Origin of the sequence: Corynebacterium atrinae (assembly GCF_030408455.1) — a bacterium.
Taxonomy (GTDB): Bacteria; Actinomycetota; Actinomycetes; order Mycobacteriales; family Mycobacteriaceae; genus Corynebacterium; species Corynebacterium atrinae.
In genome coordinates this window covers 2,054,191-2,110,396 of record NZ_CP046977.1, presented here as the reverse complement: position 1 = coordinate 2,110,396, position 56,206 = coordinate 2,054,191, and the positions used below count along the sequence as shown (strand labels likewise).

The window sequence follows — 56,206 nt, the reverse complement described above, 5'->3', positions numbered from 1 at the left end:
GCTGGCGGACCTCGACCTCACGGTGCAGGCCTACCGCTCGCTGGTCCGCCGCTTCTGCGGGGTCTAGATCCCGATGAACACCGCCGCCAGCGTGATCGTGACGATCGCGCCGACGAGGTAGTTCAGCCAGAGGAAGACCCGCCAGGCGCGGTTGACGTCCTCGCAGGTGGCGTCGGTGATGTTCCAGAAGCGCAGCGTGTTGGCCACGTAGCCCAGGCCCGCGATACCCACGATCCACCCCGGGGCGGGCAGGGCGAAGACCAGCAGCGCCGCCAGCAGGTAGGCGCCGGCGGCCAGGCGGGTGGTCAGCCGGGCGCCGAAGGCGGTGGCGATGGAACTCAGCCCGCCCTCGCGGTCCGCCTTGACGTCCTGCACGGCGCCGAGCGCGTGGCTGGCCATCCCCCACAGGAAGAAGGCGCCGGCCGCGAACCAGAAGTGGGTGCCCGCCTCGCCGCCGGTGATGGTGGCGCCGACGATCGCCGGGGTGACGAAGTGCGCCGAGGAGGTCACCGAATCCAGGACGGGGCGTTCCTTGAACCGCATGGGAGGCGCGGAGTAGGCGATCACCGCCGCCATGGCGACGGTCAGCCACAGCGCCGAGGTCCAGGTCCCGGCCGCGTACAGCGCGATCAGGAAGGGGACGGTCGTCAGCGCCGAGGCCCACAGCAGGGGTGCGTGCATCGACTTCGGCAGGACGGCACCCTCGACGCCGCCCTTGCGGGGGTTGCGGATGTCAGATTCGTGGTCGAAGACGTCGTTGATCCCGTACATGGCAATGTTGTAGGGGATGAGGAAGAAGAGCACGCCAACCCAGAACAGCCAGTCCAGTCCCCCGCCGGCCAGCAGGTAGGCCAGGCCGAAGGGGAAGGCGGTGTTGACCCAGCTGATGGGCCGGGAAGCGGAGAGCACCCCGAGGATGGTTGTCATGGATGCTGCTTCTTTCTCCCCGGCCAGAAGGCGGGGACGATCAGTGCGACGAACAGCGGGTAGAAGAAGTCCTCGACGGGCACGAGGCCGACCTGCAGTCCGAGGCGCTGCGCGTCGCCGTAGCCGACGAGTTCCGCCCAGATCATGAGGTTGTCGAAGACGGCGGTGAGCACCAGGAGCACGGCGGCGACGATCGCGGTCACCGCCACCTGGCGGGGCGCGGAACCGCGCCGGATGACCCACAGCACCGCGGCGAGAATGAGGAACGGCAGGCTGATGAGCAGGTAGGTCATGCGGACCGCCTTCCGCGGGCGTCGAGAAGCAGACGCGCCCCGGTCGTGAGGTTGATGGTCAGGTAGGTGAGGAAGAACAGGAAGATCGGCTCCTCCACCGGCATCTCCGGGGCGAGGACCACCCCGGTCATGTAGGAGGAACCGCCGCGGAAGAAGGATCCGGTGGCGATGCCGAGGGCGTCCCAGACGAGGAACGCCGCGACGACGGCCGCGCTGAGCACGGCGGCGCGGCGGGCGTCGAGGAAGAAGGCCAGTTTCCAGCGCCAGTCGCACAACGCCATACAGACCAGGACGGCCAGGAGGATCGTCAGATAGGTGAAGGGCTCAAAGAACTCAGGCACGGGCGCCCCCCGACTCCGGGAGCGGGCCCGGGCTGGTGTCGCCGTGCAGACGCTTGACCACGTTCTCGGCGGAGATCAGGCACATGGGCACGCCCACACCGGGCACGGTGGTGGCGCCCGCGTAGTACAGGCCGTCGACCTTCCCGGAGACGTTGCGGCCGCGCAGGAACGCCGACTGGCGCAGCGAGTGGCCGGGGCCGATGGAACCGCCCCGCCAGGCGTGGAAACGCTCGGCGAAGTCGGCCGGACCCAGAGTCCGGCGCACGACGATGCGTTCGGCCAGGTCCGGGATGCCCGCCCACTCGGCGATCTGGTCGACGGCGGCGTCGGCGATGGCCTGCACCCGATCGGAGGCCTGCCCGCGGTAGGCGTCGCCGTGCCCGATCTCCTCGGCCGCGGGGACGGGCACGAGGATGAAGAGGTTCTCGTGGTCCTCGGGCGCCACGTCCGGGTCGGACGCCGAGGGCATGGAGACGTAGATGGAACGGGACGCGTCCAGCGGGCGGTTGGCCACCGGCCCGTCGAAAACGGCCTCGAAGTCCTCCGACCAGTCGCGGCTGAACAGCAGGTTGTGGTGGGTCAGCTGCGGGAGTCTGCCCTTCACACCCGCCATGACCAGCACGGTTCCCAGCCCCGGATCGCGGGAGGCGAAGTACTTCTCCGGGTAGGTGCGCAACTTCGGCGGCAGGAGACGGGTCTCGGTGTGGTGGAGATCCGCGCCGGAGACGACGATGTCGGCGCCGATCTCCTCGACCCGGCCGTCGGCGCGGCGGACGCGCACACCACTCGCCACATCCTTGCGGCCTTCTTTCCGCGTGGTGATTGCGGTGACCTCGGTGTCCAGCTCAACGACCGCGCCGTGCTTGACCGCCTGACGGTGGATCGCCTGGATGACGGAGGTGAAGCCGCCGACCGGGTATCGCACGCCCTGCACCAGGTCGGTGTGGCTCATCAGGTGGTACATGGAGGGCGTGGTCTCCGGCCGCGAGGACAGGAACACCGCCGGGTAGGTGAGCACCTGGCGCAGCCGGTGGTCGCGGAAACGGGCGTTGACGAAGGAATCCAGGGGCTGGGTCAGCAGCCTGGCCAGCTTGCCCAGGCGCTGGCGCACGTCGCGGTGCAGCAGCGGGCCCGTCGCGGAGAAGGTGGTGTAGAGGAAACGCTCGATGGCGATCCGGTAGGTGTCACCGGCGCTGTCGAGGTAATCGCGCAGCTTCTGCCCCGCGCCGGGTTCGATCGACTCGAACAATTCGACGGCCGCCTCCACGCCGCTGGGCACGTCCACCGGGGCCTCCCCCTCGGGGAACACCCGGTAGGCCGGAGCGAGGTCGACCAGGTCGATCTCCTCCTCCGTGGTGGTGCCCAGCAGCCGGAAGAAGTGGTCGAAGGCGTCGGGCATGAGGTACCAGGACGGGCCCGTGTCCCAGCGGAAACCGGGGTGCCCGTCCAGCGTCAAGTCGCCGGCGCGGCCGCCGACGTTGTCCGTGCGCTCCACGACCGTGACCTTCATACCCTGCTTGGCCAGGAGCGCGGCGGTGGCCAATCCGGCGACGCCGGCTCCGATCACGGCGGCGGAGCGGGGGGTGTTGTCTGCCATGTGTCTGATTCTCGTTTCTAGGGTTCGGGTTCTCAGGTTCAGGTCGCGGGGTTCATGCGCCGGGCGGTGGCGACCGCCCGCGCCAGTATCGCGAGTTTCGTCCGGCGCGGCACGCTGACGCGTCGGCGCGTGAGCTCCGCCGTGGGAAGCTCGTCCAACTGGTCGGTCAGCGTGCCGAAGAGCTCCGCCGCCGCCAGCACACCGGTGCGGGCGGACAACGGCAGCAGGGGGATGACGGTGCGGGCGTGCGCGAGATCGCCGCGGATGTCGGTGATCAACTGCGCCTTGTGCTCCTCGGTGAGCTCGTGGTCGTCCAGGCCGGGGAAGTAGGCGCGGCCCAGGGTCCCGGAATCCTCTGCCAGGTCGCGCAGGAAGTTAATCTTCTGGAAGGCGGCGCCCAGGGAACGCGCCCCCTCCTCCATCCGGCCGCGCTGCTCCTCCGTGACCGGATGGTCCACCAGGAAGGCCGACAGGCATAGCAGGCCGATGACCTCGGCGGAGCCGTAGACGTAGTCCTCGAAGCTCTGCTCGTCGTAGGTCGTCTGGTTCAGGTCCCGACGCATGGAGGAGAAGAAAGCCGTCACATGCTCGGGGTTGAAACCGCAACGGCGGGCGCTGAGCGCGTAGGCGTGCAGGACCGGGTCGACGTGGAAACGCCGGGCGGGGGCGGCCAGGACCGCGCTCTCGTAGTCGTCCAGTGCCGCGGCGGTCTCCTCGGGGCTCAGACCCGCCGCCCGTGCCGTCCCGTCGACGATTTCGTCGGCGATGCGCACCATGGCGTAGAGGTTGCGGATGTCCGTGCGCACCTGCTTGCCCAGCAGGCGGGTGGCCAGGGAGAAACTCGTGGAGTAGGACAGGATGACCTCGTGGGAGGCCTTGACCGCCGCGCGGTCGTAGCGGTCCAGGAACTCCCCCAGCTGCTTCCGGTCCGGTGGCGTCTGCTCAGGCATGGGTGCGCAGCATCCCTTCGATTCGGTTCGTGATGTGGTGCAGATTCTCCCGGATGCCGGGCGCCAGGTCGGTCTCGTCGATGAGCCGGCGGGCATCCGCCAGGTGGGAGTCACCCTCCGCGATGACGTCGCGGATGATCCCGGCCAGGGCCTGCGGGTCAGTCGGCTGTTCGGGGTCCATCCTCATGGTCACCAACGTCGCACGCCGGTTGACCACGTCACCGGCGGTCTGCTTGCCGGTGACCTCGCTGTCGCCCACCGCGCCGGCGATGTCGTCGGCCGCCTGGTAGGCGTTGCCCAGCGCGTGGGCGATCGGCTTCATCGACGCCGGGTCCCGCCCGGCCGCCAGGGCGCCGAGCTTGAGCGGGGTGCCGAAGCTGTATTCACTGGTCTTGAGGTGGTTGCTCAGCCGCACCTGCTCCAGGTCGGGGTCCGGCTCCACCAGGTGGGCGATGTCGAGGATCTCGCCGGTGATCGTCTCGTGCGCCGCGGAGGAGAGCAACCGCATGCCGCGGCGGACGACGTCGTCCGCCAGGTCCGAGGTGAGCAGCAGCTGGAGGGCGCCGTTGATTCCCAAGTCTCCGGCGACGATGGCCAGCGAGGTGCCCAGGTGAGCGTCCCCGTACTCGTCCCGCACCGCCGCGTGGATGGTCGGGCGGCCACGGCGCAGGTCGTCGCGGTCGATGATGTCGTCGTGGATGAGGAAGGCCCCGTGCAGCAGGTCCACGCACGCCCCGAACACCGTGGCGGCCTGGAGGCCTTCGCCGACGACGTCCCCGGCGGAGATATGGACGAGCCGGGACCGCAGGTGTTTGCCGCCCAGGGAGAATTCGGCCACACCGTCGTAGGCCATCGCCAGCAGCCGGGCGTCGTGCGGGAGCTGGGCACGGCCGCTCGCGAGGAAGTCCTCCAGCAGCGTCAGCGAAGCGCCGATCCGGGAATCGAGGTCCGGGGTCACGGTGCCAGCACCTCCCGCAGCCGTGTTCCCAGCAGGCCCCGCTGCGCCAGCCGGCGGTGGGGAGGGTGCTTCCGCCAGTTGCGCAGGACGGTGTAGAAACCCCGGTGGAAGCGCACCGCCACCTGCCGGATCCCGTGCAGGGCACGGTCGTCCATGCTCACTACGAGGTCCTTCTGGAACCAGACGGTCTCGTCGGCACGCACGGCAAAGGAGAGCTGCATGTCTTCGTGGACGTAGGTGTCGCTCAGGTCGACCGAGTCGCGGACCTCCGCCCACCAGTCGGCGCGGATCGAGTAGTTGGTGCCGAACAGGGGATAGTGCCCCAGCGTGGAACCGACGCTGCGGAAATAGGCGCCCAGGTAGAGGGAGCTGGCGATGTCGCCTGCGGGGCCCGGGATCTCGAAACGGGCGGAACCGGTCACCCCGACCACACGGCGACCGGGCGATGCCTCGGCCCTCCGCCAGATGTCGCGCACGCGCTCCAGGTAGTCGGGGTCAAGCTCGACGTCGGCGTCGATACGCATGAGGACGTCGCCTCCCGCGGCGTCGAATCCGGCCTTCGTCGCCCACGTGATGCCGCGGCGCGGCTCGTCGACGACCAGTGCCCCGTGACGGCGCGCGACGTCCGCGGAATCGTCGGTGGACCCGTTGTCGACCACGATGACCTCGGCGGGGGCGACCGACTGCGCCCCGAGGTTGCGCAGGCAGCGGTCGAGCAGGCGCGCGTCGTTCAGGCAGGGGATGATCACGCTGAGCGCCGGGCGGCCAGCTGATACGGGTGCGTCACTCATCGGTGACCGCGCAGGAAAGCGTCGACATGGAGGTAGGTCCTACTGGATAAAATGGGCGTGGCACTTTCTGTGATGTCACAATAATCAATGCCCGCCCCCCGAGGGACGTGAGGTGGGACGGCTGGTTCCATTGTGCCTTCAACTGGCATCGGGACAGCCGTCATACACCATATTGGCATTTAATTAGCCAGGCTAACTAATAAGGCCCCGGCCGCCCCCATCCACCGCGCCGACGGGGGCACCCAGGCCCTGCCCCAGTACCCTGCCCCGGGGGTAATTTTCCCGAAGACAGACACCCACCCCCGCCCTGCGCGCCAGAGTGCAAACTAGTTAGCCTGGCTACCTAGTTTTTCCACGGGGTCAGGCACCCTCTCCGCACCCGCACACTTCCGCGAAAGGCTCTGTTCATGCGCACCTCCAAGAAATTCGGCGCCGCCCTCCTGCTCGCCGCACTGATCTCCCCGCTCTCCGTCGCCGCAGCCAAAGCACAGGACCTGACCAACGGCGGACGCAACTCCAGCATCTCCGCGGACATCCTGCCCGCCAGTTCCAGCACCGGACCGGAACTGAGGGAAGTGGGATTCGTCGTCGACCCGGAGAGGTACGACGGCAGGTGGTACCAGGTGGCCGCAGTCCCCCAGCCGTACACCCTGCAGTGCACCAACGACACCACCGCCGACTACGAGCTCAACGAGGACGGCACCGCCCTGTCGGTGCGCAACTCCTGCGGCTCCCAGATCAGCTCCGACTCCGTCATCGACGGCACCGCCACCATCCGCAACACCGAGACCAACGCCTCGCTGCGGGTGAATTTCCCCGGCATCCCCTTCCAGGACGAGAACGGACCCGTCAACTACCGCATCACCTACCTGGCCGAGGACAACCCCACCGGGGACTACACCTTGGCGATCGTCGGCGACCCCCAGCGCCGCTCCGGTTTCGTGCTCAGCCGCACCCCGAACCTGACCGCCGAACAGTGGAATCTGGTCAAGACCACCGTCGCCGACCGCGGCTGGTGGGACTGCTCCTTCCTGACCGTCCCGATGGCGGAAGGCCGCAAGGACGTCACCCCGCTCTGCCTGCTCTAACCCGCAGTTAGACGGCGGTTGATCCCCGGGGCTCCGGCGGACATTCCGCCGGAGCCTCTCGACGGCAGGGCCCTCTACGCGCGCCCGTCCCCGTCCGCCCGGTTCTCCTCTTCCGCCGTCCTGAGGATGGTGCGCAGCATGACCGGGAAGATGAGGGCGTGGAAGGGCAGCAGGGACCACCAGTAGAGCCGCCCCAGCAGTCCCGTCGGGGCGTAGAGGGCGCGCTGGACATAGGTGGACCCTTCGCCGCGGTCCCTGACCTCCATGACCAGCCAGGCCCGGCCGTCGATCTTCATCTCGGCCGCCAGCACCAACCGGTGGGGCCGGTCGAGTTCGACCACCCGCCACCAGTCCACCTTGTCGCCCACGGCCAGATGGCGCGGATCGCGCCGTCCGCCGAGCCCCGGCCCGCCGATGAGGCGGTCGATGATGCCGCGCACCCGCCACAACGAAGGAGCGGAATACCAGCCGTTCGGCCCGCCGATTCCCTCCACGACCTCCCAGACCTTCTCGGCCGGGAGATCAGACTCCCCGGAGCGGACGTCCTCGTAGACGGACTCCCCGGTCCACTCCGGATCCGTGGGCAGGCTGTCCGCGGCGTCACCGACGCTGGTCCAGCTCCGGTCCCAGGAGGTGGGCACCCCGCGGCTGCGTTCCGCCTTGACCGCCAGGGTCACCGCCGTCGGGTAGTCGATCAGTCCGCCGGGCGGGTCGGGGATGATCTCGGCGATATCGTGCTCCTCGGTGACGGCATCCTCCGCCATGGACTGCGCCAGGGGGACGGCCAGCCCGGCCGGCACGGGCGTGACCAGCCCGATCCAGCCGCCGGAGAGGGTGTCCATGGGCAGCGGCAGCGGGACGGCGAAAACGCGCCGGCGCAGCCCCTTATGCCGGCCGTAGATCCTGATCAGGTCCGCGAACTCGTAGTCCTGCCCGCAGCCGATGTCGAACTCCCGGTTGACGGGTTCCTCGAGGTCCGCCGCCCGGACGAGGTAGTAGAGCGCGTCCCGGATTGCCAGGGGTTCGATGCGGTTCTTGATCCACCGCGGCGCCACCATCACCGGCAGCCGTTCGGTGAGGTGCCGGATCATTTCGAAAGAGGCGGAACCGGAGCCGATGAGCGTGGCCGCCCGGTACACGAGCGTGGGGGTCTTGCCCTCGAGGAGGATCTTGGCCACCCGCTCCCGGGAGCGCATGTGCTTGGACAGGTCCTCCAGCTGCCGTCCCCGGGGATGCAGGCCGGAGAGATAGACGATCTGCGACACACCCGCCTCCCCTGCGGCGTCGGCCACCAGGGTGGCGGTCCGCTTCTCCACCTCCTCGAAGTCCTCGTCCTGGCCGCCCATGGAATGGACCAGGTAGAACACGACGTCGACACCCGTCATGATCCGGGCGATGTCGTCGGCGTCGGTGAGGTCCGCCTCCACCAGTTCCGCCCTGTCGCTCCAGTCGAACCGGCGCAGGCTCTCCACCCGGCGGGAGGAGGCGCGGACCTGGAACCCGGCGGCCAGCAGCTCAGTGACCAGGCGGCCGCCGACGTAACCGGAAGCCCCGGTGACCAGCACAGTCCGGCTCCCGTGTCGGGCGGTGTAGTCGAGGGTGGCGGGGAGTGGGGTAGACATGGATTCAGGATAAGTACGTGCGGGCGACCCTGTCGAGCCAACGGGGATTTCATGGCCGAACCGTGACGGCGGGCCGAGGAAATTACCGGCGGATCCCCTCGTAGGCGGCCAGTGCCATGGCCCGGGATTCCCGGAGGTCGACCACGGGGGCCGGGTAGTCCGGGCCGCCGAATTCCGGCACCCAGGCCGAGATGTAGGTGCGCTCCGGATCAAACCGCTTGGCCTGGGTCTCCGGGTTGAAGATCCGGAAATAGGGTGCTGCGTCGTCGCCGCATCCGGCCACCCACTGCCAGTTGAAGGCGTTGCTGGCCGGATCGGCGTCGACGAGCGTGTCCCAGAACCACTCCTCGCCGTGGCGCCAGTGGATGCCCAGGTTCTTGGTCAGCAGCGAACCGACGACCATCCGCACCCGGTTGTGCATGTACCCGGTGGCCCACAGCTCGCGCATGCCGGCGTCGACCAGCGGGATGCCGGTGGCGCCGCTGCGCCAGGCGCCGAGGTCGGCGTGGAAGTCCCCGGGGGCAGCGGCGCGGTTGCTGCGCCGTCCGTCGCGCCCGCCGGCGGTGCCCGCCGCCAGCTCACCGGGGTCCCAGGCCCAGGGGAAGGCGTCGAAATCCGCGCGGACGTTAGCCGTCGCCAGGTGGGGGCGGTGGTGGAGGCGGTGCCAGGCGAAGTCCCGCCACATCAATTCGTTCTGGAATACCGTGACGTCGCGCCCGTCCGCCTCCAGCGCGGCGGCCGCCGACCACACCGCGAGCGGACTGATCTCCCCGAAGCGCAGGTGCGGGGAGAGCCGGCTGGTCACGTCGAGGGCCGGATAATCCCGCCCCTCGGCGTAACCATGCTTTCCGACGCCCCCCTCCAGCGCGGCCAGGAACCCCCCGAGCCGGCGCCACGCGCCCTCCTCCCCCGGCGTCCACATCTGCTCCAGGCCGCCGGTCCAGTCCGGTTCCCGGCGGGAGGGGTGCGAGGGCAGCAGGGCGAGCTCGGCCAGGTCCTCCCTGCTCCCCTCCGGGTCCGCGCCGGGCCCGGCCAGTCCCTCCGGCGCCTGCTCCAGGTGCAGCCCGCCAGGGCCGGGACCCTCCTCGACGAGGGAACGCAGCGCCCGGGAGAACGGCGTGTACACCTTGTAGGGGGTACCCTGCCCCGTAGCCACTGTCCAGGGTTCCGCCAGCAGGTGGCCCGGGAAGCTGTGGGCGTCGACCCCACCGGAACGCAGACTCTCCTTCACCTCCGCGTCGATGTCGCGCTGCGGGCGGTGGTAGCGCCGGCTCCACGACACGTAGGACGCCCCGTTCCGTGCGGCCAGTTCCGGGATGAGGCGGCGGGGGTCGCCACTGCGGATCAGCAGGGGCACCCCACCTCCCGCCAGGTCCTCGATGAGTCGTTCCAGGCTGCGGTGCAACCACCACCGGGCCGCCCCGCCCAGGGGCCGGACCCCGGTCGCGACCGGGTCCTCGGCGATGTAGACCGCGGTGACCGGCCCGCGGTCGGCGGCCGCGGCGAGCGCCTCGTTGTGGCGGACCCTCAGGTCGTCGCGGAACCAGAAGAGGGCGGGCGCTTTCCCGTTCGCTTGAGTCACACCACCAACCTAGTGCTCCGATTTCCTTAACATGGCAGGAACGAGGTGCCCACTATGTCCCAGACCCGTTACCTTGAGGCTGTCCCATTATTGGGGACGGGTCTGGTGCAGGAACTGGTGACATCGAGCGTGGCTAGCCGAGAGGGCTGGCCTGGAAGGATGTCATCAGTTCCTGCACCAGACCCAAGACCTAGCCATTGTGGTGACGGAGAGCTAGATGTTTCGCCCGGCAGCAGAAGCGACGTCTGCGAAACGTCGCCTTCTGCTACCGCTCGCAGGTACGCCGACTCATTCCACCCGTGCTCAAGTGCTTCCCTGATTCGGTGCGAACGAGCCGCGGGCTCTTGTCCTTCCCCCACCGTGCGTACATTCCCCCGGTGCCGGCCCAGCTGCACCGCCCAGGCAACATTCGCGGCCTGTGTCGAAGCGAACACATGTCTGTCCCCGACGCGAACGCATAGCGGTTCGTTGCAGTGGTGCTCTGCGACCTGGCCATCAATCTCCTGGCCGGAAATCATTAGGGAAAAGCGGTGCGCTGCGAGTGTGCGTTGAACACCGCCTCGTTGCCAAGTGAAACGACCGTATCCGTCAGGAACGCTCACTGCGCCGATCCAGAACCAGCAAGACGGAGAGACCACGACGCGTCGCCAGAACCTCCTGATGTCGGCTGCAGTCGCCGTGAGTGTAGGCGACGAAGCCACTTGCCTTTTCACGGGTGCAACGACGGCAGGTTGAAGAAAGTCGAGTCCAGGGAGCGGAACGTCTTGCTCCCGGAACGAATCACTAGACATCGTCGGGGGAGCTCGAGGAATCATCCTCATGCCCTGACAGATGCTCCTCACTATCCGGGTCAACTCTGGCGTCATCAGTGGGGAGGGGAAGAGCTAGTACGCGGCCGACATCCGCGGAGTCTACGCCGAGAAGATCTGCAATCTTTGCCCGGTTGAAGCCCCTTTCTACGAGGGGCTCCAGGGCTTCGCGGAGGGATTGCTCCGCCCTCTCGACGGCCTCCCACTGGGTGAGGGCGCGCCCAAGGGCAATCTCGAGAGCTTGCAGTTCCGCGAATTGATCTGCAAGACGTTCCTTCGCCTTCATTCGTGCACTTGGTCGCTTTGTTGATCGTTTAGCCATGTCTTCACCCTAGGAATCCGTCAGCCTTAACGCCAGATCTTCGCCGCTACTCGGCTCTAAAACTGCCACACACAGTATGCACTTTTAGTGAGATTGGGGTGAACCCCGGATAGACTGAGGTCCATGATGAGCTTTCGGGCGGTACACGCAGGTGCTGGGTACCAGTACCTGCTGCGCTCGGTGGCGACAAATGATGCCTACGACCAGTCGACGGAAACAGGAAAGCTCGCTTCCTACTACGCCGCCAAAGGCACCCCTCCGGGGCGCTGGCTGGGACGGGGACTGGCGGCGCTGGAGTCATCGTCAGCGACGACAGGGCAGATAGTTGAAGCGGATCAGATGGCCGCGCTTTACGGCCTGGGCTTGCACCCCGACACCGATTCAAAGCTCCTCGAAGGGACAAGTTTGAAGGACTGCCAGCTCGGTGGAAAGTTCCCCTCGTACACCAACAACATCCCGGTACTGAACGCTCTGAGATCAGCCGAGAGTTCGTTTCTTCGCGAGCAAAACCGCCTTCCCTTGGATGCGGAGCGCTCTGAGCTGGCCGTCAGCGTTGGCCGGCCCTTCTACGTTGAGGCGACCGGATACACCAACGCTCCCGCACGCGACGTCGTCGCCTGGGTCAACCTCCAGCGAGCTGAGGTCAAGCAGGCTGTGGCAGGCTACGATCTGACCTTCTCACCGGCCAAGTCCGTGTCTGTTCTGTGGGCCTTAAGCGATGAGCGAACGGCGTCTCGGATCGCCGCCTGCCACCACGAGGCGGTCGCGGAGGTTCTCGCATGGGCCGAAGATAACGTCGTGCGAACGCGTCAGGGTACGGGTGGACTGGCGCAGGTGCGCTCACGAGGACTGCTCGCTGCAGAGTTCACTCATTTCGACACCCGCAGTGGAGATCCTGACCTTCACTCGCACGTTCTGATCTCAAACAAGGTTCAAGGCCCGGACGGAAGGTGGCGAGCACTTGACGGGAGGCCGCTATTCATGAACCATCAGACCCTCTCTGCGCGCTATGACTCCGTCATGCAAGAGATCCTCACTCGCAAGATGGGAATCTCTTTCGAGGCTTCGTCTCGTGGCCGGGACAAGGCTCCGGTGTGGGAAGTTGCTGGTGTCCCTCAGAAGTTGATCGACGTTTTCTCTAAGCGGCGCACCTTGGCACGTCCGGTGTACGAGACAATGCTGTCGGCTTACGTTGCCAAACATGGCCACCAGCCAGACCATCAGACGGTCAAGCAGCTGTGGCAGGCGGCAATCCTGGAGACCCGCGATGCCAAGAAGCCTGCGGAATCTCTTGCTGATCTTCGAGCCACTTGGGCACAGGAAGCGCGGACAGTGAGTGATGGGGAGGACCTCATCGAGAAGCTGAAGGAGATGGTCGGAACATCCCCACAGGATCGCCGTCCTTACTTCTTCGGGGCTGACGACGGTCAAGTCCGCCATGAGCTCCGGAAGCGGGGAGGGCAGATCTTGGAATCGGTGATTGCTCGGCGCTCTTACTTCTCCCGTCATCACATCACTGCGGCAGTGGGGACTGCCCTCAAGGGTTTTCGGTTTGAGAATTCGGACGAGGTGGCTCGCGCTCATCAGCTCCTTACCGAGACGATTGTTAACGATTTGGTGGTAGATCTCAGTCCCTCAGAATCGCCTGATCTCCCGCTGCAGCTCCGGACCGATGGTGACGCTTCGGCCAGCGGCGTGGACCGACACATCGGTTCCGAGAAGTACTCGACGGCAGCGATTCTGCACGCGGAGGCGCGGGTGCTGTCGGCAGTCACAGAGCCGACGGCGGTGTTCTCCTCGAGCAGAGTGATTAATGCTGCCCTAGAGGAGCACACCCGCGAGCATGGCTGGTCTCTGAACACCGGACAGGCCGAACTGTCTCGCCACCTTCTTCAGTGCGGCTCTCTGGTCGGCGTCGGGGTCGGACCGGCCGGCACCGGAAAGACGACCTCCATGCGGATCGTCAGGGACGTCTGGCAGGCCGAGGGACGACGCGTCGTCGGTCTCGCTCCCTCAGCGGCGGCCGCCCAGATCCTCGGTGAAGAGATCGGCGTGGACGCCTCGACTGTCGACCACTTAACACATACCTGGAGGGGAAAGAACCCCGAGAAGAATGCACGGGACTTGGGCGCGCTGCCCATTCAACTCCGGGCCGGCGACATGCTTCTGGTCGACGAGGCCGGCATGGCCACGACCGAGAATCTCGCTGCGCTCACTGAAATTGCGGAGGCCTCAGGTGCAGTCCTCCGGCTCATCGGTGATCCGCATCAGCTCGACGCTGTAGGTGCTGGTGGACTCTTTGCCGCTCTCTGCAAGGCAAGTGATCCCGCAGAACTCACTGACGTCATGAGGTTTGCTCACGGTAACGACGCTGAGCAGGCAGAGGCTTCGCTGAACCTTCGAGCCGGCAACCTGGCGGCACTCAAGTTTTATGAGGACAGGGACTGGATTACTGGTGGAACCCGCACTGAGATGCTTACCGACGCCGTAGAGGCGTACCTGGCTGATGTAGCTCTGGGTCGGCGGGTTCTCCTAGTAGCTCCGACAAATTCCGACGTAGACGCCCTTAATGAGATGATCCGCGATCAGCGGATTCGCCAAGGAGTTGTCAGCATTACCGATGAGCTCACCCTGTCCCGCGGTGATGTCGCAGGCGTCGGAGACACCATCATCTGCCGAAAGAACGAGCGGCTCCCAGACGGCGAACGCCTGATCAACGGACAGATGTTCACCATTGCGGAAATTCGACGCGACGGCGGTCTGCTGGCGCGTGATCCCGCCAGCGGGGCCTGCGTTTCGCTGCCTGCTGAATACGTCTCCCAGAACGTCCACCTCGGATATGCCTCAACAGTCCACCGCGCCCAGGGCGCCACTGTCGACGTCGCTCACGCGATCATCGACGACTCCACGGACAGGTCCACTCTGTACGTGGCACTGACCCGGGGAAAGAAGGAGAACCGGATCTGGGCGGTCACCGACGCTCGACTGGACGAAGAAGCTGAGGAGGCCCACTGGCTCGGCTCCGGCAATGCCGCAGGATTGGATGCCGCTGAGGTTCTCTCCAGGGCGATCACCCGAGACCACCGTCAGCGCACGGCCACGGAGGTCCACCTCGATGAAGTCGTCCAGGCCAGAAGCCTGGAGCGTCTCGGGCAGCTGTACACCTATGGGGTGGAGCTCGCGTCCGGCCAGTTCACCGCCACGTACCTGGACAGCTTCCTTGACCGGCTCTCCGTGGATGAGGCTGCACGTTTCTCGGAGCAGGGAGGTCTTTCCACCGTCGTTGCCACGTGGCACAGACTCCTTGCTGCCGGTGTGGATCCCCGAGACTTAATGACCGCAGCAGTCACCAATCTCGGGGACGCCGAGAACATCGGTGCCGTCATTTCTTACCGGCTGCGCGACCAGGCAGCTGAGCTGTCCACGTCTTCTGACGTCCCGGCCGTCCCCCCCGCGTCGCGGGGGTGTGACCCGGAGCTGCGCGACTGGTTGCTACGTACTCGCGACTTGCTCATCAGCCCAGAGGAAAATCAGGCTGTCGACCTCGCGGTGGCGGGTCGGCGTCTCGTGGACACTGTGATGGGAGCGCGCCCCGTTCCGTCCCGCGGTTCCCGCGTCACGACACCGCGCCCTGACCCCGGCCGGGATCTTCTCGATCTCGTCTCGCCCGCACGACCGCAGGACCAGAAGACCACCGGACCCTCTATCAGCGATCCGGTGGCTCCTTCTGCCGAGGAGGGCCGAGAGGACTCTCTCGAGCAGTAGCCCCCTGGCTACAGCGCAGCTTCGTCTGCCGCCTCATCTTCTGTAGGCATCTCCGCAGCGAGCAAGGGGGTAGGAGACTCTCCCTGGACAGCCAGGTCCTGGCTAAGGGACGTAGCGGAGGTGCCGACAGCTGCAGCGTAAGCGTCGATGGCTTCTTCCGGCATTCCGGTGGCCTCCATGTCCTCGATCACTTCCGCCGGCGATAGTGCCCCAGGGGTTCTACCATCATCACCGAACGCCACTCTATCCAGCGTTTCGCACAGATTATCGAGGCTGTGGTGGGTGAGTGTTCCGAGCTGGCTCAGTCTCGTCTCAAACTCGCCCAGCGGAGTGTCGCTGACGGTGGCGGCGTCGTTGTCCCAGGCAGCCCACGATTCAGTCATCCCACGCCGCTGCAGCTCTGCGACGAAGAATCTGTCGGCACCTTCCCTTTCTGCCCACTGGCCCACGACCAGGCCGGCTAAGGCCGCTGATGCCAACTGCCCCGGTGTGAGGTGTCGATACGTCGCCGGACCGGCAGCTCTGGTCGATTGGCGCAGAGTGTGCCGGCGCGATGATCCTGCTGCCTGCCGGATCAGTCGAAGAGCCCGGGCTAGGGAGCGGTCGATCTCTGATCTGGATGAGGGCGTGGGGGTCATGAGGGTGATCCGTTTCTCTTTATGTGCTCGCCGCGATCAAGGTCTCCCGCTTCCTGGGAAAGGGCGTGCAGTCTGCTGGTCAGTTCTTCAAGGGCCGGCTCGTGGAGTTCCCATTGCCGGTGGAGCGGGGTCGGCATGATCACTCCTCTCCACCTTCGGGGATTGGATCAACGGGGAGCGGCAGAGTGGGCATGTCCTGCCGACGGCAGTCCGCCATCACACCGTCGTCGCGCATGAGGTAGCGCATGTGGTAGTCCGCGTGGGACCGCAGGAAAGTCTCCAGGAATGTCGCAGGTTCCGAAATTCGCAACTGCTCGTAGCGGCGCCACAAACTATCCAGGCGGAGGACGACGTCGGCGTGGGCCCACCATGTTTTCGCCCAGCGGACCTCATTGATCCGGGCTTCGGTGACGCCGTAGAGCGGAGCAATGAGCTCATCGACGAACTGGTAGACGTCCAGGAACTGTGTCTCTGGAACTTGATCACTCATGCTGTGACTCCCAGCTGCGCACGGATTCTCTCAGGCCAAGGCCGGACCCAGAAGGGCTCCATCTCCGCGACCATGGGTCGGCGTTTTGATGCGAGCACGAGCGCCCTCCACTGCTGCAGGCTGGCAAGCTCGGAGACAGTGAGGATCTTCTTCTCCCGCCGCTGTGTGCTTACCGAGCGGGGGCCGTCGCCGGTACGGCTGGTCGACGACTCGAAGACCTCGACCTCGCCGATAAGAGATTCAAGCTTCTGCAGCATCTTGTCGTCGCGAACACCGCCGCCGTAAAGCAAGATCGAAGCCGCTGACCACATCGCTTCCATGCCTTCCTCCCCCCACACTCCTACGCCCTGCGTGTACGACTGCAGGATCGTCATCAGGATGATTCCGCGCGAGCCGTAGTGACTGTAGAGTGACGGAAGTTCTGGCCACTTCACGACATTGGCGGCCTCATCGAGCGCGGCCACGAGCGGCACTGGGAGCCGGCCACCACACTGTTCTCCGTGCTGCTCTGCTGCAGTAGTTATCGCCGCGGTGAGGGCTGTCGTCAGGGCTGCAGCGTTGTCGGCACCTTCCTTGCTGAGGATGTAGACGGTGTCCTGCTGACCTCGAACGAAATCGGAAGCGTCGAAGCGCCGATGCCCTTCGATTGGGGTTACCCACTTCAACGGGTGCTGTTGCAAAGTTGGGGGGAGAGCAGCGAAGACTCAGTTTCTCATTCCCTGATGGCCGCTGCGTGTGGGCGTTGTTAGGCCGTCTCGAAGACCCGGTTGACGATCACCGCGTCCGGGTTCGGGTGCCCGTAGGCAAACATCGTGCCTTGCCCTTTCCGTGAATCGAGTGCATCGCCTCCATCCCTTTCAACGTCCGATATGCAGATGTCCGGTTCTTAAACGCGCCTTTCGGCCCGAAGATCCGCTTCAGCCGACCATGGTCGCCTTCCAGGATGTTGTTGAGGTATTTCACCTGCCGGTGTTCCACTGTTGGCGGGCAGATTCCCTCTGACTTCAACTCGGCGATTGCCCTGGCTAGGTGTACTGACCGGGGACGTTGATCAATCGTGAGAAGGGCGGCTGGTTGGCGCACGCGGTGTGCGGACGCACCTCGTTGTAGTGGTGGAGCCAGTCGGGCAGTGCGTCGCGGCGTTCGTGCTCGCTGGTGTAGCAGCGAGCGTAGGCCCACCCGTCGGCCATGGTCCGGTGGAAGCGCTCCACCTTCCCGTTCGTCTGGGGGCGGTACGGGCGGGTCCTCTTCGGCGTGATCGACAACGCCTGACAGGTGTCACGCCACAGATGGGACCGGTACGCGCCGCCGTTGTCCGACAAGATGCGTTCGATGGTGACGCCGCGCTCGGCGAACCAGCCGACAGCGCGGTGCAGGACGGCGGCGGCGGTGATGGCGGTCTCGTCGTCGTGGACCTCGGAGTACGCGACACGCGAGTGGTCATCGATGACCGTGTGGACGAACGCGTACCCGAGCTTCGGGCCGCCGTACTGATTGCGTGGCTTGCCTGGGGTGGCGGCTCGGTTCTTCTCGCCCTGTTTGCGGCCGACGTAGCGCCACCCGCCCCCATCAGGGATGTTCCCGATCTTCTTCACGTCGACATGTACGAGGGATCCGGGGTGGGGGTGCTCGTACCGGCGGATCGGTTCGCCCGTGGCCCGGTCGACGTAAGACAGCCGGTTCAGGCGTGCCGTCGTGAGGATTCGATGCACCGTCGAAGGGGCGATGCCGAGTCGGGCTGCCAGCTGAACTGGCCCTTCCCTCAATCGCATTCGCAGGCTGACGCACCGCTTCGTCACCGTCTTCGGGGTCTCGTTCGGCGACGTCTTCGGGCGCGACGTGCGGTCGTACATGGACTCGCCGACGAGGTAGCGGTCGACCCACCGCTTCACGGTCGGCCAGGAGACCTGGAAACGGGCGGCGACCTCGCTGATCGGCCACCCGTCCTCGACGACGAGTTTGGCGACCTTCAGGCGATGGCGGGGAGTGAGGGCGGCGTTTTGGTGAGACATCGGTGTCCTTGGATGCGCTGAGGGGCTCATCCGGCGCGGATGAGCCCCTCAGCGGGTTGGCGGTGGTCAGTGCTGGTCGTCGGCCCGGTGCGCGAGGGCCTGGACGAATTCGGCGATCTCCTGGGGGTTCTGTTCGGCCATGAAGTGGCCGCTCGTGGTCGCCTGGTAGGTGAAGTCGGGCGCCCAGGCGCGCCACAGCGCGGAGGCGTCGAAACCGAGCTGAGAGCCCCAGTCCTGGGAGATGGCGGCTACCGGCATGGACAGCTGGACGCCTCGCTCGCGGTCGGCAGCGTCCATGTCGAGGTCGATTCCCGCGGTCGCTCGGTAGTCGGCCACGATCGAGTCCGTGGACGCGATCGATGCCTGGACGTAGTAGTCCCGCTCGGAAGGCGTGAACGTATTCCCAGCGGGGTCCCAGGCGTCGAGGAACGAGGAGTAGAACTCGTGGGCGACTGCAGCGATCATCTTCTCGGGCATCCCAGCGGGCTGGGCCATGAGGTACAGGTGCCAGGCCACCTTGGCGTTCACGCCCTGCAGAACCGACCAGGTGTCGAGGGTGGGCAGAACGTCGAGGATGCCGAGGAAGGCGATGGACTCGGGGTGATCGAGGCCAGCGCGGACGGCGACGAGCGCGCCGCGGTCGTGGCCGACGAGGCCGAAGCTGTCGAAACCGAGCTCGCGGACGACAGTGATGATGTCGTTGCCCATGGTGCGCTTGGAATACGTGTTGACGTCCTGGGCGGCCGGCTTGTCACTGTCCCCGTAGCCGCGCAGGTCCGGGACGATCACCGTGTACTGCTGGGCGAGCAGTCGGGCGACGTGACGCCACATGTAGTGCGTCTGCGGGAACCCGTGAAGCAGAACCACGGCCGGGCCCTCGCCCCCAACGGCGACGTTGAGGTGGACGCCGTCGGCGCCTGCGATGCGGCGGTAGGTGAAATCGTCGATGGTGAAGCTGGTCATGAGAACTCCTGGGACGTTTCGGCAGCGGGGATGCTGGCGAGTTGGGTGGTGGGATGGCCGGAGAAGATCCCGGCAGGCAGCCCGGAGTAACGGTGCGAGACCGTTAGGGCAGGGATCACCAGCGCATCGATGAGGGCTTGCAGGTATTCGTCGGTCACGGCGAGCCCGTTGGCCCGCCGAAGAAGCAGCACCGAGCCGACGATCTCCTCGTACGCGAAGGCGTTGGTCCCGGCAGGTAGCTCCCCGCGTGCGACGGCGGCATCGATCACATGCTGTGGCAACCGGGCGCCAGTCGGACCCGTTGCTTCCTCGATGGCGTCGCACAGGTCGGGATCTTCCAGGCCGGCCTGCAACAGCATGAACGCGGTCCCGGTGGCTGCCGAGCGCATGGTCTCGGCGAGCCGCCGCACGAGCGCGAGGAGATCGTCGCGCAGGCATGCCCCCACGGGAATCGGTGTCGATGCCTGCCGGGCGGGGCCATCCTTCACCGCGGCCAGCACCATGTCCCGCTTCGAGGGCCAGCGCCGGTACAGCGATGCCTTGGAGGTCTGGCATCGGCGGGCAACGGACTCGAACGTGACTGCCTCGAACCCCTGCTCACCCAGAACCTCGAGTACGGCAGCAGTGATCCGACGGTCGAGGTCCGGGTCGCGCGGGCGGCCCCGCACAGGCGCGGTTTCATTATTTCGATACGGCACGGTCCGTATCGTATACAGTCACCGCCGCTCGATCAACGTCCCCGGTCAGTACAGCTAGGGAGGGTGCTTTATCGGTGTTGATCACTCTGGGATACCCGGCTGACGCATTGAATCTGAGAGCCTTGGCCAGGAAACGCTTCGCTGCGGCCACGTTCCGCTTCGGAGAGAGGTAAAAGTCCAGGGTCTGGCCACCGGCGGTGATCGCCCGATAGAGGTAGCACCACCTGCCGCCGACCCGGATATAGGTCTCATCCACTCGCCAGGAACTGGCCTGCCAGTCAGGTACCTGCCGGTACCACCGTGTTTGCTTGTCCAGCTCAGGGGCGTATTTCTGGACCCAGCGGTGAGAATCGTGGTGTGCTCGACCGGTACGCCGCGTTCGGTCATCATTTCTTCCAGATCGCGGTAGCTGAGCCCGTAGCGGCAGTACCACCGGACCGCCCACAGGATGATGTCACGGGGGAAATGACGACCGGAGAAGATGCCCATGGCTGTGATTATTTCACGCAGGTCTTCCTGTCGCCCGAACTTTGCAACAGCACCATCTTGGCAACGTCGACGGCCGCGCCGGGCTTGGTTTTAAAGCCCACGCCCCAGCCGGTGAGGATGACCTCGCGGCCGGAGTCGTCGGTGGCGAGGACGACGTTGTTGTTGAGTACTCGGACTACCTTCATGTTCCTACCTATTCGGTCAGCGAGGCGCCGTTGGAAGCAATGACGTCGCGGTACCAATGAAAGGACTTCTTGCGGTATCGGTCCAAGGTACCGGAGCCGTCATCGTTCCGGTCGACGTAGACAAAGCCGTAGCGCTTCGACATTTCGGCCGTGGAGGCGGAGACGACGTCGATGCAGCCCCAGGAGGTGTAGCCGAGCAGCTCGACGCCGTCGTCGATGGCCTCGCCCACCTGGATGAGGTGGTCGCGCATGTACGCGATGCGGTAGGAGTCGTCGACGGTGGGGCCGTCGGGGCCGTCGATAAGCACGTCTTTGGCGCCGAGGCCGTTTTCGACGATGAACAGCGGCTTTTGCCAGCGATCCCAGTAGTCGTTGAGGATGATGCGCAGGCCGACGGGGTCGATCTGCCAGCCCCATTCGGAGGCGGCCAACGTGGGGTTGGGGACGCCGCCGATGAGGTTGCCGTCACCCTTGATCTGCTTGGCGGGGTCGGCGGTCTCGCAGACGGACATGTAGTAGGAGAAGGACACGAAGTCGACGGTGTTGGCCAGGTCGGCGCGGTCGGCGTCGGAGATGTCGAGGTCGATGCCCTGTTCCCGCAAGGCGCGCAGGAGGTAGCCGGGGTAGTAGCCGCGGCAGTGGATGTCGCCGAAGGCGTAGTCGCCCTGGGAGGCCTGGAGGGTGGCCAGCGCGTCGAGCGGGGAGGGGGTCAGCGGGTAGCGCGGCACGGCGAGGATCATGCAGCCGATCTGGTTGCTCGGGTCGATTTCGTGCGCGATGCGGGTGACTCGGCCGCTGGCGACGAGTTCGTGGTGCATCGCCTGGTACAGCTCCTGTGGCGAGGGTTCCGGCTTGTCGATGCCGCCGAGGATCGGGATGTGCAGCAGCGAATTGATCTCGTTGAAGGTCAGCCAGTAGCGGATGCGCCCGCGGTAGCGGGTGAACAGGGTGCGGGCGTATCGCTCGAAGAAGTCGATGAGCTCGCGGTTGGCCCATCCGCCGTAGTGGCGGGCCAGGTGCAGCGGGGTTTCGTAGTGGCTGATGGTGACCAGTGGCTCGATGCCGTACTTTTCCAGCTCGTCGAGGATGCGGTCGTAGAAGGCGAGGCCCTCTTCGTTGGGTTCGGTTTCGTCGCCGTTGGGGAAGATGCGTGACCAGGCGATGGAGAAGCGGTAGACCTTGAAGCCCATCTCAGCGAACAGCGCGATGTCCTCGGCGTAGCGCTCGTAGTGGTCGATGGCTACCAGTTTGAGGTTGTCGGGGGTGGGCGTCTCGGTGGTGTCGTGGATGACGCCGCGCGGGAGCACATCCTGGATGGACAGGCCCTTGCCGCCCTGGTTGTAGGCGCCTTCGATTTGGTTGGCAGCGGTAGCGCCGCCCCAGAGGAAGTTGTTCGGGAACATGAATTTCTCCTTGAATAGGGAAGGGGTTTAGGGGGTGACCAGGATGCCGGCCTCGCCGGCGAGGGAAGAGACGTTGGGCGCAACACTGCGGACTTCCGCCAGCTTGCCCGAGTTCGTAACCACCAGCAGGGTCGTGGCTTCGTACCCGGCGGCCGCGATGGCCGCCAGGTCAGCGGTGACCAGGGGTTGCCCCGCCTTAACGACGTCGCCCTTGACCACGTGTGGGGTGAATCCCTCGCCCTTCATGGCGACTGTGTCCAGGCCGACATGGACGAGGACCTCGATGCCCTCGGGGGATTTGATGCCGTAGGCGTGGCCGGATTTCGGTGCCGCGATGACGGTGCCGGAAATGGGGGCGATGACGTCGCCGTCGGCAGGCAGCACCGCCAGCCCGGTGCCCATCGCCCCGGAGGCGAAGACCTTGTCGTTGACCTGGTCGAGGGGGATGACCTCGCCGCGGACGGGGAGGAGAATGGCAGTGGTGCCGAGGGGGACGTCGATAGTCGTGCTGTCGGCACCATTCGCGCTGTCGGGAACAGCCGCTGCCTCCTGCTTCTCCAACCGCGGCATCGCGAGCCACGTCCCGACGAACGCCACGATCATGGCCACGGCGATGCCGATGAAGGCCAGGATGAGGTTGCCGCGGCCCAGCATGGCGGGCGTGGCGAGGACGGAGGGGAAGACGAAGGTGTTGAAGGCGACGCCGCCCATGCCGATGATGGCGCCACCGATCGCACCGCCGACGCAGCCGAGGTAGAAGGGGATTTTCAGCGGCAGGTTGACGCCGTAGACGACCGGCTCGGTGACACCAGCGAGGATCGCGGAGACCGTAGCCGGGCCGGCGACCTTTCGGCGGGCAGCCACCTTGGAGCGGAGGAAGACGGCAGCGGCGGCCGCGCCTTGCGCCAGGACGGGGGCCATGAGCACCGCCATGATGGCGCTGTAGCCCTGCGTGGCGATGTCATTGAGGAACACCGGCACGAAGCCCCAATGCAGACCGAACATGACGAGGACCTGCCAGAACCCGCCCATGAGAGCGCCGGCGAGCCAGGGGGCGGCCTCGAAAAGCCAGGCGATGCCGCTGGAGATGCCGTTGGAGGCGACCATCGTGATGGGGCCGACGGTGAACAACACCAGCGGGACCATGATGAGCACGCACAACAGCGGGGTGCCGAAGGTGCGGATCGCGCCGGGCAGCACCTTCTCCAGCCACCGCTGCAGATAGCCGGTCAGCCACACCGCGAGGATGGCGGGGATCACCGAGGAGGCGTAGCTCATCGTGACCAGCGGCAGGCCGAAGAGGGTGACGGGTTCCTCCACGCCGCCGAGCGCGACGACGGTGGGGTAGACCAGGGGCGCCACTACGGAGAGAGCGATGAAGTCGTTGACCTTGAATTTCCGGGCGGCAGTCAGCGCGAGGTACAGCGGTAGGAAGTAAAACACCGCATCGGCCATCGCGTTGAGTACGAGGTAATTCGTTCCCTCGGCGTCGATCCACCCGAATTGCACCGACATAGCGAGGAAGGCCTTGAGCAGGGCAATGCCGGACAAGCACCACAGGATCGGGCTGAACAGGGAGGAAATGAGGTCGATGAGCCGGTTGAACAGGCTGCCTTGCGGACCCTCGTCCTCGTCGTCGGCGGCCTCCTTGACGGCCTTAGCGGCCATGCCATCGATGCCAACGATCGCCTCATAGGCGAGCGCAACATCGTTGCCGATCACCACTTGGTGCTGCCCGCCGGCCTTCACCAGCGTGATCACGCCTTCTTGCTTTTCGACGCCCGCGTCATCCACCTTGGCGGCATCCTTGATCTTAAAGCGCAGCCGGGTTGCGCAATGCGTCACGGAGCGGATGTTGTCCGGTCCGCCGAGCGCAGTCACGACTGCGTCGGCCAGGGGCCGGAAGTCGGTCTTCGTTGCCATGTCGTCCTTCTCTTTCGGGTCTAGAACTGGTCCTGGAACGCAAAAAGACCCGAGCTGCAGTCCATGCTCGACGCATGGTCTGCTGCTCAGGTCTTGCCCCGTGAGGGTTACAATCCTTGGCCCAACCCACAGGGGCTGGTATCGCCACCCATTATGTGACAGCCTTTTTCTAAAAGCAACAGGTGAGACAGAAGCCACATGGAGAAGTGATGAAACTAGCGGTCCTTGGCGCCGGAAAGATTGTCGGCGAGTTCCTCCCGGAGGCTAAGAAAATCCCTGGTCTGGAACTCGCGGCGATCTACGGGCGCCGGTTGGCGGCGGTCGCGCCACTGGCCGAAGAATTCGGCATCCCGCGGGTGTACACGGACGTCGAGGAATGCCTGGCGGACCCCGAGATCGACACGGTGTGGGTAGCCGTCCCCAACACGTTGCACTACGAATTCAGCCGCGCGGCGCTGCTGGCCGGCAAGCATGTGATCTGTGAAAAGCCCTTCGTCCTGGAGTCGGCGCAACTGGACTCGCTGGCTGCGCTGGCCCGCGAGCGAGGACTCATCCTCGTCGAGGCGATCACGACGGTGCATTCGGAGTCCTTCGGCTACCTGCGGGGCTGTTGCCCTCGCTCGGGCCGCTCCGCCTGCTCAGTAGTGAGTACGCCCAGTATTCCTCCCGCATGGATTCCTTCCGTGCGGGCGAGCCCCTGCACCCCTCCTTCGATCCCGCGCACGGCGGTGGCGCGCTCATGGACTTAGGTGTCTACGCCGTCCACGTCATCGTCGGTCTCTTGGGGAGGCCGAGTGCCATCTCCTACGCGCCGAATATCGAGCGCGGTACGGATACCTCGGGCGTGCTTACCCTCGAGTACCCGCAGACGACGGCCATCGCGGTCTTTGGCAAAGACTGTGACGGACCTAACCGGACGATCCTGCGCGGAATGGACGGATATGCGTTGTGCCCCGCCCCGCCCAACGAGCTCGGCACCGTCGTTCATCGCGAACGGGGTGGGGAAGAACAGGTGTGGGAGCCGCGACCGCAGCCCCACCGCATGATCTCCGAGTTTGTGGAATTCGAGCGCTTGATCCGGGAGGGGGACTTCGATGCCCGTGATCGCCTCCTGGAGCACAGTGCGATTGTCGTCGGGGTGTTGGCGGCGGCGCGGGCCAGCCTGTAGCCGAGCCCTTGTGGCAGATGTCCCCGGACCCCTTGAAAAGTGATGCACCTCACCCGCCAAGGGGGAGGGGACGTGGCCTCGTGGGGCCGCGGGGACGTCGATAAGCTGCTGCGTTCCCCTGCAAACGCATCTGCCCGCCACTTCCCTGGCCACCGGAAACCTACGGCATCGTAGGTGAATGTCGGAAAAAGTCCGCCGCGACATGTCGGCGAAAGATGACGCTTTCCTCAGGTTTATGTGGCATATTTGGCTATCAAAACTTGTGGGCGCAATCTGCCCGCGATTTTCGCCAGCAATAAACAGGAAATACAGGAGCGAGCACTCACGTGACCGATTACAGCACTTCCGTCAGCGCAGACCGCCTGATCGACCGCTTTGCCACCGAGCCGTTCGCCTTGGCCTTCGCCGGCCAGGGATACGACTGGTTGAAGACTCTGCGCACCGCGGTAGCCGCCGGCGTGGGCACCGCCATCACCTCGTTGGTCGATGGTGCTGCCTACCGGCTCGCCCCCGTCGCCGATGAGCTCGCCGCCACCCGCCCCTTCGGCTTCGATCCGATTGCCTGGGCCAAGGGCGAAGAGGGGCCCGACTTCGACCTCAACCAGGCCGCCATCAGTGTGCCCGGTATTTTCACCGCGCAGCTCGGCGTGCTGGAATCGCTCGATCGCCAGGGCCTCGAACTCGACCGCTCTGTGGCTAATTTTGCGCACTCGCAGGGCGTGCTGTCCGCCATGCTGCTCGACGGCGAGGCGGAGTCCGATGAGCTCCTCGCCATTGCCCAGATCATCGGCGCTGCGCTCACCCGCACCGCCCGCATGACCGGACTCATCCAGCAGGGCGAGCAGATGCCCATGATTGCCATCTCGGGTATTACCCGCGAGCAGCTGCAGCTGGCGATCGACCACGCCACGGCGGACGTGCCGGAGGAACTGCGCCCGGTCATCGGCCTGCGCAACTCCCGCGACGCCTTCGTCCTCGTCGGCCGCCCGCAGGACAACGCCGCAGTGCAGGCGCTGCTGGAGAAGTTCGCGCGCAAGGATGCCAAGGCGATTGAGAACAAGGAGCGCGGCGGCGCCCCCTTCGAGCCGCGCTTGAGCCCGCTGCCCGTTCAAGCCGCATTCCACCACCCGGTGATGAACGCTGCGGTGGAGCAGACCGTCACCTGGGCCGAGAAGGCCGGGCTGGACACCAACGTGGCCCGCAAGGCCGCCGAGTACGTCCTCGTGCGCACCGTCGATTGGCCTGCCGAGCTGGACGCCGCCATCAACACCGGCGCCCGCTGGATCCTCGAGGTCGGCCCCGAGGGCGGCATGACCCCGCTGACCCGCAAGATCGTCGCCGGTCGCGGCGTCGGCGTCCTCGATGTGTCCGGCACCGCCGGCCAGGCCGAGCTCTTCGATACCGGGCTCGCCCCCGAGCTGCCCGTCGATTTCGCCCAGTTCGCCCCGCGCCTACTCAAGATCAACGGCCAGACCCGCCTGGTAACCAAGTTCACCGAGGTCACCGGCTACACCCCGATGACGCTGCCGGGCATGACCCCGTCCACGGTCGACCCGGTCATCGTCGCTGCGGCGGCCAACGCCGGCCACTGGGCCGAGCTCGCCGGTGGCGGCCAGGTCACCGAGGAGTACCTGGAAAACAACCTCGAGCGCCTCACCGAGCTGCTGGAGCCGGGCGTCAACGCCCAGTTCAACTCCATGTTCCTCAACCCGTACCTCTGGCGCATGCAGATCGAAGGAAAGCGCCTCGTCCCGCGCGCCCGCGCCAATGGTGCGCCTATCGATGGCGTCGTGGTCACCGCCGGCATGCCGCCGCGCGACGAGGCCGTCGCCCTGGTCAAGGAGCTGCGCGAGGCCAACATCCCGTGGGTGGTGTTCAAGCCCGGCGCGGTCAAGCACATCAGGAATGTCCTCGCCATCGCTGACGAAATCCCCGAGATTCCCGTCATCATTCAGGTTGAGGGCGGCAAGGCGGGTGGACACCACTCGTGGGAGGACCTCGACGAGCTTCTCATCGCCACCTACGCCGAGGTGCGCCAGCGCCCCAACACGATCCTCGTGGTCGGTGGCGGCATTGGCACCCCGGAGCGCGCCGCCGAGTACATCACCGGCACCTGGGCTACCGCCCATGATCTGCCGCTCATGCCGGTCGACGGCATCCTCGTGGGCACCGCCGCCATGGCCACCCTCGAATCCACCGCGTCGGAGGCCGTCAAGCAGGCGCTTGTCGACGCCGCCGGGTCCGACGAGTGGGCCGGCGCCGGCCGCGTCTCCGGAGGCATCGCCTCCGGCCGCTCCCAGCTCGGCGCGGACCTGCACGAGATCGATAACTCCTTCGCCCAGGCTGGCCGCCTCCTCGACGAGGTCGCCGGCGATGACGACGCCGCGCAGGCCCGCCGCGCCGAGATCATCGCCGCCATTGACAAGACCTGCAAGCCCTACTTCGGCGACCTAGAAGACGTCACCTACGCGCAGTGGCTGAACCGCTACCTGGAGATCTCCGGCCCCTGGGAAGGGGAGTGGATCGACGTCTCCTGGTTCAACCGCTTCGTCGACATGGTTGCCCGCGCCGAGTCCCGCCTCACCGACGCCGATCACGGCGAGTTTGTGGCCCGCGTGACGGTGGATGTGGACGCGCCGGGCGCGGCCGTCGAAAAGCTGGTGGAGCTCTACCCCGCGGCGGAGAAGGATCTGTTGCACCCCGCCGACCGGGCGTGGTTTATCAAGCTGCTGACCAACCCGGGCAAGCCGGCGAACTTCGTGCCCGTCATCGACGGCGACGTGCGCCGCTGGTGGCGTTCGGATTCGCTGTGGCAGGCGCACCACCCGCGCTACACGGCCGACGAGGTGTGCATCATCCCGGGCACGGCGGCCGTCGCGGGCATCACCCGCGTCAACGAGCCCGTCGCCGACCTGCTGGGTCGCTTCAACCAGGCGTCCATCGACGCCCTCGAGGCGGCCGGTGAGCCGGTCGTCGAGGTCGAGCAGTCCGTCGTCGAGCGCGTCCTGCGCGCCCCCGGCACCTACTGGGCTGGCCGCCACCAGGCATCCTTCGTCGAGCGCCTCGGTGCGCCCGAGGCTTGGACGCTTGCCGACGGCCGCGCCACTCACGCCCCGACCGGCGCCGTCCTGGTCGCCGAGGATGCCGAGCACGCGGTGCTCATCGTCCCGCTGGCCGGTTCCACCGGCTTCGGCACCACCACGGACCTGACGGTCCGCTTCACCGTGCCCGCCGACGCGCCGCTGTCCGCGTCGCCGCAGGTCACCCAAGATGATGCCGACGCCGCCATGGCGGAGCTCACCCGCGTTGCCGCGGGTGGCACCCTCGCCGAGATCGTCGACGGCCGCGCCGAATGGACCACAGTCCTCGATGCTGGCCTGCTCGCCGACTATGACAACGTCACCGCCGGCTACCTCCCCTCCGACCTGGCCGCCCATGACACCGCCCCGGACGTCCTCGTCGGGCGCGCCTGGCCCGCCGTGTTCGCCGCCGTCCGCTCCGCCGTCATCCCCGGCACCGATGCGGCTTCCGTCGTTGAGGGCATGCTCTCCCTCGTGCACCTCGAGCACCACCTCAAGATGCTGGGCACCCTGCCCTCAGTTGCGGATGGCCCGGTTGAGCTGCGAATTTCCGCAGCGGCGGACGAAGTATCCGACACCGACATGGGTCGCGTTGTCGTGGTCCGCGCGACCATCGACGCCAACGGTGCGCCCCTGGCCACCCTCTCCGAGCGCTTCGCCATCCGCGGCCGCAACGGCAAGATGACTGCCCGCACCAACACCTCGGCGCTGCCGTCCGTCGTGGACTCCCCGCGTTCCTTCCGTGCCTTCGCGCGCGTCGTCGCCCCCGAGTCCATGCACCCCTTCGCCGTCGTCTCCGGCGACCGCAACCCGATCCACGTCTCCGACGTCGCCGCCGGTTTGGCCGGTCTGCCTGGTGTCATTGTCCACGGCATGTGGACCTCCGCCATCGGCGAACTCGTTGCCGGCGCCGGCTACCAGGACGACACCGCCTCGACCCGCCCGCAGCGGGTCGTCGAATACACCGCCACGATGCTCGCCCCGGTCCTGCCCGGCCAGGTCATTGAGTTCTCCGTGGAACGCACCGGCGTGGACAACCGCCCCGGCTGCGGAGAGGTCCGCTCCGTCACCGCCACGGTGGATGGCAACCTCATCATGTCCGCCACCGCTGTCATGGCCGCCCCCATCACTTTCTACGGCTTCCCCGGCCAGGGCATCCAGTCCCAGGGCATGGGCATGGATTCCCGGGCCTCTTCGGCCGCCGCCCGCGAGATCTGGGACCGCGCCGACGCGCATACCCGCGCCAAGCTGGGCTTCTCCGTCCTGGAGATCGTGCAGAACAACCCGACCGAAGTCACCGTCGCCGGTGAGCGCTTCTCCCACCCGGACGGCGTGCTCTTCCTCACCCAGTTCACCCAGGTCGCCATGGCCACCCTCGGCTGCGCGCAGATCGCGGAGATGCGCGAAGCCGACTCTCTGAACAAGCGCGCCTACTTCGCCGGCCACTCCGTCGGCGAGTACAACGCCCTGGCCGCCTACTCGGGCGTGCTCTCCCTCGAGTCAGTCGTGGAGATCGTCTACCGCCGCGGCCTGACTATGCACCGTCTCGTCGAGCGCGATGAGCAAGGTCTGTCCAACTACGGCCTCGCCGCCCTGCGCCCGAACAAGATGGGACTGACCGCCGACAACGTCTTCGACTACGTCACCGAGCTTTCGGAGAAGACCGGCGAGTTCCTCGAGATCGTTAACTACAACATCGCCGGCGTCCAATACGCCGTGGCCGGCACCCGCGGGGGCCTCAAGGCCCTCAAGGAGGACGCGGAGAAGCGGGCCCCGGGCCAGCGCGCGTTCATCATGATCCCCGGCATCGACGTGCCCTTCCACTCCAGCCACCTGCGCGATGGCGTGGGCGACTTCCGCGAGCACCTGGATTCGCTCATCCCCGAGGCCATCGACTTGGACATCCTCGTCGATCGCTACATTCCCAACCTCGTCGCCCGGCCCTTTGAGCTGACCCGCGACTTCGTCGAGTCCATTGCCAAGGTCGTCGACTCGCCGTACATCAACGACATCCTCGCCGACTATGATTCCGCGGCGGCGGATGAGCAGAAGCTCGCCCGCGTCCTCCTCATCGAGCTGCTGGCCTGGCAGTTCGCCTCCCCGGTGCGCTGGATCGAGACCCAGGACCTCGTCCTGCGCGACCACGCACACGGCGGTTTGGGCGTCGAGCGCTTCGTCGAGGTCGGCGTCGGTTCCGCCCCGACCCTGGCCAACATGATGGGCCAGACCCTGCGCCTGCCGAAGTACGCGGGCAGCACGATTGAGGTCCTCAACGTCGAGCGCGACCGCCCGGTGGTCTTCGCCACCGACGAGGTCGTGCGCGAGGTTGCGGTCGTCGAAGAGGCCCCGGCCGCCGCCGAGGAAGCCCCCGGCGCGACCGTCCCCAACGAGGCACCGATCACCACCCCCGCCCCCGTTGCCGCTCCCGGCGCGGGCACCCCGGACGACATCGTCTTCACCCCGGGCGATGCCACGGAGATGCTCATCGCCATCTGGACGAAGGTCCGCCCGGACCAGATGGGCTCGACGGATTCGATCGAGACGCTCGTTGAGGGCGTGTCTTCCCGCCGTAACCAGCTGCTGCTCGATCTCGGCGTCGAGTTCGGCCTCGGCGCCATCGACGGTGCCGCCGATGCGGAGCTGGAGGCACTGAAGGCCACCGTGACCAAGATGGCCAAGGGCTACCAGGCTTTCGGTCCCGTACTTGGCGATGCCGCCGCCGATGCCCTCCGCCGCATCACCGGCCCGACCGGCAAGAAGCCTGGCTTCGTCGCCGAGCGCGTCACCGGCACGTGGCAGCTCGGCCCGGGCTGGGCCAACCACGTCGTCGCCGAGGTCGTTATCGGCGCCCGCGAAGGCGCCTCCCTGCGCGGCGGCGATCTGGCCACGCTCACCCCGGCCGCCCCGGCCTCCGCGTCCGATCTGGAGTCGCTTATCGACGCCGCCGTCCAGGCCGTCGCCGCCCGCCGCGGCGTCGCCGTGGGCCTGCCCTCGGCAGGCGGTTCCGCCGGTGGGGTCGTCGACTCCGCCGCCCTCGGCGAGTTCGCCGAGCAGGTCACCGGCAAGGACGGCGTCCTCGCGGCCACCGCCCGCACCATCCTCACCCAGCTGGGCATCAGCGAGCAGGCCTCCGCCTCCCTCGACGAGGACGATGATGATGCCGCCCTGTTCGACCTCGTCTCCCGCGAGCTGGGATCCGACTGGCCGCGCCAGGTCGCCCCGCGTTTCTCGGCCTCCGAGGCCGTGCTTCTCGACGACCGCTGGGCATCCGCCCGCGAAGACCTCACCCGCGTCAGCCTCGGCGAGATCGCCGAGGGGGACGTGGATGTGACGGGGACGGGCGAGGCCGTCGCCAAGCAAGCCAGCTACCTCGGCCTCGACGCACTGGCCGCGCAGGCCCGCGACGAGCAGGCCCTGGCCTACTCCGCGGACGTCGCCGTGGTCACCGGCGCCTCCCCGAACTCAATTGCCGCCGCCGTCGTCGAGGAGCTGCTGGCCGGGGGAGCGACCGTCGTGGTCACCACCTCCAACCTGTCGCACTCGCGCGTCGAGTACTACAAGGCCCTCTACGCCTCCGCCGCGCGTGGTACCGCCGCCCTGTGGGTCATCCCCGCCAACCTCAACTCCTTCGGCGACCTCGATGACGTCATCGAGTGGATCGGCACCGAGCAAACCGCGACCGTCAACGGCCAGAAGAAGGTGCTCAAGAAGGCTCTCGTCCCGAGCCTGCTCTTCCCCTTCGCCGCCCCTCGCGTCATGGGCTCGCTCGCCGACTCCGGCCCCCAAGCCGAATCCCAGATGCGCCTGCTCCTGTGGGCCGTCGAACGCCTCATCGCCGGGCTGTCCGAGATCGGCACCGACACCAACGTGGGCAAGCGCCTCCACGTCGTCCTCCCCGGCTCACCCAACCGCGGCCGCTTCGGCGGCGACGGCGCCTACGGCGAATCCAAGGCCGCACTCGACGCCCTGGTCACCCGCTGGAAAGCTGAGCCCGTTTGGGGCGACCGCACCAGCCTCGTCCACGCCTTCATCGGCTGGGTCCGCGGCACCGGCCTCATGGGCGGCAACGACCCGCTGGTCGACGCCATCGAAGCCAAGGGCGTGCAGACCTTCTCCACCGAAGAGATGGCCGAGCTCCTTCTCTCCCAGGTCAGCCCCGAAGCTCGACGGGAGGCCGCCGGCGCCCCCATCATCGTCGACTACACCGGCGGACTCGGAGAGTCCGACGTCAACATTGCCGAGCTGGCGCGGGAGGCAGCCGCTGAGGCGGAGGCTGAGGCTGGGGGCGTCGATAAGCAGGAAGAACCGCAGACCCTGCGGGCCCTGCCGACCCCGTACCGACGCCTCGACTGGACCACCCCCGACTTCGTTGGTGTGACCCAGAAACTAGACGACATGGTCGTCATCGTCGGTGCCGGTGAAATGAGCCCCTACGGCTCTGCCCGCACCCGCTTCGACGCCGAACTCACCGGCGACCTCACCGCCGCCGGCGTCATCGAACTCGCCTGGACCATGGGCCTGATCACCTGGGACGGCGCCTGGTACGACGCCGATGACAACGAACTCGAGGAAGCCGAGATCTTCGACCGCTTCCACGACGAAGTCCTCGCCCGCGTCGGTGTGCGTCGCTACCACGACGACTTCTTCATGGTCGACAACCTCGCGCCCGAACTGACCACCGTCTACCTGGACAAAGACCTGTCCTTCGCCGTGGCCACCAAGGACGAAGCTAAGACCTACGTCGACTCCGAGCCCGACCACACCTCCGCCCACTACGACGAGGAAGCCGGCGAGTGGACCGTCACCCGCCACGCCGGATCCGCCGTCCGCGTCCCGCGCCGCATCACCATGTCGCGCTTCGTCGGCGGCCAAATCCCCGAAGGCTTCGACCCCTCGGTCTACGGCATCCCCGCCGACATGATCGACAACCTCGATCGCCTCGCACTGTGGAACCTCGTCTGCACCATCGACGCCTTCCTCTCCTCCGGGTTCTCCCCGGCGGAACTGCTTCGCGACGTCCACCCCGCCCGCGTCTCCTCCACCCAAGGCACCGGCATGGGCGGCGTCGAATCCATGCGCTCCCTCTACATCGACGGCCTGCTCGCCGAACCCCGCGCCAACGACATCCTGCAGGAAGCCCTGCCCAACGTCGTCGCCGCGCACGTCATGCAGTCCTACGTCGGTGGCTACGGCCAGATGATCCACCCCGTCGCCGCCTGTGCCACCGCCGCCGTCTCCGTCGAAGAAGGCGTGGACAAGATCCAACTGGGCAAGGCCGACTTCGTCGTCGCCGGTGGCCTCGACGATCTCTCCATTGAAGGCATCACCGGCTTCGGCGACATGGCCGCCACCGCCCCCTCCGGGGAAATGGCTGCCAAGGGCATCGAGCACCGCTACTTCTCGCGTGCCAACGACCGACGCCGCGGCGGCTTCATCGAATCCGAAGGCGGCGGCACGCTGCTGCTGGCCCGCGGATCTGTGGCCGCTGACCTGGGCCTCCCGGTTCTCGGCGTGGTCGCCTTCGCCGAGTCCTTCGCCGACGGTGCCCACACCTCGATCCCGGCCCCGGGCCTCGGCGCATTGGGAGCCGCCCGCGGTGGCGTCGACTCCCGCCTCGCCCGCTCGCTCGCCCAGGTGGGTGTGACTGCCGACGAAGTGTCGATCATCTCCAAGCACGACACCTCCACCGCCGCCAACGACCCCAACGAGTCGGACCTGCACGAGCGCATCGCCGCCTCCATCGGCCGCGCCGAGGGCAACCCGCTGTACATCATCTCGCAGAAGACCCTCACCGGCCACGCTAAGGGCGGCGCCGCAGCCTTCCAGATGATCGGCCTCACCCAGGTTCTCCGCTCCGGCCAGATCCCGGCGAACATGTCCCTCGACTGCGTCGACCCCGTCTTGGCCCAGCACGAGCACCTGGTCTGGCTGCGCAAGCCGCTCAACCTGGCGGCCCGCGCACCCAAGGTCGGCCTGGTCACTTCGCTCGGTTTCGGCCACGTCTCCGCTCTCGTAGCGATCGTCCACCCGGGCGCCTTCCTCGCGGCCCTGCGCCAGGAGCGCGGCCATGAGGCGGCTGCCGAGTGGGTCCGCCAGTCCGTCGCCCGCGAAGAAGCCGGCCTGCGTCGCATCGTCGACGGCATGTACGGTGGCGCTCCGCTCTTCGAGCGTCCTGCCGACCGCAACCTCGGTGGCACCGGCGACGCCGTCAAGTCCCGCGAGGCCGCGGTCCTGCTGGACCACGATGCCCGCCTCGTCGACGGCGTCCTCCGCACCGGCCAGGAAATCGACGCTTAAGTTCCCGCTTTCCGACGCCCGCCCCCTGCCCATCCCCCCGGATGTGCAGGGGGCGATTGCGTTGTTGCCTTTTTGGGGTTCGTGGTGACGTTCGCGAGTTATGGGGCCGGGTTGGGTGCTTGCGCCACCAGGAACCCTGAGTTTCTGCCAGCGCTCGACTCCCCTTGAGGGTTCGTGGTGACGCTGGCGAGGGATGGGGCCGGGATCGGTGCTTGCGTCACCAGGAACCCTCGAAAGTGGGAGGGGGGGACGATGGTGGGCAGGTACCACGTTGGTGTCGAAATCGTCCATGTTCCTGGGTTTCGGGAGCAGCTGGCAATACCGGGATCGAGCTGAAAGTAGCGGACGCGAGCTTGGAGAGGGTGAAGTCGATGGTCTGGAGGAGATCTCGGTGACGCCGGCGGTAGTGGCCATGAGGGAGAACCGCAGGGGGTTGGTGAAGGCGGGGTTGAGCTGGGTGCGTGGGTGGGTCACTTCTTGTTCACCGCAACTACGTCCCAGATGGGGCCGAGGGTGGGAGTTTCTACTTTGGCAAGCACATTCCGCAAACTTGATAGCCGGTGGCCACCGCGAAGAAGTAGGCCACGAGCATCCGCTTGTTCACGTTGACGATGGATTCGAAGCTCGCATCATCGTGGGAATCGTCGCGGACGGCATAGTTGAGCAGGCACGACTCCACGTCCTCCTGAAATGTTGGACACTTTAAACCTCCGGCGACACGAATCCCCAGGACGTAGCTTCACGGGTGCTGACGTTTCAGTAGCGCTTCCAGGAATCTTGGTTTCTCGGTGGGATTGAAAAGTCTGTAGTTGCGGGACCAGCTGAAGCGGCGCACGGGCTAAATATGCTCAGTTCGGCATTGCACCGTGATCTTGATCCAGCTTGCAGGTCACAGAGTTGACTCACCGTAAAGCGAGAAGACCGTGTGTGGATCCTGAGAGGAGCAGGGTATTTTGCTCGCGCGCTCTAGGGTGGTGCTCCATGATCTTGAGCGTCTATATCTCTACCCAGCGGGAAAGGTATATATGCGATGCATAGCTCCCGCATCCTCGCCCTTATTAGCGCTGGCGCCATGGCCTTGGGTGGCCTTGCCCCTCTTGCTCAGGCGCAGACCCGCAGACCATCGAGTAGAACGTCAGCGTGACCCCGGTCGGGGAGCTGGCCGAAAACGCCACTAGCCACAAAGCCACCACCCCGGAGGAATACCGCTCCAGCCTGGGCAAGCTGGAAAACCCAGACAAGCTCAACGAGGTCGACGTGGGACTCAAGAAGTCCCTGATCGGCCTCGTCGACCTGCGTGCTGCGGCTTGCGGGGTCTTCAGCGAGGAGGGCGTGAAGCCGAGCACCCCGAAGCCCGTGGAAAAGCCCGCCGAGCAGAAGCCAAAGGTCACCTTCGAAAGCTCCTCGGTCATTCCGCTCGGCGTGCTTCTCTCCAGCGTCTAGCTTGATTTAGGACGGCAGGCGCTCGCCCGTCGACGCCGAGAATGCGTGCAGGGCGCCGTCGTGGACGCGGATGTGCACGACTGAGCCCGGTGCGGGCGCCAGGTTCGGCTGCGCGCGAATGACGATCTGGTTGGTCTCTACCTCATCCGGGTTCGACTTCGTGCCCGAACCCAGATCGCCGCCGCCGACTAGTCGGCCGTAGATATAGGAATCAGAGCCGAGCTCCTCGACCAGGATGACTTCGACGGGGATGGTGCCGGTCTGGGCTTCCGATTCGGGCACGATGTCGAGGGCTTCGGGGCGGAAACCGATGATGACTTCGCCGTTGTCCTCCGCACGCATCGCCTCCCGGGTGGCGGCTGGGATGTGCACCGTCGCGGCACCCAGGGTGGCGGTGCCGTCCGGGGTGACGGCAAAGGTGCCGAGGTTCATGGCGGGGGAGCCGATGAACCCGGCGACGAACTCGTTGGCCGGGGTCTCATACATCTCCCGTGGGGTACCGACCTGTTGCAGCACGCCGTCTTTGAGGACCGCGATGCGATCGCCCATGGTCAAAGCCTCGGTCTGGTCGTGGGTGACATACAGGGTGGTCACGCCGAGCTCCCGCTGCAGCGAGGCGATCTGGGTTCGGGTCTGCACGCGCAGCTTGGCGTCGAGGTTGGACAGTGGTTCGTCCATGAGGAAGACCTGGGGGCGGCGGACGATGGCGCGACCCATGGCGACACGCTGGCGCTGGCCACCGGATAGGGCTTTGGGCTTGCGGTCGAGGTAGGGGAGCAGGTCGAGGCTGCGGGCGGCCGCTTCGACCAGCTGGTCGATCTCCGCCTGCGGCTTCTTCGCGATCTTGAGCGCGAAGCCCATGTTTTCCCGGACGGTCATGTGCGGGTAGAGGGCGTAGTTCTGGAAGACCATGGCGATATCGCGGTCTTTGGGTGCGACGTTGGTGACGTCTTTGCCGCCGATGTGGATGCTGCCGGAGTTGATTTCTTCCAGGCCCGCGAGCATGCGCAGGGCGGTGGACTTGCCGCAGCCGGACGGGCCGACGACGACGAGGAATTCGCCTTCGGCGATTTCTAGATTGAGTTTGTCGACCGAGGGCCGGTCGTTGCCAGGGAAGTGGCGGGTGGCGTTGTTAAACGTGACATTGCCCATAAAAGTGATGCCTCCATCGGCGGGTACGCGCCGAACGATCCGTAAGTGAGAGGTGGGTAAGGGACTTCAGGCCAGACGAATTATGACCTACGACAAGTGGCAGATGTTCTGTGACTTATCTAGCCCCAAGATAGCACGAGCCCAAGCACCTCTGAACTCCAGTTCTGCCTTTTGTTCATAGGGAAGTTGGTAATTGACCAACTTGGAGTAAGGTTGTGACTGTCAACTCACACCATTTGTGTTTTTTTAAGTTCGTCACATTTAGCACCTCCAAGGGAGATCATGAGTATGAGTAAGTTTTCACGCCTTTTAGGCACCCTCGGGGCCAGCGTCCTCGCCGCTTCGGCGCTTGTGGCTTGCGGCTCCAGTGAAGACACCGCGGACGTCTACTTCCTCAATTTCAAGCCGGAACAGGACGCCGCCTACCAGGCCATCGCCAAGAAGTACACGGAGGAAACCGGCGTCCCCGTCAAGGTCGTCACCGCTGCCTCCAACACCTACGAGCAGACCTTGAAGTCCGAGGTCGCCAAGTCCGATGCCCCCACCCTCTTCCAGATCAACGGCCCCGTTGGCCTGCAAACCTGGCAGAGCTACGCCGCCGACATCACCGACCTCGACGCCACCAAGGCGCTCAATGCGGACATTGACCCGCTGAAGGGCGAGGACGGCAAGATCTACGGCTTGCCGTTCGCCGTCGAGGGCTACGGCATCATCTACAACGAGGAGATCTTCGACAACTACTTCGCGCTCCCCGGCGCGCCCGTTGGCTCCTTGAATGAGGTCGACAGCTTCACCGAGCTCAAGGCCGTCGCCGAGGACATGCAGTCCAAGGCCGACGAGCTGGGCATCAACGGCGTGTTCGCCGCCACCTCTTTGGCTTCGGGCGAGGAATGGCGTTGGCAGACCCACCTGGCCAACCTGCCCGTGCACCAGGAGTTCGTCGATCTCGACAACAACCGCCCGGCGGAGCTGGAGTTCAAGTACAACGCGGAGTTTAAGAACCTCTTCGACCTGTACCTCGACAACTCCACGGTCCCGCGCACTCTCACCCCGTCGAAGGCTGTGTCCGATTCGATGGCGGAGTTCGCGCTTGGCCAGGCTGCGATGGTCCAAAACGGTAACTGGGCGTGGAGCCAGATCAGCGACGTCAACGGCAACGTGGTCAAGAAGGACAAGATCAAGTACCTGCCGATGTACATGGGCCTGCCCAATGAGGCCTCCCAGGGCCTGGCGATTGGCACCGAGAACTACCTGGCCGTCAACGCTAAGGCCTCCGAGCTAGACCAGGAAGCCTCTCGCGATTTCGTCAACTGGCTGTTTACTACCGACGAGGGCCGCGCGCTGGTCGTCAGCGATCTCGGCTTTATCGCCCCGTTCGAGGGCTTCACCGTCGCCGACACTCCGGACGATCCATTGGCCAAGGAGATCGCGGCCAACATGGCCGATTCGACCAAGACCGCCATTCCGTGGGACTTCCAGTACTTCCCATCCCAGCAGTTCAAGAATGATTTCGGCCAGGCCCTGGCGCAGTATGCCACCGGTAACCTGGACTGGAACCAGGTCGTTGAAACCGTCCGTGACTCCTGGGCAGCCGAACAAGCCGCGCTGAAGTAAGTCACTTGTCCCGCCCGCTGGCCGCCCCCTCAAGGCGGCGGTCAGCGGCACTCCTCGGTATCTGAAATGGATATTCGATGCAAAAATCACTGAAGAAGTATTTCCCCATCTTCGTGCTGCCCACGCTGATCGCTTTCGCCATCGCGTTCCTGGTGCCGTTCATTATGGGTTTCCTCCTTTCCTTCGCCAGTTTCACCACCATCACCGACGCCTCTTTTGTGGGCGTGCAGAACTACGTCGATGCCTTCGGGCAGCGCGAAGGGTTCGTCCGTTCCTTCGGATTTACCGCACTCGTCGTGGTGGTTTCCCTGGTCACTGTCAACCTTTTCGCCTTCGCCATCGCCTGGGTTTTGACCAGGAAGCTGGCCGGCACCAACTTCTTTCGCACCGTATTCTTCATGCCCAACCTCATCGGCGGCATCGTGTTGGGCTATACCTGGCAGTCGATGATCAACGCCGTGCTGGCTAACTACGGCACCACGATCGTCGCCGATTGGAAGTACGGCTACGCGGGCCTGATCATCCTCATCAACTGGCAGTTGGTGGGTTACATGATGATCATCTACATCGCCGGTCTACAAAACGTGCCCCCGGAGCTCGTGGAAGCCGCAGAGATCGACGGTGCCAACAAGTGGACTGTTTTGCGCCATGTCACTATTCCGATGGTGATGCCGTCGATCACCATCTGTTTGTTCCTCACTCTGTCCAACACCTTCAAGATGTTCGACCAGAACCTCGCCCTAACCAATGGCGCGCCCCAGTCGCAGACGGAAATGGTCGCGCTCAACATCGTCAACACCATGTTCAACCGCATCGGTGTGGAGGGCGTGGGCCAGGCCAAGGCCGTCATCTTCGTGGTGGTCGTCGTCGTGTTCGCCCTCTTCCAGCTGCGGGCGACCAGAAGTAGGGAGGTCGAGGCATGACCGCGCCAACGCTGGACAAGCCACTCACCAAGGCACGCTCCACTAGCCGCGGGCCCGCCGCACTGTTCATTTATGCGGTGCTCGCCTTCTTAACGCTCGTGTTCTTAGGCCCGATCGTCTTCATCTTCATGAACGCGTTTAAGAACAAGTTCGCCATCGCCAACGATCCCTTCTCCATCCCCCTCGGTGAGATGTGGGTCGGCCTGGAGAACTTCGTCACTGGCCTCATGCGTCAGGGTTTCGGTTGGGCGATCGTCTGGTCGTTTACCATCACCATTCTGTCGGTCATCGCGATCGTGTTTTTCTCGGCACTCACCGCCTATTACATCGTGCGCGTGAAAACGTGGTGGACGAACGCCTTGTATTACATGTTCGTCTTCTCCATGGTCATCCCGTTCCAGATGGTGATGTTCCCCACGGTCAAGATCGCCGACATGCTTAACCTCGCCAACCCCATCGGCATCGTGGTGCTCTACCTCGGTTTCGGCTCCGGGTTGTCGGTGTTCATGTTCGTCGGCTTCATCAAGTCCATTCCCCTGGAGATCGAGGAGGCAGCGATGATCGATGGTTGCTCCCCCCTCCAGAACTACTTCAGGGTGGTGCTGCCGATGTGCAAGCCCACGGCGATCACGGTCGCAATCTTGAACGCGATGTGGGTGTGGAACGACTATCTCCTGCCTTACCTGGTTATCGGCCTGTCGACGCGGTACAAGACCATTCCGGTGCTCATCCAGAGCTTCGTCGGCTCGCATGGCAACCGAGATATGGGCGCGATGATGGCGATGCTGGTCCTGGCGATCATCCCGATCATCGTCTTCTACATGTCTGCCCAGAAGTACATCATCGAGGGCGTCGCTGCCGGCGCCGTGAAGGGATAGCCAAACTAAGGTGATGGGTCTCGACGGCCGCCTCTACTCCGCGCTTTCGTTGCTTGCCGACGTCGTCGTGGTCAACGCCCTACTCATCCTCACCAGCCTGCCGCTGGTCACCGCCGGCTCTGCGAGCCGGGCGGCGGCGGCGGTGTTGGGGTCGATGATTGAGGGCGAAGGTTCGAGTCGGAGTAAGCAGTTTTTCCGGGTGTTTGCCCGTGGCTGGCGGCCGGTCACGGCGTGGTGTTTTATCTCAACGGCGGTGTTGTTGTTCGCTGTCTACGAGCTTTCGGTGATCCTGCGCGCGGGCCTGACTTCCACCCTGACCTTCGTGTTTGCCGCCGCGGTATTGTCTGGGGTGATCGTTATCTCAGCGGTCACGGTGTGGTTTTATCCCCTGCACGCCCACAACCCCCAGCCCCTGCGCGAGACTTTCGTCAGCGCGGTCCTTAGCGCCATCCGTTTCCTGCCGCGTACCCTTGGCGCCCTGGCGGTTGCGGCCGCCGTGCCGCTGTTGTTGTTCTATATGCCCAGTATCTGGCCGGCGGTGTTGTTCTTCATGCTCATCTGCGGGTGGGCGGCGCTGTATTACGTCATGCTCCTGATCCTGAATGTGGAACGATAAAGCCATGTTTTTCGTGGGAGTCGATATCGTCGCGGTCCCGGGGTTCCGGGAGCAATTAGCGATGCCCGGGTCCACCTTCGACCAGGTTTTCACCGCACTGGAGCTGCGTACCGCCACGACCCGCCCTGATCGGGCCCTGCATTTGGCGGGCCGTTGGGCCGCCAAGGAGGCCTTTATTAAGGCTTGGTCGCAGGCCTTATATGGAAGGCCTCCGGCGATGTCGCCGGAGGCAGTGGACTTTCGGGAGATTGAGGTTCGGTCGGACGGTTGGGGACGGGTGGACGTCGATACGCGGGGGTTGGTGGCGGAGGCTGTGCGGGGCAGCATCGGGGAGATTCGGACCAGCTTGTCGATTAGCCATGATGGTGACTATGCGACGGCGACGTGCCTGGTGGTGACTGGCTAGAGGGCGATGGCTCGCAGGGCGGTGAGGTGATCCTGCCAGGCGATTTCGCCCTGTTTGGTGAGGGCTAGCCGGGTGGTGGGTTTTTTGCCGATAAAGGATTTCTTTACGGCGACGAAACCCAGCTCTTCGAGAGCGGACGCGTGCTTGGAGAGGGTGGAGTCGGTGGTCTGAAGGTACTCGCGGGCTTGTTTGAAGGAGATCTCGGTGACGCCGGAGAGGGTCGCCATGAGCGAGAACCGCAGGGGGTTGGTGAAGGCGGGGTTGAGCTGGGTGCGTGGGTGGGTCACTTCTTGTTCACCGCGACAATGTCCCAGATGGGGCCGAGGACTGCAGCGGCCATGAAACCGGCTGCCAGGGCGATGCCGTGGCCGAGGGTGAACGAAGAATTGAGGAAGGAGACCCCGACCCACAGGACGGCCCAGATGGCGATCATGATGCCCCAACGGGCATTGAAGCCGCGGCGGGTTGGCGGGGATAGGGCAGTGGCCCCAGCGGTGAACGCGGCGCCGATGCCGACCCACAGGCCGCCGGCGATCCAGGCGGGGAGGGGGGTCGAGTCGGTGACGTTGGCGTATGCGAGGCCGATGGCGGCGATGGCGCCACCGGCGCAGAGGGCGATGTAGCAGAGCCAGGCGAGTGAGACGCCGGCGGCGTGGCGGGTGGTGGTGTTGGCGTAGTCGAGGAGGATGCGGGCGTTGTCGGGAGTGGGAGTTTCCATAGCCCTAAGTATAGAAATAACTTTCCACTTTGGCAAGCACTTTCCGGAAATAAGTTAGCCGGTGGCCACCGCGAAGAGGTACGCCACGAGCATTCGCTTGATCTCGTTGACGATGGATTCGAAGCGGTCATCGTCGTGGGATTCGTCGCGCACGGCATAGTTGAGCAGGGACGACACCGTGTGGACGAGCAGGCCAGCCAGCTGGAGCCGCTCCTCCGGGGAGGAGGCGGGGGAGAGGGGGGCGACGACGTCGGAGATGATGTCGAGCATCTGCTTTTCCGTCGCCGCGGCCGTCGCGCGGGTGGTCGGCGTGGACTGGACGGCGTGCCAGACAGCGCGGCGCGAGGGGTCGTCGTGCCACATGCGGGAGAGGTGGTCGATGAACTCGTCGAGGATGTCCGGCCACTGGAGGGCGGGGACGCGCTCGGAGAACTTCTTTAGCTCGGCGACGTTCTCGGCGGTATCAACCCGGTCGAGTTCGCAGATGAGGACGTATTTGTTTGCGAAGAACTGATACAGCGTGCCGATAGGCACGCCGGCGCGGCGGGCGACTTCATCGAAGGTGAAGGATTCGAAGCCGACGTCGACAAGCACGCTCCGCGCGGCGGTGAGGATGCGATTGAACCTCTCCCGACTGCGGGCCTGCGCGGGTCGACGCCGGGGAACGAGGATGCCTTCCTCGGTGGCGTCGGCTGCGGCGGCGTCGATAATCGTGTCTTCACTCATGCGCGACTATCCCAGGTCGTGCAAGAGGCGTGCGACGTGGCCCGTGGCGCGGACGTTGTACTGGGCGAGGCCGATGGTGCCGTCGGGCTCGACGAGGAAGGTGGAGCGGATGACGCCCTGGACGATCTTGCCGTAGTTCTTCTTCTCGCCGAATGCGCCCCAGGCCTTCATGACGGCCTTGTCTTCGTCCGCTAGGATGAGGAAGGTGAGGTCGTGATCAGCGCGGAACGCGGCGAGCTTCGCAGGCGAGTCGGGAGAGATGCCCAGGACCGCGATGTTCTGGTCATTGAGCTGGGAGAGAGAATCGCGGAAATCGCAGGCCTCTTTCGTGCAGCCGGGGGTGTTCGCCCGCGGGTAGAAATAGACGAGGACCCGCTGACCGGCGTAGTCGCTGAGGGAGACGGTCGCTCCGGTGTCGTCGGGGAGGGAGAAATCTGGGGCCTTGTCACCAACGGCAAGACGTGAGGGTTCTGTCATGTCCTCCACCATACCGTTTGCGTGCGCGGATACCTGCGTGTGCACCGGGAAGGGGCGCTACACTAACGTGGGTAAAAACGTGAACGTCCATAAGCAAAATGTGAATCGGGAGATCCTAGTGGCACGAGATATTGATGATATCCAGCGCGACATCGAGCGCACCCGTCGCCAGCTCGCCAGCACCCTGGATGAGCTCGCGACCCGCAGCAAGCCGCAGAACCTGGTCAACGACGCCAAGCGCGAGGCCTACCTCAAGATTCAAGACCCGCAGGTGCAGAAGGTTCTCGCTGGTGTGGGCGTCGCCGTCGTGGGCATCGTGACCTTGGTGGTGCTGCGTAACCGCAAGCGCAGCAGTGACATCAAGGAGCTGCAGCGGATGCTTGCCGGCCGCGTCTAACAGCGTCTAACATGCGGATTTTGCGGATACTGGCGGCTCTCCTCGCGGTGGGCCTGCTGGCGGGGTGCGCCGCTGACCCGGCCGAACCGCAGCAGGCCGAGAACATGGTCTCCGAGCGCACCGGTGCCATGCCGGCGGAGGCCAATGACACCGACGTCCACTTCCTCGGGATGATGGTACCGCACCATCAGCAGGCGATCGACATGGCGAGCGTCCTGCTCGCCTCGGATGTCACTGACCCGGAGGTTCGGGATCTCGCCGAGCGTATTCGCGATGGCCAGGAGGCGGAGAACGCCCAGATGAATGAGTGGGCGCAGCAGTGGGGGATTGATGCGGATATGGAGGTGCATTCGCACCACATCGCCAATGGCATGGTCTCCCCGGGGGTGTATGAGTCCTACGCCGCGCTGCAAGGCGAGCAGCTGCGCACACGCTTTTTGGAGCTTATGCACTTCCACCACCAGGAAGTCATCGCTATGACGCAGGATGAGGTCGATGGGGGCGGCTACCAACCCCTGCGCGATATGGCCGCCGAGATGATCACGGTCCAGACCGCTGAGATGGCGGAGATGGAGCGGCTCTACGGCGGGGTGCCGGTTCCTTAGCTCAGTTGCGCGCCGGAGCCGACCATTTCGGCGAAAGCGGCGTCGCCGCGTTGCTTATCGACGGCCGCGCACAAGTCCGTGAGCACCCGCACCTCGAAGCCCTCGTCGAGGCCGTCGAGCACCGTCGCCCGCACGCAATGGTCGGTGGCAATCCCCACCACATCGAGCTTATCGACGCCCCGTTGCCGCAACCATTGCGCCAATCCTTCGCCGCCTTCGGCGGCTCCTTCGAAGCCGGAGTAGGCGGCGGAGTACGCACCCTTGCGGAAGAGGGCGTCGATAAGCGTGTTGTGCAGGGCCTCGTGCAGTTCGGCGCCGGGGGAGCCTGCCACGCAGTGCACGGGCCAGGAGTCGACGAAGTCGGGGTCCTCGGAGAAATGGCTGCCCGGGTCGATGTGCCAGTCCTGCGTGGCGACGATGTGGCTGTAGCGCTCGCCGTGGTGCGCGACGTGCTCGGCGATGAGGCGGGCAACCTCCGCGCCCTGCTCGGTGGCGAGGCTCCCGCCCGGGCAGAAATCATTTTGGACATCGACGATGATGAGGGCAGTGGCTGGGCTGGACATGTGGTTCAGCTTAGTCGGCATCGTGTGAGGGTAAGTAAGCTCTACGTCATGCAGACGCCCATCCCGGAATACCTGGCCGATCTTCTTGACGACGTCCGCGACCAGGACGGAGGCGACGTCTCCTCCTACATTCCCGAACTCGCCGCTGCCGACCCCTCCCGCCTGGCGATCGCCTTCTGCACCACCAGCGGCCACGTCTACTCCGCCGGTGACGCCGACGTCGAGTTCACCATCCAATCCATCTCCAAGCCCTTCGTCTACGCCCTCGCCGTACAGGAGCTGGGTGCCGACGCCGTCGCGGAGGTCGTCGGCATGGAACCTTCCGGCGAAGCGTTCAACGAGCTCTCGCTCGACGACAATGACAAGCGCCCCGTCAACCCCATGATCAACGCCGGTGCCATCGCGGTGAACCAGCTCATCAACGGCGAGGATTCCACGGTGGAGGAACGGGTGGAGAAGATCCGCGACCTCTTCTCCCGCCTTGCCGGACGCGAACTGACTATGGACTCCGGCTTGTGTTCCTCCGAGCTGGAGGGCGCTGACCGTAACCTATCCATCGCGCACATGCTGCGCAGCTACGACATTATCCACGACGACGCTCACGACGCCGTGACCAGCTACACCAGCCAATGCGCCATCCTGGTCACCGTCCGCGACCTGGCGATCATGGCCGCCACCTTGGCCAACGGCGGCACCCAGCCGATCACCGGCGAGCAGATCCTCGACCCCAAAACCTGCCGCCTCACCCTCGCTGTCATGAGCTCCGCAGGCATGTACGACGGCGCAGGCCGCTGGATGGCGAATGTCGGTATTCCCGCCAGATCCGGGGTCGCCGGTGGGCTGATCGGTAATCTGCCCGGCCAGCTTGGCATCGCCACGCTGTCGCCGCGTCTCGACGCCCAGGGAAACAGCCACCGCGGCGTCAAAATCTTCGAGCGCCTCTCCGAGGACATGGGCATGCACCTCATGTCCTCCGACTACTACAGCGCGCCGGGCATCCGCTCCATCACCCGCGACGGCGACCACACCATCATCCGCTTGCAGGGCACGATCAACTTCTCCGCCGCCGAGAGCATCCTCTACGAGCTCACCAGCCAAAAGCTCGGCGGCACCGACATGGTTCTCGACGTCTCCCGCGTCACCTCCTTCAACCTCGTCGGTCGCCGGATGGTCAAGGAAGGCCTGCGGCGCTTCCGCGAGCAAGGATTCGACGTCGCCGTCTACGACCCCGAGGGTGTGCTCACCGACCTCGAGTTCTCCGACGGCACGACCGCCGATACCGTCGGAGCGCTGTCATAATGCTGCTGGTCCTCCTGAGCCTCTTCGCCGTGGCGGGCGTGCTCGCAGCAGTGCTCATGGTGCGCAAGTGCTCCACGATCGACAAATTCCCCTGGTTCTGGCTGTTCTTCGGCACCTTCGTCGTGTCCCTCGTGGTCCTGGTGACCATGTCCGTCGGGATGGACATGGCCCGCTCCGGCAGCGTGACCTACTCGGTGGCAGACCCCGAAGTAGACATCTTCCTCGTCTACAACCTCGTGGTGACGTCCGCGATCGTCCTCGCCATCGTCGGGCTCGTCGGCTCCGTGTGGGCCTTGCGGAAGCGCCGCTACTAAAGTTGTCCCCACGCCACACCCCCAGCCCCTAAAAGGTGAACACTGATGCTCCAGGCCGTACTATTCGCGCTGATGGATTCGCTCAATGCGCTTCTCATCGGCATCATTGTCGCGCTTGGCGTCATGCTTCCCCGCGGAGGCCGCTACCGGCAGATTGTCACCCGCCTCGTCTTCGGCGACTGGCTGGGAGTCCTCGTCCTCGCCCTAATCACGCTCCTCATCTTCGACGGCCTCGGCGACCTCGTCCGCCGCGCCCTGGAGAGCCCCATCTTCGGCTGGGTGCTCATCATCGTCGGTCTGGTGACCTTGGTGCTCACCCTGCGGGGATCAGGGTCAGTGGACACCAAGGTGATGAATCGTTTCCTCGAGCCGCTACAAAACCCAAGCCTCAAGACAGTCGGGGCGGGCTTCGTGCTCGGCGTCGTGCAGTCTGCAACTTCATTGCCCTTCTTTGCCGGGCTGGGACACCTCTCGGCCGGAGACTTCTCCGTGGCCGTTCGCTACGTCGGCCTGCTCTTCTACGCCAGCCTGGCACTCAGCCTGCCGTTTGTCTCGGCCATCTTCATCGGCCTCGTGCGGGCCTACCCCTACAGCCCCTTCGGTCGGGCATTTGAATACCTCCGCCAGCACAAAGAACTCACGGTGAAGGCCGGCGGCTACATCGTCGCGGTAGCTCTCACGGTCTACGGCATTGCGTTGCTGGTGTAGGGGCGGGTGGCTGATCGCGACTTTTGGGCCGTTTTAGCCGGTGGGGTAAGTGGCACAATGTGTGTGCGGTTTCCGTGAAAACCACAGTTCACCATCCTGAAATGCCAGAGAAGTAGCTGCCCAGAATCCACTCGATCGCACCAACAACGTGCAAGGAGCAACTCGGCAACCATCTTGACCGCCGCGAGGACCCGGAACGCACTGCTCAGAGGGGTCTGTCGCTGATCTCACCCCGTAAGACCCAAAAGTGCGATACGACTTCACCCATTAATCGAGTTCCCAGATCTCGCTACTCGATTAATGAGTGAACTCGAAACGCACTTTTAGCGCCCGCACCACTTGGTCCTCGCGACACGCCCGGGCCTGCCTCACATTGTGCTACTTGAGCCCAACCGGTCGCGATCAGGGGGCGGGGGTGCCAAAATGCACCCCCAGTTGAAAGTCAAACCGTGCCATAACCGTGCCCTTGCCCGACCCCCAAACTTTAAGGCCCCTACCTGTTTCTGCAGGTAGGGGCCTTAAATGTGGTGCGCCATCAGGGACTCGAACCCCGAACCCACTGATTAAGAGTCAGTTGCTCTACCAATTGAGCTAATGGCGCTTAGGTTGTTTCCTGCTCGTTCCCGGTGTGGGGACCGTGCTGGCAACGAAGAAAAATATAACAGGCGGGTGGCGTGGTAGTAAAATCGCCTGGTCAAGGGTTGGATTTGTGTGGGTTTCGGTATGGGTGAGTCCGTATTCCTGTGTATTAGGCAACAGTTCGATGACGAAACCTCTTTTTGGTCCAGCGGAGGGCCAAAAGCGTTGGGGGCGGGGCTAGGCTGGACCCGATTATTGGGCAATCTTGAGGTGTGAGTAGTGAGAATTTCGGTGTCCGCCGTGAGGCGGGTGGCAGTGGTGGCAGCAGTCACCATGTTTGCGGCGGTGGGACTGGCTGCATGCACGCTGGATAGGCAGCAGGGTGCGGAAGGGGAGGCGTCGATAAGCGAGCCGGAGGCGAAGCCGGCGCCGAAGGTCTCCGTTAAAGATGGCACCAAGAAGTATGATCCGGCGACGCCGGTGACGGTGGAGTCGCAGGATGAGGGCCTCGCGAGTGTGGAGATGGTCAATGAGGATGGGAAGGTCATCCAGTCCAAGCTGAGCGAGGATAAGAAGTCCTGGACCACCGATGAGGTGCTGGGTTATAACCGGACGTACACCGTCACGGCGAAGGATAAGAACGGCGAGACGACGAAGTCCACCTTCGCCACGGCGACGCCGACGAGCATTGCTTCGGTGGCGCTGTCGCCGCTCGATGGTTCGACGGTGGGGGTGGCGCAGACGATTGCTTTCCGCTTCTCGCAGGCGATCCCGGATCGGCAAGCGGCGCAAGATGCGATCACCATTACGACGGAACCGAAGGTGGACGGGCAGTTCTTCTGGCTCAATAATCGTGAGGTGCGCTGGCGGCCGGAGGAGTTCTGGACTCCGGGCACGTCCGTCGCGGTGAAGGCTGATATCTATGGCCAGGAGCTTGGCGATGGAGTGTACGGCGACTCGGATAATGCGGCAAAGTTCACCATCGGCGATGAGGTGATGACCGTGGTTGATGACGCCACCAAGACCATGACCGTGACCAAGAACGGCGAGGTCCTGCGCTCGATTCCGGTGTCGCTCGGCGCGGATCGTTGGCCGACGCCGAACGGCACGTACATCATTGGTGATTCGCATAGCCAGCTGCTCATGGACTCGGAAACTTTCGGGCTCTCGCACGATTCCGGTGGGTACAAGACGATGGTCGATTACGCCACGCAGATGTCCTACTCCGGGATTTACGTCCACGCGGCCCCGTGGTCGGTGGGGCAGCAGGGCTATTCCAATGTGTCCCACGGTTGCATCAACGTCACCACCGAGGCTGCCAACTGGTTCCAGAACTCGGTCAAGCGCGGCGATCCGGTCGTGGTGAAGAACACTATCGCCGGCACGCTCTCGGGCTATGACGGCCTGGGCGATTGGAACATCCCTTGGGAGACATGGAAGAAGGGCAACGTTAATGAAACCAGCTCCTGGTAAGGGGTTCGGCAGCTAAACTTGGCAGCCATGAACCTGTGGGAAGTCAAGGATGTCCGCCTGCGCGGCGGAGGCATCGCATTGCGTCCGCTTGTTAGCGCCGACGCGGCCGACCTCTACGCCTGCTGTCAGGATCAGCGCATGATTGACTTCACCACCATTCCCCAGCCCTACACGCTGGACATGGCGGAGGCGTTCATTGCCGAAAGTGCGGACACGGATAACGTGCGGCTGGTCATGACCGCGGACGACGATGATCGGTTCCTGGGGAGCATCGAATTACGGGTGACCAATAAGGACGCCGGGATCTATGACATTGGCTATCACACCGCTCCCTGGGCCCGCGGGCGTGGCCTGCAGTCCGTGGCCCTTCGCCTGGTGCTGGAGTACGCCCTGGCCGGGGGTGCCAAGCGCGTGGAGGTGAAGGCGCGGGCGGATAACGCGGCCTCCCGACACGTGGCCGAAAAGGGTGGGGCGCGCTTTGAGGGCATCGCCCGGAAAGCGGAGTTTCACCGCGGCCAGCACTATGACCTGGCGGTGTACGCCGTGGTGGAGGGGGATAGCGTTTAGTCGGGTTGGCCTCCGCCTACTCTGGGGACCATGCGTTTCTCTGTCCTCGACCGCGCCAATGCCATCGGTGGCTCATCCACCACGGCGGATGTCCTGCAAGGCGTGATCGACCACGCCCGCCACGTTGAGGCCCTCGGCTTCGACCGCTTCCTCGTTGCCGAGCACCACGGCGTCCCAGGCATTCCCGGATCGCGGCCGGCGATGCTGGCCACTGCCGTCGGTGCGGGCACTCGCCGAATCCGGGTGGGCACCGCGGGAATCATGCTGCCGACGCACCAGCCGCTCATTGTTGCTGGGCAAATCGCCACCCTGGAGGCTCTGTACCCAGGGCGGGTCGACGCCGGCATCGGCTCCTCCGTTGGCTTCACCGCCGACGTGCGTGCTGCCCTGCGACAGGGCGATCCTGCCGAGCTGAAGAAGGCCTACCCTGCAGACCTGCGGGAAATGCTCGGACACCTGGACACCGCCACTCCCGTGTGGCTGCTCGCAGGCTTCCGCTCTGCGCAGCTTGCCGCCGAGCTCGGCCTCGGCATCATCCTCGGCGGCCCAAACCAAACAGATGCAGCTGACCTCTACCGCCGCGCCTTCCGTCCCGGGCTTATCGACGCCCCGCAGGTCATTCACTCCCTCAACGTCGCCGTCGCCGATACGACGGATGCGGCCCGCGATCTCCTCCTTCCGGAGGCGTGGGCGCAGGCCCGGGCCCGCACGACCGGCGTGTTCGAAGCCCTCCTTCCAGTGGAGGAGCTCCCCGTGCCGAGCGCCGCCGAGAAGCGCCGGATGGCGCAAACCTTGGAGATGGCGGTGTGGGGAACTCCGCGGGAAGTGGAGAAGCAACTCCGTGTAATGGGGGAGGTGCTAGTCACCGGCGGGATGAGTGACCTTGTCGGGCGGGCACGATCGGAGGAGCTGCTGGCGGAGATGGTGGACGGATGACTTGAATCGAGTGTGAAGGGAGAATGCGTGCAGTACCGGCAGCTACAGATTTACCCTCACCTAACTATTAATGCGGCGTCTCCCGAGTGAAGTTTGGAAGCGAATGAGGTAGCCGTCGGGGTCAGCCACGAGGAATTGCTCGACCCCCGTTTCTTCGGTCTCAGAAATGCGATACCACTTCGACTCCGGCTCCATGAAAAGCGGGTAGTCTGCCTCGCGCAGCGCGGAGAGTATCGGCGAAAGTGACGGGACGGACACTTGGAAATTGATCCCGCGCCCCAGCGGCCGCGCGAGCGGAGCGGTGATCCAGTTCCGGCCTATCCCTTGCTGCTCGAGCATGAGGTGTGCGCTTCCGCGTGAGATGTAGGCGAATCCTTCATCTTGACGTTGATAGTCGATGGTGAATCCACATAGACCACACCAGAACTCGATGCTTGCGGGGGTATCTGCCACCAGAAGTTCGGGGACGAGTGCGGGGTCGGACGTGGTCACGGCGTCGAATCTATCAGTAAACAACCGACGACCCCGGGTGGCTGCGCGGTGTCATGCGGTTGCGTCCGCTAGCGTGGTGTATCAGTAACTGCCGGTGACTGGCTGGAACCAGGCCATCAACCAGGTGTCTGTGGCCTACCCGGACTTCTTCGCGTTCTACCTTTAACTATCAGGCCCCGCACACAAACAACGTGACACGCCCTGGCGACTTCGAGAGTGCTTAGCACCAGGAAACAGTAGGTGCTGTGGAGACTGAAGCTTAATTACCTGTCCACAGTTTGTTTGTCACTCCAGTCGAGACCAAACCATTTTGGATAATTCTGGACTGCTCAGTTCCTGTTAATCGATGGATCCTAAACCCGCCCCCGCTTCCAGGCGACCACGGAAGCAACCGCCCCCACCACGAGAATGACAGTCCAGATAAATGTGCTGGGCAGGTCTGGAAAGCCGTAGTCGACTGGATCGGATAGCGGGGCGTACATTGTCCACCCGAAGTCGGATTGCATTGGGGCGGCCGGGACCAGGCGTAAAGCAGCCACGAGGCCTGCGAAAACAGTCACGGGGAAGGTGACCCAGAACCATGGAAACGTGGTTCGCTCCTGGTCTTGCCGCGGAAGGACGGACCGTGCTACACCAACGACGATCAACGCCGTGAGGACTAACGCAGCGAAAAGGGCAAGGACGAGGTTGTCAAAGATCATGACGCCCATATTGCCTCACCGCCCAGGAACCACCGAGGAACAACCCAGATCCCACCTAGGAAACAACGAAGCAGTCCTCGGCAAGTTAAGTGAATAACTTACCGAGGACTGCTTCTACTTTGGGGTGGCTGACGGGGCTCGAACCCGCGACACCCAGGATCACAACCTGGTGCTCTACCAGCTGAACTACAGCCACCATCGCTGCGCAATTGCAGCGTGATCAAGATTAACGCACGGAGCTGATTTTACAAAAACCGCTGGTAGGACTCGGTAGCGGCGTCTGCTTCGGTGGAGGCTTCGTCGGAGGTGGGGCCGGGGAGGTCGACGAAGATGGAGCGTCGGTAGTAGTCGAGCTCGCGGATGGATTCGACGATGTCGGCAAGCGCGCGGTGGGCGAGGCCCTTGGCGGGTTGGTTGAAGTAGGCCTTGGGGTACCAGCGGCGGGCGAGTTCTTTGATGGAGGAGACGTCGACCATGCGGTAGTGGAGGGCAGCGTCGAGACGCGGCATTTGCTCGCGGATGAACATGCGGTCGGTGGCGATGGAATTGCCGGCCAGCGGGGCGGGATGTTCGGGGGAGCAGTGGGTCGCGATGAGGTTGAGGACGGCGTCTTCGGCCTCTTCCATGGTGACGGTTGATTCACGGATTTGGGCGGTGAGACCGGAGTTGTTGTGCATGGTGGTGACGAAATCGTCCATGTGCGCCAGCTCTTCCTCGGTGGCGTGGACGACGAGGTCGACGCCCTCGCCGAGGATGTTGAGGTCGGCGTCGGTGACCAGCGCGGCGACTTCGACGATGACGTGGCGATGCACGTCAAGGCCGGTCATCTCCAGGTCAACCCACACGAGCCGATCGTTCTTGGCGGCGACTTTTGTGGAATTCTCGGGCATGTCAGTTCCCCATCTTTGCGTAGAAATGACCCATGAGCGGAGCGAGCAGCCCCGTCGGCGCAACCTTGGAGACGGCGTTCATCGCCTTGCTCAGCGGGCCGGGTACGATACGCCGCTGGTTCTTCGACATCGCTTCGAGAGTCTCACGCGAGCAGGATTCGTACGTCGTCCACAGAAAATCCGGAACAACCTTATCGACGATCGATTTTTCCTCATCAGGCACCACAGCTTCCCGGACTGGCCCAGGGGCCAGCAGAGTGCAATGAATGCCCAGTGGCTTCAACTCGTAGTGCAGGGCTTCGGTGAAAGCGTTGACGCCCGCCTTCGTGAAAACGTAGGTGGCATTGTTCGGGATCGGCACGTTGCCTGCCGCCGAGCCGACGTTGCAGATCGCGCCATCCTTACGCTCCGCCATCCCCTTGAGCACTGCATGCGTGAGGCGGTGGACTGCCGTCGCATTGAGGTTGAACTGATCAACCTCGTAGTTCCAATCCTGCTTTAGCAGGGGCCCGAACGACGCAATGCCGGCGGAATTGATGAGGATGGAGACCTCGCGGGCGTCGATAAGCTCGATGAGACGAGTTACCTCATCGTGCTTGCTCAAGTCGCACGCGACGACCTCTACCGTGACGCCGTGGCGGCTCTCCAGCTCGGCGGCGAGTTCGGCGAGCAATGCTTCGCGACGCGCGACGATGATCAAACTGTGACCCATCGATGCCAGGTCACGCGCCATCGCCTTGCCGATGCCCTGGCTGGCGCCGGTCACGAGCGCGCGGGATGTCGGGCTGGGGGAGGGGAGGGACATAGATCTTCCTGTCTGTGCAGCGAATGCGTTTGGAGTACAGCTTAAGTCCACGGACCAGTCGAAAGGTTGGCCAGGACCTCGACCGCCACATTTTGGCTGGTAGTGGAGATCGGGACAGCTACCAGTCGCGGGGAAGGTCGCCCAAGACTGTCAGATCGTCTAGCTCCCACACTTCTTCAACTCCGAAGTCGTATCGAATCCGGTCAAACACATCACCGACCGGCGCGTCCGCTTCCGCCCGCTCTTGGAAGTGCAGTGATATTTCAGAGGCAAGGTCCCAATCCATACCGGCAACTGATACAACTCCACCCGCGGAGTCACGGTCGGTGAAGATAATCACGAACTTATCCGGGTCAGGGGAGGGCAGCATCGCTGCTTCACCCGGCCATGGACACGCCAAGTAGTCCTTATAGAACTTCTCCGTGACGAGCTCAGAACGCGGCTCGTCATCAAACATGGTCCGAAACGGAAACTCTTCCACGTCAGAGCCTCTCATGGTGTGTCCAGTTTTCTTCGCTTTTGATAGAGAGCGATAGCTGTGGCTAAACGCTAGTTTATGGAAATTGTCAGTGATGAGATGAGTTATGCCGGCGAAGGCCTACCCCTACGCCTCCACCCTCTGCGCCAAAAAGCAAGCTATCGGCGCGGCCTAGTTTTATAGTAAAACGCATGAACGCTGTGCTAATAGCCGTCCTCGTGATGCTCATCCTCGCCGTGTCCAGGGTCCATGTGGTCCTGGCTTTGTTCATTGGTGCCCTCGTGGGTGGCCTGCTGGGCGGTCTAGGCCTGGAGGGCACGATGGTTGCTTTCCAAGACGGGCTGTCTGGCGGTGCACAGATTGCGCTGAGTTATGCCTTGCTGGGTGCCTTCGCGATGGCGGTGGCGAGCTCGGGGTTGCCGGCGTTGTTGGCCAATTGGTTGATTAATAAGCTTGATGTCAGTTCGGAATCGGGGAAGAAATCCCTGGTGGCGATGACGAAGTGGGGCATGGTCGCGGGCATTCTGGCGATGTCGATCATGAGCCAGAACCTCATTCCCGTGCACATCGCGTTCATCCCGTTGATCATTCCGCCGCTGCTGGCGATCTTTAACCGTTTGAAGATCGACCGTCGCCTCGTTGCCTGCGTGCTCACGTTTGGCCTCGTCACCACGTACATGTGGATTCCGGTGGGCTTCGGCAACATCTTCCTCAATGATATTTTGCTGGGCAACATTGAGCGAGCTGGCATGGACACCAGCCAGATCAACATTGTGTCCACAATGGCTATCCCGGCGATGGGCATGATCGTTGGCCTGCTCATCGCGGTCTTTTTCACGTACCGCAAGCCGCGCATCTACGCCGATAAGCCGATCATTGGCGGCACGGAGACCCACGACGAGGAAATCTCGCGCTACCGGGTGACGGTGGCCATTATCGCGATCATCGCCACCTTCGTCATCCAGGTGGTCATGCAGGCCAGCGGTTCGGAGGCGAACTCCCTGCTCATCGGCGCCCTGACGGGCCTCGCCATCTTCATGGGCACCGGCGCGGTGAGGTGGAACCAAGCCGATGACATCTTCACCTCCGGTATGCGGATGATGGCGCTCATCGGCTTCATCATGATCACCGCGCAGGGCTTCGCCGCCGTCATGAGCGCCACCGGAGAGGTGGAGTCCCTGGTCAACTCCTCGGCCGAAATGTTCGCCGGCAACAAGGCGGCCGCCGCGATCGCGATGCTGGTCGTCGGGCTCATCGTCACCATGGGTATCGGTTCCAGCTTCTCGACGCTCCCGATCATCGCCACCATCTACGTCCCGCTCTGCCTGGCTCTGGGCTTCTCGCCCGTGGCGACGGTCGCGATCATCGGCACCGCAGGCGCCCTCGGCGATGCCGGTTCCCCGGCATCGGACTCAACGTTGGGCCCGACGTCCGGCCTCAACGCCGATGGCCAGCACGATCACATCCGGGATTCGGTCATCCCGACGTTCATTCACTTCAACATCCCGCTGCTCATCTCTGGTTTCATCGCGGCGATGGTGCTTTAGCCCTCAACGCTGACGATCTGGAAGGTGCCACCTTGGGGGTCCGCGACCGTCGCCACGCGACCGAAGGGAGAGTCCATCGGACCGTCCAGGAGCGCTCCACCCAGCTCGACGATGCGGGCGGCCGTGGCATCGGTGTCCGTGACACCGATGTAAGCGCGCCAAAAGCTGGGCACCTCCGCGGGCAGGAACGAATCGGCCTCACAGAGTCCGGCGGAGGCGTTCTCGCCCGCACCGTTGGTGGCGTAGCGGATGCCTGAGGCCGGGGCCTCGTCGACCGGCTGGCCATCCTCACCGATGTAGGCGAGGTTCCAGCCCAACACCTCTTGGTAAAAGTCTGCGGCCGCAGAGAAGTCCTTGCTCATCTGCTCAAACCACACGGGAGTGCCTGGCTGGCCGTTGAAGGCCAGGCCGGGGAACTCCTTGGCCTCCCAAAAGCCGACGCCAGCTCCCGCGGGATCGACGAGGATCGCCATGGAACCCAGCTCGCCGACCTCCATCGCGGGAACAA

Annotated in this window: 52 protein-coding genes, 2 tRNA genes and 3 pseudogenes (1 of these 57 cut by a window edge); 20 read left to right on the top strand and 37 right to left on the bottom strand. The window is 64.7% G+C overall.

Going from position 1 to position 56,206, the window contains the following annotated elements; genetic code table 11:
• Positions 1-63: 63 nt before the first annotated feature.
• Genes CATRI_RS10295 through CATRI_RS10265 form a run of 7 tightly spaced genes read right to left on the bottom strand, consistent with a single transcriptional unit; the run spans position 64 to position 5,857 of the window.
• Positions 64-927 carry a prenyltransferase gene (locus tag CATRI_RS10295; RefSeq protein ID WP_273056739.1) on the bottom strand — a complete coding sequence of 288 codons (864 nt, stop codon included), beginning with the start codon at positions 925-927 and terminating at the stop codon, positions 64-66.
• Positions 924-1,220, bottom strand: coding sequence for a lycopene cyclase domain-containing protein (locus tag CATRI_RS10290; RefSeq protein WP_042620477.1), 297 nt, complete (start codon positions 1,218-1,220; stop codon positions 924-926). Before CATRI_RS10290 ends, CATRI_RS10295 begins: the two co-directional genes overlap by 4 nt.
• A complete protein-coding gene (locus tag CATRI_RS10285) occupies positions 1,217-1,561 on the bottom strand; it encodes a lycopene cyclase domain-containing protein (protein ID WP_290217283.1) in 345 nt (114 codons plus the stop codon). Before CATRI_RS10285 ends, CATRI_RS10290 begins: the two co-directional genes overlap by 4 nt.
• Entirely contained in the window at positions 1,554-3,158 is a 1,605-nt protein-coding gene (gene crtI / locus CATRI_RS10280) for a phytoene desaturase family protein (RefSeq protein WP_290217281.1), read from the bottom strand. The genes CATRI_RS10285 and crtI overlap by 8 nt, the downstream gene beginning before the upstream one ends.
• Positions 3,159-3,196: 38 nt before the next feature.
• Positions 3,197-4,108 (bottom strand): phytoene/squalene synthase family protein, encoded by a 912-nt coding sequence (locus CATRI_RS10275; RefSeq protein WP_290217278.1) that lies wholly within the window; start codon positions 4,106-4,108, stop codon positions 3,197-3,199.
• Positions 4,101-5,066 carry a polyprenyl synthetase family protein gene (locus tag CATRI_RS10270; protein WP_290217275.1) on the bottom strand — a complete coding sequence of 322 codons (966 nt, stop codon included), beginning with the start codon at positions 5,064-5,066 and terminating at the stop codon, positions 4,101-4,103. Before CATRI_RS10270 ends, CATRI_RS10275 begins: the two co-directional genes overlap by 8 nt.
• Positions 5,063-5,857 carry a glycosyltransferase family 2 protein gene (locus CATRI_RS10265; protein WP_290217273.1) on the bottom strand — a complete coding sequence of 265 codons (795 nt, stop codon included), beginning with the start codon at positions 5,855-5,857 and terminating at the stop codon, positions 5,063-5,065. Before CATRI_RS10265 ends, CATRI_RS10270 begins: the two co-directional genes overlap by 4 nt.
• A 407-nt stretch (positions 5,858-6,264) precedes the next feature.
• Between CATRI_RS10265 and CATRI_RS10260 the strand changes: the two genes are divergently transcribed.
• Complete coding sequence (locus CATRI_RS10260) at positions 6,265-6,945, top strand: lipocalin family protein (RefSeq protein WP_290217271.1); 681 nt, start codon at positions 6,265-6,267, stop codon at positions 6,943-6,945.
• A gap of 74 nt (positions 6,946-7,019) precedes the next feature.
• Here CATRI_RS10260 and CATRI_RS10255 read toward each other — a convergent pair whose 3' ends face one another.
• The 4 genes and pseudogenes from CATRI_RS10255 to CATRI_RS10245 form a co-directional block, all read right to left on the bottom strand.
• Positions 7,020-8,567 (bottom strand): SDR family oxidoreductase, encoded by a 1,548-nt coding sequence (locus CATRI_RS10255; RefSeq protein WP_290217267.1) that lies wholly within the window; start codon positions 8,565-8,567, stop codon positions 7,020-7,022.
• Positions 8,568-8,649: 82 nt separating this feature from the next.
• Entirely contained in the window at positions 8,650-9,252 is a 603-nt protein-coding gene (locus CATRI_RS13565) for an FAD-binding domain-containing protein (RefSeq protein ID WP_353959747.1), read from the bottom strand.
• A 468-nt stretch (positions 9,253-9,720) separates the two neighbouring features.
• Positions 9,721-10,149 (bottom strand): annotated as a pseudogene (locus tag CATRI_RS13560) (deoxyribodipyrimidine photo-lyase); the annotation flags it as partial.
• A 783-nt stretch (positions 10,150-10,932) separates the two neighbouring features.
• Complete coding sequence (locus tag CATRI_RS10245; protein ID WP_290217263.1) at positions 10,933-11,244, bottom strand: hypothetical protein; 312 nt, start codon at positions 11,242-11,244, stop codon at positions 10,933-10,935.
• A gap of 159 nt (positions 11,245-11,403) precedes the next feature.
• On the opposite strand from CATRI_RS10245, the gene mobF reads away from it, so the two are divergent.
• Positions 11,404-15,045 (top strand): MobF family relaxase, encoded by a 3,642-nt coding sequence (mobF, locus tag CATRI_RS10240; protein ID WP_290217260.1) that lies wholly within the window; start codon positions 11,404-11,406, stop codon positions 15,043-15,045.
• Between the two features lie 8 nt (positions 15,046-15,053).
• Here mobF and CATRI_RS10235 read toward each other — a convergent pair whose 3' ends face one another.
• From CATRI_RS10235 to CATRI_RS10185, 11 genes and pseudogenes are all read right to left on the bottom strand, one after another.
• Complete coding sequence (locus CATRI_RS10235) at positions 15,054-15,683, bottom strand: hypothetical protein (protein WP_290217257.1); 630 nt, start codon at positions 15,681-15,683, stop codon at positions 15,054-15,056.
• A 139-nt stretch (positions 15,684-15,822) separates the two neighbouring features.
• A complete protein-coding gene (locus CATRI_RS10230) occupies positions 15,823-16,173 on the bottom strand; it encodes a DUF4913 domain-containing protein (RefSeq protein ID WP_290217256.1) in 351 nt (116 codons plus the stop codon).
• On the bottom strand, positions 16,170-16,838 hold the full coding sequence (locus tag CATRI_RS10225; protein ID WP_290217252.1) for a type IV secretory system conjugative DNA transfer family protein: 669 nt from the start codon (positions 16,836-16,838) through the stop codon (positions 16,170-16,172). Before CATRI_RS10225 ends, CATRI_RS10230 begins: the two co-directional genes overlap by 4 nt.
• 80 nt (positions 16,839-16,918) lie before the next feature.
• A pseudogene (locus tag CATRI_RS10220) lies at positions 16,919-17,202 on the bottom strand (DDE-type integrase/transposase/recombinase); the annotation flags it as partial.
• Complete coding sequence (locus tag CATRI_RS10215; RefSeq protein WP_290217250.1) at positions 17,199-18,185, bottom strand: IS481 family transposase; 987 nt, start codon at positions 18,183-18,185, stop codon at positions 17,199-17,201. The gene CATRI_RS10215 and the pseudogene CATRI_RS10220, both read right to left, overlap by 4 nt.
• Before the next feature lie 66 nt (positions 18,186-18,251).
• Positions 18,252-19,148, bottom strand: coding sequence for an alpha/beta hydrolase (locus CATRI_RS10210; RefSeq protein ID WP_290217248.1), 897 nt, complete (start codon positions 19,146-19,148; stop codon positions 18,252-18,254).
• Entirely contained in the window at positions 19,145-19,846 is a 702-nt protein-coding gene (locus CATRI_RS10205) for a TetR/AcrR family transcriptional regulator (protein WP_290217245.1), read from the bottom strand. Before CATRI_RS10205 ends, CATRI_RS10210 begins: the two co-directional genes overlap by 4 nt.
• Before the next feature lie 52 nt (positions 19,847-19,898).
• Positions 19,899-20,335: pseudogene (locus CATRI_RS10200) on the bottom strand (IS6 family transposase); the annotation flags it as partial.
• Between the two features lie 8 nt (positions 20,336-20,343).
• Entirely contained in the window at positions 20,344-20,520 is a 177-nt protein-coding gene (locus CATRI_RS10195) for a CAT RNA binding domain-containing protein (RefSeq protein ID WP_290217243.1), read from the bottom strand.
• Between the two features lie 8 nt (positions 20,521-20,528).
• Entirely contained in the window at positions 20,529-21,923 is a 1,395-nt protein-coding gene (locus CATRI_RS10190; protein WP_290217241.1) for a glycoside hydrolase family 1 protein, read from the bottom strand.
• 27 nt (positions 21,924-21,950) lie between these two features.
• The gene (locus tag CATRI_RS10185) at positions 21,951-23,846 is read right to left on the bottom strand and encodes a beta-glucoside-specific PTS transporter subunit IIABC (protein ID WP_290217239.1); all 1,896 of its coding nucleotides are present in this window, start codon (positions 23,844-23,846) and stop codon (positions 21,951-21,953) included.
• A gap of 209 nt (positions 23,847-24,055) precedes the next feature.
• Here CATRI_RS10185 and CATRI_RS10180 point away from each other — a divergent pair, with 209 nt between their 5' ends.
• The 3 genes from CATRI_RS10180 (at position 24,056) to CATRI_RS10170 (ending at position 34,391) form a co-directional block, all read left to right on the top strand.
• On the top strand, positions 24,056-24,595 hold the full coding sequence (locus CATRI_RS10180; protein WP_290217237.1) for a Gfo/Idh/MocA family protein: 540 nt from the start codon (positions 24,056-24,058) through the stop codon (positions 24,593-24,595).
• Positions 24,517-25,014 (top strand): Gfo/Idh/MocA family protein, encoded by a 498-nt coding sequence (locus CATRI_RS10175; protein ID WP_435384163.1) that lies wholly within the window; start codon positions 24,517-24,519, stop codon positions 25,012-25,014. Before CATRI_RS10180 ends, CATRI_RS10175 begins: the two co-directional genes overlap by 79 nt.
• 326 nt (positions 25,015-25,340) lie before the next feature.
• Positions 25,341-34,391 carry a type I polyketide synthase gene (locus tag CATRI_RS10170; protein WP_290217231.1) on the top strand — a complete coding sequence of 3,017 codons (9,051 nt, stop codon included), beginning with the start codon at positions 25,341-25,343 and terminating at the stop codon, positions 34,389-34,391.
• A 523-nt stretch (positions 34,392-34,914) separates the two neighbouring features.
• Here the strand turns inward: CATRI_RS10170 and CATRI_RS10165 are convergent.
• Positions 34,915-35,070, bottom strand: a complete 156-nt coding sequence (locus tag CATRI_RS10165; protein ID WP_290217228.1) for a hypothetical protein — start codon at positions 35,068-35,070, stop codon at positions 34,915-34,917.
• A 461-nt stretch (positions 35,071-35,531) separates the two neighbouring features.
• Between CATRI_RS10165 and CATRI_RS10160 the strand changes: the two genes are divergently transcribed.
• The gene (locus CATRI_RS10160; protein WP_290217226.1) at positions 35,532-35,834 is read left to right on the top strand and encodes a hypothetical protein; all 303 of its coding nucleotides are present in this window, start codon (positions 35,532-35,534) and stop codon (positions 35,832-35,834) included.
• Positions 35,835-35,840: 6 nt separating this feature from the next.
• Here the strand turns inward: CATRI_RS10160 and CATRI_RS10155 are convergent, their stop codons facing one another.
• Positions 35,841-36,986, bottom strand: coding sequence for an ABC transporter ATP-binding protein (locus CATRI_RS10155; RefSeq protein ID WP_290217224.1), 1,146 nt, complete (start codon positions 36,984-36,986; stop codon positions 35,841-35,843).
• A gap of 288 nt (positions 36,987-37,274) precedes the next feature.
• Here CATRI_RS10155 and CATRI_RS10150 point away from each other — a divergent pair, with 288 nt between their 5' ends.
• From CATRI_RS10150 to acpS, 5 genes are all read left to right on the top strand, one after another.
• The gene (locus CATRI_RS10150; RefSeq protein WP_290217221.1) at positions 37,275-38,600 is read left to right on the top strand and encodes an ABC transporter substrate-binding protein; all 1,326 of its coding nucleotides are present in this window, start codon (positions 37,275-37,277) and stop codon (positions 38,598-38,600) included.
• A gap of 77 nt (positions 38,601-38,677) precedes the next feature.
• On the top strand, positions 38,678-39,523 hold the full coding sequence (locus CATRI_RS10145) for a carbohydrate ABC transporter permease (protein WP_290217219.1): 846 nt from the start codon (positions 38,678-38,680) through the stop codon (positions 39,521-39,523).
• On the top strand, positions 39,520-40,401 hold the full coding sequence (locus CATRI_RS10140; protein WP_290217217.1) for a carbohydrate ABC transporter permease: 882 nt from the start codon (positions 39,520-39,522) through the stop codon (positions 40,399-40,401). Before CATRI_RS10145 ends, CATRI_RS10140 begins: the two co-directional genes overlap by 4 nt.
• A 13-nt stretch (positions 40,402-40,414) precedes the next feature.
• A complete protein-coding gene (locus CATRI_RS10135) occupies positions 40,415-41,017 on the top strand; it encodes a MusI family membrane protein (RefSeq protein ID WP_290217215.1) in 603 nt (200 codons plus the stop codon).
• A 4-nt stretch (positions 41,018-41,021) separates the two neighbouring features.
• Entirely contained in the window at positions 41,022-41,423 is a 402-nt protein-coding gene (gene acpS / locus CATRI_RS10130) for a holo-ACP synthase AcpS (protein WP_290217213.1), read from the top strand.
• Here acpS and CATRI_RS10125 read toward each other — a convergent pair.
• The 4 genes from CATRI_RS10125 to bcp are packed head-to-tail and all read right to left on the bottom strand — an operon-like array spanning position 41,420 to position 43,344.
• Positions 41,420-41,710, bottom strand: coding sequence for a transcriptional regulator (locus CATRI_RS10125; protein WP_290217211.1), 291 nt, complete (start codon positions 41,708-41,710; stop codon positions 41,420-41,422). The genes acpS and CATRI_RS10125 overlap by 4 nt on opposite strands.
• Positions 41,707-42,141, bottom strand: coding sequence for a hypothetical protein (locus CATRI_RS10120; protein ID WP_290217209.1), 435 nt, complete (start codon positions 42,139-42,141; stop codon positions 41,707-41,709). The genes CATRI_RS10125 and CATRI_RS10120 overlap by 4 nt, the downstream gene beginning before the upstream one ends.
• 54 nt (positions 42,142-42,195) lie before the next feature.
• Positions 42,196-42,867, bottom strand: a complete 672-nt coding sequence (locus CATRI_RS10115) for a TetR/AcrR family transcriptional regulator (RefSeq protein WP_290217207.1) — start codon at positions 42,865-42,867, stop codon at positions 42,196-42,198.
• A gap of 6 nt (positions 42,868-42,873) precedes the next feature.
• Entirely contained in the window at positions 42,874-43,344 is a 471-nt protein-coding gene (gene bcp, locus CATRI_RS10110) for a thioredoxin-dependent thiol peroxidase (protein WP_290217205.1), read from the bottom strand.
• Between the two features lie 118 nt (positions 43,345-43,462).
• On the opposite strand from bcp, the gene CATRI_RS10105 reads away from it, so the two are divergent.
• The gene (locus CATRI_RS10105) at positions 43,463-43,741 is read left to right on the top strand and encodes a DUF3618 domain-containing protein (protein ID WP_290217203.1); all 279 of its coding nucleotides are present in this window, start codon (positions 43,463-43,465) and stop codon (positions 43,739-43,741) included.
• An 11-nt stretch (positions 43,742-43,752) separates the two neighbouring features.
• Positions 43,753-44,346, top strand: a complete 594-nt coding sequence (locus CATRI_RS10100; RefSeq protein ID WP_290217200.1) for a DUF305 domain-containing protein — start codon at positions 43,753-43,755, stop codon at positions 44,344-44,346.
• On the opposite strand, the gene CATRI_RS10095 is transcribed toward CATRI_RS10100, so the two are convergent.
• Positions 44,343-44,930, bottom strand: a complete 588-nt coding sequence (locus CATRI_RS10095; protein WP_290217198.1) for a nicotinamidase — start codon at positions 44,928-44,930, stop codon at positions 44,343-44,345. The two genes, CATRI_RS10100 and CATRI_RS10095, sit on opposite strands and share 4 nt — an antisense overlap.
• A gap of 27 nt (positions 44,931-44,957) precedes the next feature.
• Between CATRI_RS10095 and CATRI_RS10090 the strand changes: the two genes are divergently transcribed.
• The 3 genes from CATRI_RS10090 to CATRI_RS10080 are packed head-to-tail and all read left to right on the top strand — an operon-like array spanning position 44,958 to position 47,230.
• Complete coding sequence (locus tag CATRI_RS10090) at positions 44,958-46,208, top strand: glutaminase (protein WP_290217196.1); 1,251 nt, start codon at positions 44,958-44,960, stop codon at positions 46,206-46,208.
• On the top strand, positions 46,208-46,522 hold the full coding sequence (locus CATRI_RS10085) for a hypothetical protein (RefSeq protein WP_290217194.1): 315 nt from the start codon (positions 46,208-46,210) through the stop codon (positions 46,520-46,522). The genes CATRI_RS10090 and CATRI_RS10085 overlap by 1 nt, the downstream gene beginning before the upstream one ends.
• Before the next feature lie 45 nt (positions 46,523-46,567).
• The gene (locus CATRI_RS10080) at positions 46,568-47,230 is read left to right on the top strand and encodes a hypothetical protein (protein WP_290217192.1); all 663 of its coding nucleotides are present in this window, start codon (positions 46,568-46,570) and stop codon (positions 47,228-47,230) included.
• A 525-nt stretch (positions 47,231-47,755) separates the two neighbouring features.
• Here the strand turns inward: CATRI_RS10080 and CATRI_RS10075 are convergent.
• A tRNA-Lys gene (locus CATRI_RS10075) sits at positions 47,756-47,831 on the bottom strand.
• A 311-nt stretch (positions 47,832-48,142) separates the two neighbouring features.
• On the opposite strand from CATRI_RS10075, the gene CATRI_RS10070 reads away from it, so the two are divergent.
• Genes CATRI_RS10070 through CATRI_RS10060 form a run of 3 tightly spaced genes read left to right on the top strand, consistent with a single transcriptional unit; the run spans position 48,143 to position 50,785 of the window.
• Positions 48,143-49,282 (top strand): L,D-transpeptidase, encoded by a 1,140-nt coding sequence (locus CATRI_RS10070; protein WP_290221099.1) that lies wholly within the window; start codon positions 48,143-48,145, stop codon positions 49,280-49,282.
• Between the two features lie 27 nt (positions 49,283-49,309).
• The gene (locus CATRI_RS10065) at positions 49,310-49,849 is read left to right on the top strand and encodes a GNAT family N-acetyltransferase (RefSeq protein WP_290217190.1); all 540 of its coding nucleotides are present in this window, start codon (positions 49,310-49,312) and stop codon (positions 49,847-49,849) included.
• A 30-nt stretch (positions 49,850-49,879) separates the two neighbouring features.
• Entirely contained in the window at positions 49,880-50,785 is a 906-nt protein-coding gene (locus CATRI_RS10060) for an MsnO8 family LLM class oxidoreductase (protein ID WP_290217187.1), read from the top strand.
• Positions 50,786-50,845: 60 nt separating this feature from the next.
• On the opposite strand, the gene CATRI_RS10055 is transcribed toward CATRI_RS10060, so the two are convergent.
• The 6 genes from CATRI_RS10055 to CATRI_RS10030 all read right to left on the bottom strand — a co-directional run bounded on the left by CATRI_RS10055 (position 50,846) and on the right by CATRI_RS10030 (position 54,169).
• Complete coding sequence (locus tag CATRI_RS10055) at positions 50,846-51,277, bottom strand: bleomycin resistance protein (RefSeq protein ID WP_290217185.1); 432 nt, start codon at positions 51,275-51,277, stop codon at positions 50,846-50,848.
• A gap of 353 nt (positions 51,278-51,630) precedes the next feature.
• Positions 51,631-51,978: a hypothetical protein gene (locus CATRI_RS10050; protein ID WP_290217183.1), complete on the bottom strand. Its 348-nt coding sequence runs from the start codon at positions 51,976-51,978 to the stop codon at positions 51,631-51,633.
• Positions 51,979-52,098: 120 nt separating this feature from the next.
• Positions 52,099-52,174 (bottom strand) — tRNA-His (locus tag CATRI_RS10045).
• Positions 52,175-52,223: 49 nt separating this feature from the next.
• Positions 52,224-52,868 carry an oligoribonuclease gene (gene orn / locus CATRI_RS10040; protein ID WP_290217181.1) on the bottom strand — a complete coding sequence of 215 codons (645 nt, stop codon included), beginning with the start codon at positions 52,866-52,868 and terminating at the stop codon, positions 52,224-52,226.
• Position 52,869: 1 nt separating this feature from the next.
• Positions 52,870-53,673 (bottom strand): mycolate reductase, encoded by an 804-nt coding sequence (gene cmrA / locus CATRI_RS10035; protein ID WP_290217178.1) that lies wholly within the window; start codon positions 53,671-53,673, stop codon positions 52,870-52,872.
• 118 nt (positions 53,674-53,791) lie between these two features.
• A complete protein-coding gene (locus CATRI_RS10030) occupies positions 53,792-54,169 on the bottom strand; it encodes a hypothetical protein (protein ID WP_290217176.1) in 378 nt (125 codons plus the stop codon).
• A gap of 173 nt (positions 54,170-54,342) precedes the next feature.
• Between CATRI_RS10030 and CATRI_RS10025 the strand changes: the two genes are divergently transcribed.
• Positions 54,343-55,698: a Na+/H+ antiporter family protein gene (locus CATRI_RS10025; RefSeq protein ID WP_290217174.1), complete on the top strand. Its 1,356-nt coding sequence runs from the start codon at positions 54,343-54,345 to the stop codon at positions 55,696-55,698.
• On the opposite strand, the gene CATRI_RS10020 is transcribed toward CATRI_RS10025, so the two are convergent.
• On the bottom strand, positions 55,695-56,206 hold the 3' portion of the coding sequence (locus tag CATRI_RS10020; RefSeq protein ID WP_290217171.1) for a VOC family protein. The gene runs 295 nt beyond the window's last position; only the last 512 of its 807 coding nucleotides appear in the window; the start codon falls outside the window, past its right edge; its stop codon occupies positions 55,695-55,697. The two genes, CATRI_RS10025 and CATRI_RS10020, sit on opposite strands and share 4 nt — an antisense overlap.

What these genes read in the sequence shown, in the direction of transcription:
- CATRI_RS10295 (WP_273056739.1), bottom strand. Translation starts at nt 927, where the DNA reads ATGACAACCATCCTCGGGGTGCTCTCCGCTTCCCGGCCCATCAGCTGG.
- CATRI_RS10290 (WP_042620477.1), bottom strand. Translation starts at nt 1,220, where the DNA reads ATGACCTACCTGCTCATCAGCCTGCCGTTCCTCATTCTCGCCGCGGTG.
- crtI (WP_290217281.1), bottom strand. Translation starts at nt 3,158, where the DNA reads ATGGCAGACAACACCCCCCGCTCCGCCGCCGTGATCGGAGCCGGCGTC.
- CATRI_RS10275 (WP_290217278.1), bottom strand. Translation starts at nt 4,108, where the DNA reads ATGCCTGAGCAGACGCCACCGGACCGGAAGCAGCTGGGGGAGTTCCTG.
- CATRI_RS10265 (WP_290217273.1), bottom strand. Translation starts at nt 5,857, where the DNA reads ATGAGTGACGCACCCGTATCAGCTGGCCGCCCGGCGCTCAGCGTGATC.
- CATRI_RS10260 (WP_290217271.1), top strand. Translation starts at nt 6,265, where the DNA reads ATGCGCACCTCCAAGAAATTCGGCGCCGCCCTCCTGCTCGCCGCACTG.
- CATRI_RS10255 (WP_290217267.1), bottom strand. Translation starts at nt 8,567, where the DNA reads ATGTCTACCCCACTCCCCGCCACCCTCGACTACACCGCCCGACACGGG.
- CATRI_RS13565 (WP_353959747.1), bottom strand. Translation starts at nt 9,252, where the DNA reads ATGTGGCGGGACTTCGCCTGGCACCGCCTCCACCACCGCCCCCACCTG.
- CATRI_RS10245 (WP_290217263.1), bottom strand. Translation starts at nt 11,244, where the DNA reads ATGAAGGCGAAGGAACGTCTTGCAGATCAATTCGCGGAACTGCAAGCT.
- mobF (WP_290217260.1), top strand. Translation starts at nt 11,404, where the DNA reads ATGATGAGCTTTCGGGCGGTACACGCAGGTGCTGGGTACCAGTACCTG.
- CATRI_RS10235 (WP_290217257.1), bottom strand. Translation starts at nt 15,683, where the DNA reads ATGACCCCCACGCCCTCATCCAGATCAGAGATCGACCGCTCCCTAGCC.
- CATRI_RS10230 (WP_290217256.1), bottom strand. Translation starts at nt 16,173, where the DNA reads ATGAGTGATCAAGTTCCAGAGACACAGTTCCTGGACGTCTACCAGTTC.
- CATRI_RS10215 (WP_290217250.1), bottom strand. Translation starts at nt 18,185, where the DNA reads ATGTCTCACCAAAACGCCGCCCTCACTCCCCGCCATCGCCTGAAGGTC.
- CATRI_RS10210 (WP_290217248.1), bottom strand. Translation starts at nt 19,148, where the DNA reads ATGACCAGCTTCACCATCGACGATTTCACCTACCGCCGCATCGCAGGC.
- CATRI_RS10195 (WP_290217243.1), bottom strand. Translation starts at nt 20,520, where the DNA reads ATGAAGGTAGTCCGAGTACTCAACAACAACGTCGTCCTCGCCACCGAC.
- CATRI_RS10190 (WP_290217241.1), bottom strand. Translation starts at nt 21,923, where the DNA reads ATGTTCCCGAACAACTTCCTCTGGGGCGGCGCTACCGCTGCCAACCAA.
- CATRI_RS10185 (WP_290217239.1), bottom strand. Translation starts at nt 23,846, where the DNA reads ATGGCAACGAAGACCGACTTCCGGCCCCTGGCCGACGCAGTCGTGACT.
- CATRI_RS10180 (WP_290217237.1), top strand. Translation starts at nt 24,056, where the DNA reads ATGAAACTAGCGGTCCTTGGCGCCGGAAAGATTGTCGGCGAGTTCCTC.
- CATRI_RS10175 (WP_435384163.1), top strand. Translation starts at nt 24,517, where the DNA reads ATGGATTCCTTCCGTGCGGGCGAGCCCCTGCACCCCTCCTTCGATCCC.
- CATRI_RS10155 (WP_290217224.1), bottom strand. Translation starts at nt 36,986, where the DNA reads ATGGGCAATGTCACGTTTAACAACGCCACCCGCCACTTCCCTGGCAAC.
- CATRI_RS10150 (WP_290217221.1), top strand. Translation starts at nt 37,275, where the DNA reads ATGAGTAAGTTTTCACGCCTTTTAGGCACCCTCGGGGCCAGCGTCCTC.
- CATRI_RS10145 (WP_290217219.1), top strand. Translation starts at nt 38,678, where the DNA reads ATGCAAAAATCACTGAAGAAGTATTTCCCCATCTTCGTGCTGCCCACG.
- CATRI_RS10140 (WP_290217217.1), top strand. Translation starts at nt 39,520, where the DNA reads ATGACCGCGCCAACGCTGGACAAGCCACTCACCAAGGCACGCTCCACT.
- CATRI_RS10135 (WP_290217215.1), top strand. Translation starts at nt 40,415, where the DNA reads ATGGGTCTCGACGGCCGCCTCTACTCCGCGCTTTCGTTGCTTGCCGAC.
- acpS (WP_290217213.1), top strand. Translation starts at nt 41,022, where the DNA reads ATGTTTTTCGTGGGAGTCGATATCGTCGCGGTCCCGGGGTTCCGGGAG.
- CATRI_RS10120 (WP_290217209.1), bottom strand. Translation starts at nt 42,141, where the DNA reads ATGGAAACTCCCACTCCCGACAACGCCCGCATCCTCCTCGACTACGCC.
- CATRI_RS10115 (WP_290217207.1), bottom strand. Translation starts at nt 42,867, where the DNA reads ATGAGTGAAGACACGATTATCGACGCCGCCGCAGCCGACGCCACCGAG.
- bcp (WP_290217205.1), bottom strand. Translation starts at nt 43,344, where the DNA reads ATGACAGAACCCTCACGTCTTGCCGTTGGTGACAAGGCCCCAGATTTC.
- CATRI_RS10100 (WP_290217200.1), top strand. Translation starts at nt 43,753, where the DNA reads ATGCGGATTTTGCGGATACTGGCGGCTCTCCTCGCGGTGGGCCTGCTG.
- CATRI_RS10095 (WP_290217198.1), bottom strand. Translation starts at nt 44,930, where the DNA reads ATGCCGACTAAGCTGAACCACATGTCCAGCCCAGCCACTGCCCTCATC.
- CATRI_RS10090 (WP_290217196.1), top strand. Translation starts at nt 44,958, where the DNA reads ATGCAGACGCCCATCCCGGAATACCTGGCCGATCTTCTTGACGACGTC.
- CATRI_RS10085 (WP_290217194.1), top strand. Translation starts at nt 46,208, where the DNA reads ATGCTGCTGGTCCTCCTGAGCCTCTTCGCCGTGGCGGGCGTGCTCGCA.
- CATRI_RS10080 (WP_290217192.1), top strand. Translation starts at nt 46,568, where the DNA reads ATGCTCCAGGCCGTACTATTCGCGCTGATGGATTCGCTCAATGCGCTT.
- CATRI_RS10070 (WP_290221099.1), top strand. Translation starts at nt 48,143, where the DNA reads ATGTTTGCGGCGGTGGGACTGGCTGCATGCACGCTGGATAGGCAGCAG.
- CATRI_RS10065 (WP_290217190.1), top strand. Translation starts at nt 49,310, where the DNA reads ATGAACCTGTGGGAAGTCAAGGATGTCCGCCTGCGCGGCGGAGGCATC.
- CATRI_RS10060 (WP_290217187.1), top strand. Translation starts at nt 49,880, where the DNA reads ATGCGTTTCTCTGTCCTCGACCGCGCCAATGCCATCGGTGGCTCATCC.
- CATRI_RS10050 (WP_290217183.1), bottom strand. Translation starts at nt 51,978, where the DNA reads ATGATCTTTGACAACCTCGTCCTTGCCCTTTTCGCTGCGTTAGTCCTC.
- orn (WP_290217181.1), bottom strand. Translation starts at nt 52,868, where the DNA reads ATGCCCGAGAATTCCACAAAAGTCGCCGCCAAGAACGATCGGCTCGTG.
- cmrA (WP_290217178.1), bottom strand. Translation starts at nt 53,673, where the DNA reads ATGTCCCTCCCCTCCCCCAGCCCGACATCCCGCGCGCTCGTGACCGGC.
- CATRI_RS10030 (WP_290217176.1), bottom strand. Translation starts at nt 54,169, where the DNA reads ATGAGAGGCTCTGACGTGGAAGAGTTTCCGTTTCGGACCATGTTTGAT.
- CATRI_RS10025 (WP_290217174.1), top strand. Translation starts at nt 54,343, where the DNA reads ATGAACGCTGTGCTAATAGCCGTCCTCGTGATGCTCATCCTCGCCGTG.